The 57,671-nt window shown below is 38.0% G+C and carries 57 protein-coding genes and 3 pseudogenes (2 of these 60 cut by a window edge); 38 read left to right on the forward strand and 22 right to left on the reverse strand.

Annotated elements, in window-relative coordinates:
- Window positions 1-726: the 5' portion of an epoxyqueuosine reductase QueH gene (locus GM698_RS06650; RefSeq protein ID WP_176809291.1), read on the reverse strand. Its footprint begins 9 nt before the window's first position; 726 of the gene's 735 nt are visible here — the first part of the coding sequence; the start codon lies at window positions 724-726; the stop codon falls past the left edge of the window.
- A 105-nt stretch (window positions 727-831) separates the two neighbouring features.
- On the reverse strand, window positions 832-1,827 hold the full coding sequence (gene ispB / locus GM698_RS06655; protein ID WP_176807417.1) for an octaprenyl diphosphate synthase: 996 nt from the start codon (window positions 1,825-1,827) through the stop codon (window positions 832-834).
- A gap of 324 nt (window positions 1,828-2,151) precedes the next feature.
- Between ispB and rplU the strand changes: the two genes are divergently transcribed.
- The 3 genes from rplU to GM698_RS06670 all read left to right on the forward strand — a co-directional run bounded on the left by rplU (window position 2,152) and on the right by GM698_RS06670 (window position 3,757).
- Complete coding sequence (gene rplU, locus GM698_RS06660; RefSeq protein WP_025218095.1) at window positions 2,152-2,463, forward strand: 50S ribosomal protein L21; 312 nt, start codon at window positions 2,152-2,154, stop codon at window positions 2,461-2,463.
- 20 nt (window positions 2,464-2,483) lie between these two features.
- Window positions 2,484-2,741: a 50S ribosomal protein L27 gene (gene rpmA, locus GM698_RS06665; RefSeq protein WP_159628582.1), complete on the forward strand. Its 258-nt coding sequence runs from the start codon at window positions 2,484-2,486 to the stop codon at window positions 2,739-2,741.
- Window positions 2,742-2,833: 92 nt separating this feature from the next.
- Entirely contained in the window at window positions 2,834-3,757 is a 924-nt protein-coding gene (locus GM698_RS06670) for a DMT family transporter (protein ID WP_209289146.1), read from the forward strand.
- 43 nt (window positions 3,758-3,800) lie between these two features.
- Here GM698_RS06670 and GM698_RS06675 read toward each other — a convergent pair whose 3' ends face one another.
- Window positions 3,801-4,613, reverse strand: coding sequence for a Cof-type HAD-IIB family hydrolase (locus GM698_RS06675; RefSeq protein ID WP_176807415.1), 813 nt, complete (start codon window positions 4,611-4,613; stop codon window positions 3,801-3,803).
- 116 nt (window positions 4,614-4,729) lie between these two features.
- Between GM698_RS06675 and GM698_RS06680 the strand changes: the two genes are divergently transcribed.
- Window positions 4,730-5,407 carry a phosphoribosyltransferase family protein gene (locus tag GM698_RS06680; protein WP_176807414.1) on the forward strand — a complete coding sequence of 226 codons (678 nt, stop codon included), beginning with the start codon at window positions 4,730-4,732 and terminating at the stop codon, window positions 5,405-5,407.
- Window positions 5,408-5,492: 85 nt separating this feature from the next.
- Here the strand turns inward: GM698_RS06680 and GM698_RS06685 are convergent, their stop codons facing one another.
- Window positions 5,493-6,827, reverse strand: a complete 1,335-nt coding sequence (locus GM698_RS06685; RefSeq protein ID WP_176808963.1) for an anaerobic C4-dicarboxylate transporter — start codon at window positions 6,825-6,827, stop codon at window positions 5,493-5,495.
- A gap of 168 nt (window positions 6,828-6,995) precedes the next feature.
- Here GM698_RS06685 and GM698_RS06690 point away from each other — a divergent pair, with 168 nt between their 5' ends.
- Window positions 6,996-7,835, forward strand: a complete 840-nt coding sequence (locus tag GM698_RS06690) for a PhzF family phenazine biosynthesis protein (protein ID WP_209289147.1) — start codon at window positions 6,996-6,998, stop codon at window positions 7,833-7,835.
- 75 nt (window positions 7,836-7,910) lie between these two features.
- Window positions 7,911-8,915, forward strand: coding sequence for an ornithine carbamoyltransferase (locus GM698_RS06695; RefSeq protein ID WP_209289148.1), 1,005 nt, complete (start codon window positions 7,911-7,913; stop codon window positions 8,913-8,915).
- Window positions 8,916-8,958: 43 nt separating this feature from the next.
- On the opposite strand, the gene GM698_RS06700 is transcribed toward GM698_RS06695, so the two are convergent.
- Both GM698_RS06700 and corA read right to left on the reverse strand, forming a co-directional pair.
- Window positions 8,959-10,761, reverse strand: a complete 1,803-nt coding sequence (locus GM698_RS06700; RefSeq protein ID WP_209289149.1) for a DUF4153 domain-containing protein — start codon at window positions 10,759-10,761, stop codon at window positions 8,959-8,961.
- A gap of 66 nt (window positions 10,762-10,827) precedes the next feature.
- On the reverse strand, window positions 10,828-11,781 hold the full coding sequence (corA, locus tag GM698_RS06705) for a magnesium/cobalt transporter CorA (protein WP_176807410.1): 954 nt from the start codon (window positions 11,779-11,781) through the stop codon (window positions 10,828-10,830).
- Between the two features lie 408 nt (window positions 11,782-12,189).
- Between corA and ubiE the strand changes: the two genes are divergently transcribed.
- The 7 genes from ubiE (at window position 12,190) to hemB (ending at window position 18,060) form a co-directional block, all read left to right on the forward strand.
- On the forward strand, window positions 12,190-12,966 hold the full coding sequence (gene ubiE, locus GM698_RS06710; RefSeq protein WP_176807409.1) for a bifunctional demethylmenaquinone methyltransferase/2-methoxy-6-polyprenyl-1,4-benzoquinol methylase UbiE: 777 nt from the start codon (window positions 12,190-12,192) through the stop codon (window positions 12,964-12,966).
- Window positions 12,967-12,976: 10 nt separating this feature from the next.
- The gene (locus GM698_RS06715; protein ID WP_176807408.1) at window positions 12,977-13,606 is read left to right on the forward strand and encodes an SCP2 domain-containing protein; all 630 of its coding nucleotides are present in this window, start codon (window positions 12,977-12,979) and stop codon (window positions 13,604-13,606) included.
- Window positions 13,606-15,243, forward strand: coding sequence for a ubiquinone biosynthesis regulatory protein kinase UbiB (ubiB, locus tag GM698_RS06720; RefSeq protein ID WP_209289150.1), 1,638 nt, complete (start codon window positions 13,606-13,608; stop codon window positions 15,241-15,243). Before GM698_RS06715 ends, ubiB begins: the two co-directional genes overlap by 1 nt.
- A 103-nt stretch (window positions 15,244-15,346) precedes the next feature.
- A complete protein-coding gene (gene tatA, locus GM698_RS06725; RefSeq protein ID WP_159628569.1) occupies window positions 15,347-15,586 on the forward strand; it encodes a Sec-independent protein translocase subunit TatA in 240 nt (79 codons plus the stop codon).
- Between the two features lie 3 nt (window positions 15,587-15,589).
- Complete coding sequence (tatB, locus tag GM698_RS06730; protein ID WP_209289151.1) at window positions 15,590-16,231, forward strand: Sec-independent protein translocase protein TatB; 642 nt, start codon at window positions 15,590-15,592, stop codon at window positions 16,229-16,231.
- Window positions 16,218-16,970, forward strand: a complete 753-nt coding sequence (gene tatC, locus GM698_RS06735) for a twin-arginine translocase subunit TatC (RefSeq protein ID WP_176807404.1) — start codon at window positions 16,218-16,220, stop codon at window positions 16,968-16,970. The genes tatB and tatC overlap by 14 nt, the downstream gene beginning before the upstream one ends.
- 70 nt (window positions 16,971-17,040) lie before the next feature.
- Window positions 17,041-18,060 carry a porphobilinogen synthase gene (gene hemB / locus GM698_RS06740; protein ID WP_209289152.1) on the forward strand — a complete coding sequence of 340 codons (1,020 nt, stop codon included), beginning with the start codon at window positions 17,041-17,043 and terminating at the stop codon, window positions 18,058-18,060.
- A gap of 155 nt (window positions 18,061-18,215) precedes the next feature.
- On the opposite strand, the gene GM698_RS06745 is transcribed toward hemB, so the two are convergent.
- From GM698_RS06745 to GM698_RS06775, 7 genes and pseudogenes are all read right to left on the reverse strand, one after another.
- Window positions 18,216-18,728, reverse strand: coding sequence for a hypothetical protein (locus GM698_RS06745; RefSeq protein WP_176811924.1), 513 nt, complete (start codon window positions 18,726-18,728; stop codon window positions 18,216-18,218).
- 12 nt (window positions 18,729-18,740) lie between these two features.
- The gene (locus tag GM698_RS06750) at window positions 18,741-19,106 is read right to left on the reverse strand and encodes a hypothetical protein (protein WP_176811923.1); all 366 of its coding nucleotides are present in this window, start codon (window positions 19,104-19,106) and stop codon (window positions 18,741-18,743) included.
- Window positions 19,106-20,179: an IS1595 family transposase gene (locus GM698_RS06755; protein ID WP_176811922.1), complete on the reverse strand. Its 1,074-nt coding sequence runs from the start codon at window positions 20,177-20,179 to the stop codon at window positions 19,106-19,108. Before GM698_RS06755 ends, GM698_RS06750 begins: the two co-directional genes overlap by 1 nt.
- A 317-nt stretch (window positions 20,180-20,496) precedes the next feature.
- Window positions 20,497-20,607: pseudogene (locus GM698_RS06760) on the reverse strand (DDE transposase); the annotation flags it as partial.
- Window positions 20,608-20,979: 372 nt separating this feature from the next.
- On the reverse strand, window positions 20,980-23,382 hold the full coding sequence (locus GM698_RS06765; RefSeq protein ID WP_176811921.1) for a class I SAM-dependent DNA methyltransferase: 2,403 nt from the start codon (window positions 23,380-23,382) through the stop codon (window positions 20,980-20,982).
- On the reverse strand, window positions 23,372-23,566 hold the full coding sequence (locus GM698_RS06770; protein ID WP_209289153.1) for a hypothetical protein: 195 nt from the start codon (window positions 23,564-23,566) through the stop codon (window positions 23,372-23,374). The genes GM698_RS06765 and GM698_RS06770 overlap by 11 nt, the downstream gene beginning before the upstream one ends.
- A 35-nt stretch (window positions 23,567-23,601) precedes the next feature.
- On the reverse strand, window positions 23,602-23,934 hold the full coding sequence (locus GM698_RS06775) for a helix-turn-helix domain-containing protein (protein ID WP_075620618.1): 333 nt from the start codon (window positions 23,932-23,934) through the stop codon (window positions 23,602-23,604).
- Between the two features lie 206 nt (window positions 23,935-24,140).
- Between GM698_RS06775 and GM698_RS06780 the strand changes: the two are divergent.
- From GM698_RS06780 to GM698_RS06795, 4 genes and pseudogenes are all read left to right on the forward strand, one after another.
- Window positions 24,141-25,041 (forward strand): annotated as a pseudogene (locus GM698_RS06780) (transposase).
- 8 nt (window positions 25,042-25,049) lie between these two features.
- On the forward strand, window positions 25,050-25,472 hold the full coding sequence (locus GM698_RS06785; protein ID WP_176811919.1) for a hypothetical protein: 423 nt from the start codon (window positions 25,050-25,052) through the stop codon (window positions 25,470-25,472).
- Window positions 25,473-25,529: 57 nt separating this feature from the next.
- Window positions 25,530-26,000: a hypothetical protein gene (locus GM698_RS06790; protein WP_176811918.1), complete on the forward strand. Its 471-nt coding sequence runs from the start codon at window positions 25,530-25,532 to the stop codon at window positions 25,998-26,000.
- Entirely contained in the window at window positions 25,967-26,800 is an 834-nt protein-coding gene (locus GM698_RS06795; protein WP_176811917.1) for a nucleotidyl transferase AbiEii/AbiGii toxin family protein, read from the forward strand. Before GM698_RS06790 ends, GM698_RS06795 begins: the two co-directional genes overlap by 34 nt.
- A 22-nt stretch (window positions 26,801-26,822) precedes the next feature.
- On the opposite strand, the pseudogene GM698_RS06800 reads toward GM698_RS06795, so the two are convergent.
- Window positions 26,823-27,199, reverse strand: a pseudogene (locus GM698_RS06800) (hypothetical protein).
- A 136-nt stretch (window positions 27,200-27,335) separates the two neighbouring features.
- Window positions 27,336-28,025 (reverse strand): pirin family protein, encoded by a 690-nt coding sequence (locus GM698_RS06805; RefSeq protein WP_176809284.1) that lies wholly within the window; start codon window positions 28,023-28,025, stop codon window positions 27,336-27,338.
- 197 nt (window positions 28,026-28,222) lie between these two features.
- On the opposite strand from GM698_RS06805, the gene GM698_RS06810 reads away from it, so the two are divergent.
- Both GM698_RS06810 and map read left to right on the forward strand, forming a co-directional pair.
- On the forward strand, window positions 28,223-28,888 hold the full coding sequence (locus GM698_RS06810) for a 7-cyano-7-deazaguanine/7-aminomethyl-7-deazaguanine transporter (protein WP_176807401.1): 666 nt from the start codon (window positions 28,223-28,225) through the stop codon (window positions 28,886-28,888).
- Between the two features lie 79 nt (window positions 28,889-28,967).
- On the forward strand, window positions 28,968-29,771 hold the full coding sequence (gene map, locus GM698_RS06815) for a type I methionyl aminopeptidase (RefSeq protein WP_176809283.1): 804 nt from the start codon (window positions 28,968-28,970) through the stop codon (window positions 29,769-29,771).
- Between the two features lie 96 nt (window positions 29,772-29,867).
- On the opposite strand, the gene GM698_RS06820 is transcribed toward map, so the two are convergent.
- The 3 genes from GM698_RS06820 to thiP form a co-directional block, all read right to left on the reverse strand.
- Window positions 29,868-31,292, reverse strand: a complete 1,425-nt coding sequence (locus GM698_RS06820; protein WP_176807399.1) for a sucrose-specific PTS transporter subunit IIBC — start codon at window positions 31,290-31,292, stop codon at window positions 29,868-29,870.
- A 107-nt stretch (window positions 31,293-31,399) separates the two neighbouring features.
- Window positions 31,400-32,041 carry a thiamine ABC transporter ATP-binding protein gene (gene thiQ / locus GM698_RS06825; RefSeq protein ID WP_176807398.1) on the reverse strand — a complete coding sequence of 214 codons (642 nt, stop codon included), beginning with the start codon at window positions 32,039-32,041 and terminating at the stop codon, window positions 31,400-31,402.
- A complete protein-coding gene (gene thiP, locus GM698_RS06830) occupies window positions 32,038-33,612 on the reverse strand; it encodes a thiamine/thiamine pyrophosphate ABC transporter permease ThiP (protein WP_209289154.1) in 1,575 nt (524 codons plus the stop codon). The genes thiQ and thiP overlap by 4 nt, the downstream gene beginning before the upstream one ends.
- Window positions 33,613-33,872: 260 nt before the next feature.
- On the opposite strand from thiP, the gene GM698_RS06835 reads away from it, so the two are divergent.
- The 9 genes from GM698_RS06835 (at window position 33,873) to spoT (ending at window position 44,584) form a co-directional block, all read left to right on the forward strand.
- A complete protein-coding gene (locus GM698_RS06835) occupies window positions 33,873-34,130 on the forward strand; it encodes an HPr family phosphocarrier protein (RefSeq protein ID WP_159628559.1) in 258 nt (85 codons plus the stop codon).
- A 114-nt stretch (window positions 34,131-34,244) separates the two neighbouring features.
- Window positions 34,245-35,966 carry a phosphoenolpyruvate-protein phosphotransferase PtsI gene (ptsI, locus tag GM698_RS06840; protein ID WP_176807396.1) on the forward strand — a complete coding sequence of 574 codons (1,722 nt, stop codon included), beginning with the start codon at window positions 34,245-34,247 and terminating at the stop codon, window positions 35,964-35,966.
- An 80-nt stretch (window positions 35,967-36,046) separates the two neighbouring features.
- Window positions 36,047-36,547, forward strand: coding sequence for a PTS glucose transporter subunit IIA (gene crr / locus GM698_RS06845; protein ID WP_159628557.1), 501 nt, complete (start codon window positions 36,047-36,049; stop codon window positions 36,545-36,547).
- Window positions 36,548-36,763: 216 nt separating this feature from the next.
- Window positions 36,764-38,191, forward strand: coding sequence for a tRNA (N6-isopentenyl adenosine(37)-C2)-methylthiotransferase MiaB (gene miaB, locus GM698_RS06850; RefSeq protein WP_176807395.1), 1,428 nt, complete (start codon window positions 36,764-36,766; stop codon window positions 38,189-38,191).
- Between the two features lie 241 nt (window positions 38,192-38,432).
- Window positions 38,433-39,356 carry an aminoimidazole riboside kinase gene (locus GM698_RS06855; protein ID WP_176811912.1) on the forward strand — a complete coding sequence of 308 codons (924 nt, stop codon included), beginning with the start codon at window positions 38,433-38,435 and terminating at the stop codon, window positions 39,354-39,356.
- A 92-nt stretch (window positions 39,357-39,448) separates the two neighbouring features.
- Entirely contained in the window at window positions 39,449-40,879 is a 1,431-nt protein-coding gene (locus GM698_RS06860; RefSeq protein WP_209289155.1) for a glycoside hydrolase family 32 protein, read from the forward strand.
- Between the two features lie 45 nt (window positions 40,880-40,924).
- Window positions 40,925-41,938: a LacI family DNA-binding transcriptional regulator gene (locus GM698_RS06865; RefSeq protein WP_176811910.1), complete on the forward strand. Its 1,014-nt coding sequence runs from the start codon at window positions 40,925-40,927 to the stop codon at window positions 41,936-41,938.
- Window positions 41,939-42,081: 143 nt separating this feature from the next.
- The gene (gene rpoZ, locus GM698_RS06870; protein ID WP_159628550.1) at window positions 42,082-42,363 is read left to right on the forward strand and encodes a DNA-directed RNA polymerase subunit omega; all 282 of its coding nucleotides are present in this window, start codon (window positions 42,082-42,084) and stop codon (window positions 42,361-42,363) included.
- Window positions 42,364-42,469: 106 nt separating this feature from the next.
- The gene (spoT, locus tag GM698_RS06875) at window positions 42,470-44,584 is read left to right on the forward strand and encodes a bifunctional GTP diphosphokinase/guanosine-3',5'-bis pyrophosphate 3'-pyrophosphohydrolase (RefSeq protein WP_209289156.1); all 2,115 of its coding nucleotides are present in this window, start codon (window positions 42,470-42,472) and stop codon (window positions 44,582-44,584) included.
- A 45-nt stretch (window positions 44,585-44,629) separates the two neighbouring features.
- On the opposite strand, the gene hemH is transcribed toward spoT, so the two are convergent.
- Window positions 44,630-45,589, reverse strand: a complete 960-nt coding sequence (hemH, locus tag GM698_RS06880) for a ferrochelatase (protein WP_176807390.1) — start codon at window positions 45,587-45,589, stop codon at window positions 44,630-44,632.
- Between the two features lie 242 nt (window positions 45,590-45,831).
- On the opposite strand from hemH, the gene rpmH reads away from it, so the two are divergent.
- From rpmH to yidD, 3 genes are read left to right on the forward strand one after another with little or no spacing between them, the layout of a single operon-like run.
- Window positions 45,832-45,966, forward strand: coding sequence for a 50S ribosomal protein L34 (gene rpmH, locus GM698_RS06885; RefSeq protein ID WP_005599701.1), 135 nt, complete (start codon window positions 45,832-45,834; stop codon window positions 45,964-45,966).
- Window positions 45,967-46,004: 38 nt separating this feature from the next.
- A complete protein-coding gene (gene rnpA, locus GM698_RS06890) occupies window positions 46,005-46,379 on the forward strand; it encodes a ribonuclease P protein component (RefSeq protein ID WP_159628547.1) in 375 nt (124 codons plus the stop codon).
- Window positions 46,328-46,654 (forward strand): membrane protein insertion efficiency factor YidD, encoded by a 327-nt coding sequence (gene yidD, locus GM698_RS06895; protein WP_176807389.1) that lies wholly within the window; start codon window positions 46,328-46,330, stop codon window positions 46,652-46,654. Before rnpA ends, yidD begins: the two co-directional genes overlap by 52 nt.
- Window positions 46,655-46,719: 65 nt before the next feature.
- Here yidD and erpA read toward each other — a convergent pair whose 3' ends face one another.
- Window positions 46,720-47,061, reverse strand: coding sequence for an iron-sulfur cluster insertion protein ErpA (gene erpA, locus GM698_RS06900; protein ID WP_159628545.1), 342 nt, complete (start codon window positions 47,059-47,061; stop codon window positions 46,720-46,722).
- 140 nt (window positions 47,062-47,201) lie between these two features.
- Here erpA and rfbB point away from each other — a divergent pair, with 140 nt between their 5' ends.
- Window positions 47,202-48,212, forward strand: a complete 1,011-nt coding sequence (gene rfbB / locus GM698_RS06905) for a dTDP-glucose 4,6-dehydratase (RefSeq protein WP_209289157.1) — start codon at window positions 47,202-47,204, stop codon at window positions 48,210-48,212.
- A gap of 44 nt (window positions 48,213-48,256) precedes the next feature.
- Here the strand turns inward: rfbB and GM698_RS06910 are convergent, their stop codons facing one another.
- Window positions 48,257-49,495: an O-antigen ligase gene (locus GM698_RS06910; protein WP_209289158.1), complete on the reverse strand. Its 1,239-nt coding sequence runs from the start codon at window positions 49,493-49,495 to the stop codon at window positions 48,257-48,259.
- A gap of 429 nt (window positions 49,496-49,924) precedes the next feature.
- Here GM698_RS06910 and rpsU point away from each other — a divergent pair, with 429 nt between their 5' ends.
- The 4 genes from rpsU (at window position 49,925) to GM698_RS06930 (ending at window position 55,189) form a co-directional block, all read left to right on the forward strand.
- On the forward strand, window positions 49,925-50,140 hold the full coding sequence (rpsU, locus tag GM698_RS06915) for a 30S ribosomal protein S21 (RefSeq protein ID WP_006252283.1): 216 nt from the start codon (window positions 49,925-49,927) through the stop codon (window positions 50,138-50,140).
- A gap of 219 nt (window positions 50,141-50,359) precedes the next feature.
- Entirely contained in the window at window positions 50,360-52,132 is a 1,773-nt protein-coding gene (gene dnaG / locus GM698_RS06920; RefSeq protein WP_176807386.1) for a DNA primase, read from the forward strand.
- 99 nt (window positions 52,133-52,231) lie between these two features.
- Window positions 52,232-54,106: an RNA polymerase sigma factor RpoD gene (gene rpoD / locus GM698_RS06925; RefSeq protein ID WP_159628541.1), complete on the forward strand. Its 1,875-nt coding sequence runs from the start codon at window positions 52,232-52,234 to the stop codon at window positions 54,104-54,106.
- A gap of 93 nt (window positions 54,107-54,199) precedes the next feature.
- Window positions 54,200-55,189, forward strand: a complete 990-nt coding sequence (locus tag GM698_RS06930) for an RsiV family protein (RefSeq protein WP_176811906.1) — start codon at window positions 54,200-54,202, stop codon at window positions 55,187-55,189.
- Between the two features lie 74 nt (window positions 55,190-55,263).
- Here GM698_RS06930 and GM698_RS06935 read toward each other — a convergent pair whose 3' ends face one another.
- Window positions 55,264-56,172 carry a 1,4-dihydroxy-2-naphthoate polyprenyltransferase gene (locus GM698_RS06935; protein ID WP_209289159.1) on the reverse strand — a complete coding sequence of 303 codons (909 nt, stop codon included), beginning with the start codon at window positions 56,170-56,172 and terminating at the stop codon, window positions 55,264-55,266.
- A 58-nt stretch (window positions 56,173-56,230) separates the two neighbouring features.
- On the opposite strand from GM698_RS06935, the gene tsaA reads away from it, so the two are divergent.
- Together tsaA and GM698_RS06945 are read left to right on the forward strand one after the other, a co-directional pair.
- A complete protein-coding gene (gene tsaA / locus GM698_RS06940; RefSeq protein WP_209289793.1) occupies window positions 56,231-56,968 on the forward strand; it encodes a tRNA (N6-threonylcarbamoyladenosine(37)-N6)-methyltransferase TrmO in 738 nt (245 codons plus the stop codon).
- Window positions 56,969-57,028: 60 nt separating this feature from the next.
- A protein-coding gene (locus GM698_RS06945) for an SIMPL domain-containing protein (RefSeq protein WP_209289160.1) crosses the window boundary here: on the forward strand, window positions 57,029-57,671 show its 5' portion. It continues 113 nt past the right edge of the window; only the first 643 of its 756 coding nucleotides appear in the window; its start codon is at window positions 57,029-57,031; the stop codon falls past the right edge of the window.

The following is a 57,671-nucleotide window of genomic DNA, read 5'->3' on the forward strand; positions in this document are numbered from 1 at the left end:
CGAATAATAGAGTTTGCCGATTTCAATTCTTTGCCGCCCTGTTTCTAACCGCCATTTGTTACTATCACGCAGGGAATAGACGCAGCCACAATACTCTTGTTGGTAGAAACGCTCTCGTTTGCTGATTTCGATCATTCGTTGCGAGCCACCGCCTTTACGCCAGTTGTAGTCCCAATAAACCACATCATCAAATTTGGCGGCAGCACGGTGTCCGCAGTCGTTGATTTGGTGCATATCTTTCCAACGAGAAATACCTAAACAGCTAGTAAATACAGGAAAACCGTTGTGATGAGCGTATTCCGCCGCTTTCTCAAATCGCATATCAAAACACATTGTACAACGAACGCCACGCTCAGGCTCCCATTCCATACCTTTGGCTTTTTTGAACCACTCTTTGCGATCGTTTTCGTAGTCATCGTCTAAATCAATAAACGGAATCCCCCATTTTTCGGCAAAGCGGATATTTTCTTCTTTACGAATGAGGTACTCTTTGAGTGGGTGAATGTTGGGGTTGTAGAAGTAAATGGTAAATTCAATGCCAGAGGCGTGAATAGCTTCCATTACCTCGCCCGAACAGGGTGCACAGCAAGAGTGTAATAACAGCTTGTTGTGACCGTTCGGCAGTGCTAATTTCTCACGCACAAAAGGAGCATTTGCGTCTTTTTTTTGATTTTGAGCTCTGCGTCTAGCACGCACGCTTTCAATATGTTCAATTGGTTGGGTCATATATTGTTATTTATGAAATTATTATTCCCTTTTGAACCGCCAGAGCGATTTTAAATTTGTGGGAAATTTGGGTTATTTATATTTGCAAGCAAAGAAAGTAACAGGTTAATACGATCTATCCACCGACAAATATGCCAATGAAATCAATGCCTGTTTATATTCACTCTCTGGTAATACGGCTAAGGCATCTACTGCTTTTTGTGCTTCTTCACGGGCTTTTTGCATCACATAATCAAGTGAGCGATGTTCTGCCATAATTGCTAATATGTCAGGAATTTGTTCTAATTCTCCCCCGTTTTCAATCGCGTGGCGGATAAGTTCTGCCTGTGCTGCCTTGCCTGCTTTTTCTGCGGAATACATTGCGTGTAATAGTGGAAGCGTTGGTTTGCCTTCTACAAAATCATCACCTATATTTTTACCTAAATTTTCTGTTTGGGCAGAGTAATCTAAAATATCATCAATTAACTGGAAGGCTGTGCCTAAATAGCAGCCGTAGTCTTTTAAGCCATTTTCGATTTCTTCACTTGAGTCAGCTGCAATTGCCACACATTGTGTTGCTGCTTCAAATAAACGTGCGGTTTTGTTGTAAATTACACGCATATAGTTCGCTTCAGTGGTGTTTGGATCGTTTACGTTCATTAATTGTTGAACTTCCCCCTCCGCCAAAGCGTTAGTTGCAGAAGACATCACTTTTAGCACGCGAAGAGAATCCAAATCCGTCATCATCTGAAAAGAACGAGTGTAGATATAATCACCAACTAAAACACTTGCAGCATTACCAAATTCCGCATTTGCAGTGGGTCTGCCACGACGCATATCAGATTCATCTACCACATCATCGTGCAATAAGGTTGCTGTATGCACAAACTCAATAAAGGCTGCCGCAGTAATATGCTTTTTACCTTTATAACCCAACGCTCGTGCTGAAAGCACTGCAATTAAAGGGCGAATGCGTTTACCACCACCTGCGATGATATAATGCCCGAGCTGGTTAATCAGTAAAACTTCCGAATTAAGGTGAGCCAAAATTTCTGCATTTACCGCTTGCATATCCTCATTCGCAAGGGCTTGAATTTGTTCGAGAGTTAATTGCGTGGTCATTTGCTTCCATCTACACCTAAGAGGTAAAATTTGCCCCATATTCTACCCTAAATCAGCCTAGCTTCAAAAAATAATTTCAGAAAGCATTTATACCCATAATTTTCTTTTATGATATGCTGTGGTTGTTGAGTATAGAAAAGGTTCATTTTTCTGCTTAATGGGAACTTGCCTTTATTAGCTAAAATCGAAGACTATAAATTTTTCTATATTTTTATAAAAATCCTGCTTGCTCTTTCTAGAGTTTTTTCGTAGAATTGCAACCCTATTTTTATGAATTAATTAAGTGCCTAAACGCAAAAGCAGTTGGCACATAGCGGAGTAAATATGTACGCAGTTTTCCAAAGTGGCGGCAAACAACACCGTGTTAGCGAAGGTCAAGTAGTTCGTTTAGAAAAACTTGAAATTGCAACTGGTGAAAAAGTTGAATTTGACTCAGTGTTAATGGTCGTTAACGGTGAAGATGTTAAAATTGGTGCACCAGTAGTTGCTGGTGCAAAAGTAGTGGCTGAAGTTGTAGCACAAGGTCGTGGCGAGAAAGTTAAAATCGTTAAATTCCGTCGTCGTAAACACAGCCGTAAACAACAAGGTCATCGTCAGTGGTTCACAGAAGTGAAAATCACTGGGATTCAAGCATAATTTCAGAGGAGATCTAGAAGATGGCAACTAAAAAAGCTGGTGGTTCAACTCGTAACGGTCGTGATTCTGAAGCTAAACGCCTTGGTGTTAAACGTTTCGGTGGTGAATCTGTATTAGCAGGTAGCATTATTGTTCGTCAACGTGGTACTAAATTCCATGCAGGTTCAAATGTAGGTATGGGTAAAGACCACACTTTATTTGCAACCGCTGACGGTAAAGTTAAGTTTGAAGTGAAAGGTGATAAAAGCCGTAAATATGTAAGCATCATTGCTGACTAATCATTTCAAAGCTAAAATTGCAAAAGAAAACCTCGCAACTTGCGAGGTTTTTTGTATGCTAAAATTACAATTTCTCAATACAAGGAAGAAAAATGCAGCAAAAAAGACCATTTTTAGGATTTTCGTTTGCTTTAATTACTGCAATTGCTTGGGGAACATCGCCTATTGCTACACAGCAAGTCATCAAAGCAATGGACGCTCAAACTCTAGTTTGGTTTAGGTTTTTAGCCGCAGCATTGGGATTATTCTGCATTTTAGCATTTGCAAAAAAATTACCAAATTTAGCCACTTGTAGTAAAAAAGAGCTGGGTTTGTTTGTTGTGGCTATATTAGGCTTATCGGCAAACTTCTTTTTGTTTGCTCAAGCATTAAATTATATTTCTCCTACAACGAATCAGGTGCTATGGCTGTTAGCTCCTTTTACAATGATTTTGCTAGGCGTGCTGGTTTTTAAGGAGCAATTTGGTGTTTTTCAAAAGCTAGGTTCTAGCTTATTAATGATTGGCTTAATTGCTTTTTTCAACGATAAATTCAGTGAGATTTTGCAGCTTAACGACTATTCATTAGGTATTTTATTTGGTATCGCTGCGAGTTTAGTTTGGGTTATTTATGCCTTTGCTCAAAAGTTATTGCTAGCTAAATTTACTCCACAGCAAGCGTTAATGGTTATTTACTGTGGTTGTGCAATGACGATGTTGCCTTTTGCTTCTCCTGCCCAAATTGGTCATATTGAAGGCGTTTTCCTATGGATATGTTTTATTTTTTGTTGTGTAAATACCGTAATTGGCTATGGAGCTTACAGCGAGGCTCTTAATCATTGGGACGCCTCAAAAGTGAGCGTAGTCACCACGATGCTGCCGATTTTTACTATGATTTTTTCATTGCTTGGACATTATTTCTTCCCTGAAATGTTTGCAGAGCCTGATATGAATTGGATAGGTTATATCGGTGCTGTTGTGGTAGTTGTTGGTGCAATTTTAGCAATTTCGGGCGATAGGTTATTCAGGCGGAGATAATACAAGCGGTTGTAAATGAAGGAAAATTTACAACCGCTTGTATTTAAATCACGTTAAGCGTTTCTAATGCGTATAAAATACCGTCTTCTTCAATGGGTTTGGTGACGAAATCTGCCACAGCCTTGAGCTCTGGCTCGCCATTGCCCATTGCTACACCAAGGCCGACAGTGGGTAGCATTTCCATATCATTAAATCCATCGCCAAACGCCATTGAGCTTTCAATATCAATATTCAGTTTTGCCAATACATCTTGAATACCGCGTGCTTTAGAATTTTCTTTTCTGAGAATATCCACCGCATTTGGGTGCCAACGAGCTTCTTTTAAATCATTTGCAAAAATCCCACTATTTTCGACCGCTTGTGTTTGCGCTTTGGTGTAAAACAATAGCATTTGGACAATGTGTTCTTTTTCGTGGTAGTGCGGATCGATTAAATAATTGGGCGTGATAGGCAAAACGGCTTCGTGCACGATGGGGTTGGTTTCAGAAACCGCAATCGTCATCGGTGTTACAAAGGCATAAGCGATGCCTAATTCATTCGATTTGCGAATAATTCGCTCAATTTGCTCACGGCTAAGAGAATAATCGCTGATGAGTTGATCTTTATAGAAATTATATTGCCCGTTGATAGTAACAAATAATTCAAAACCAGTTTCAGGATCTAAATAAGGCTTTAGGGCTTCGGGAAAACAGCCGTGGTTTCTGCCTGTGGCGATAGCAGGAATAATGCCTTTTGCTTTTAGGCGAGGCAGAACTTGTTCGCTAATTGATACTGGAATGTAGGCTTTGTGTTTTACATACAAGGTTTCGTCAATATCGAAAAAAACAATTTTGATTGGTTTTTGTGGTCTATTCATCTGTTTTTCCTTTGTATTTTTAATAGTAAGATTTTACTCTTTTTTCGAGTAATGTCACAAAAATAGTGCGAAAAATTAGCACTAAGTTTGATAATCTGACAAGAAAAGGAGAAAAGATGAATTTATTTGGCTTTCGTTGCTTTCATTGCGATAGCGTTTTATCAATTGACGCTCACGGCTTTTGTAGTGGTTGCCAACAATTAGTTAAAAGTCAGCCGTATTGTTACCACTGTGGAATGAGTGCGTTAGAGTATCGTCATTATTGTGGATTCTGTTTAAAAAATGAACCGAAATGGCATAAGTTAGTTAGAGTAGGTGAGTATAAATCACCACTTTCTCATTGGGTGCATAGATTTAAATTGCAGCAACAATATTGGCTCGATCAAGCTCTTGCTCGGCAATTGTTACTCGCTATTAAGCAAGCTCAGAGAGAGCAAGCGTTGATATTGCCTGAAGTGATTATGCCTGTGCCATTATTTTGGCAAAGATATTGGAAAAGAGGCTTTAACCAAAGTGAATTGTTAGGGCGTTGGTTGGCGAAATGGTTGGCTATTCCGTTAGATAATAGTAGTTTAATAAGAAATCGGCAGACTATTTCACAACGAGATCTCACTGCAAATGAACGCCGTAAAAATTTAAAAAGAGCTTTTAATTATAAACCGATAAAAAAGTATAAACGAGTTGCTATTATTGATGATGTGCTGACAACAGGCTCAACCTTAAATGCTATTTGTGCAGAATTATTGAAAAGTGGCATTGAAGAAATTCAGGTGTGGGTTTTAGCCAGAGCATAGCTTTTTGGCTTAAGATATAAGGGCGAATAATGATTCGCCCTTATATGTAATTCAAGAATAAGTAATAATAAGCCGTATGCCTATTTTAGATTAATATATTCGCTATAGTAATGCCTACGACACAGGCAGTAATTACCCCCACTAAACCTGGAGCCATAAAGCTATGGTTAAAGTAGTATTTACCGATTTTGGTTGTGCCTGTTACGTCAAAGTTTACTGTTGCGATGTCTGATGGATAGTTTGGAATAAAGAAATAAGCATAAGTCGCGGGCATTAAACCAACTAATAATGGTGCTGGTAAGCCCATCGCAATACCGACTGGTAATAACATTTTCGCGGTTACCGCTTGGCTGTTTACCACGACAGATACCGCAAACATAGCGAAAGCAAATGTCCAAGGCTGGGCTTGAACCATTTCCATTACACTTGCTTTGAATGAGGGCATTGCGTAAGTGAAGTAGGTATCACTCATCCACGCAATACCAAAAATGGCGATTGCCGCAACCATACCAGATTTAAATACAATACCGTTTGGTACTTTTTTGGGATCAGTTTTGGTTAAAATTAAGATTAAACCGCCGAAAGTAAGCATCACGATTTGGATAATTTGATCCATACCAGCAACTTTACCTGTTGCTGCAACTGTTGGTTTGATAGATGGAAGCATCGCAATCACCACAATAGTCGCAATTGCGGTTAGAAATAAGTACACCGAATTTTTTGCACTAGCAGGTAATTGCTCATCTAACGAGGTTGCACTGGTTTCTTCAATTTGTTTACGCAAGGCAGAGTCTTGCATACGGCGTTGGTATTCAGGATCATCTTCAAGCTCTTTACCACGACGTAAGCTATATAAAGACATTGCAATCACACCGCAGAAAGTGGCTGTAATGGTTACACTCACTACATTTAAGAGCGTAACACCTTCAAACCCAGGTAATTTTGTAATTTCGGTTAAATAGTAAGCAACTGCTGCAGAGAGTGGGCTGCCTGTAATCCCTAATTGAGAAGCAACAGATGCCGCCGCCATTGGGCGTTCTGGGCGGATTTTATTTTTTAAAGCAATATCACCGATAATCGGCATAATAGAGTAAACAGAGTGGCCTGTACCTAACATCAAGGTCATAATATAGGTAACAAGTGGGCCTAAGAACGTGATGCGTTTAGGATTATTGCGTAAAATGCGTTCTGCAATCTGCAACATAAATTTTAAACCGCCAGCCGCTTCAAGAATAGAAGCGCAGGTGACCACAGCTAAAATAACTAACATAACACTAATTGGTGGAGCAGAAAGTGGCATACCTAAGAAGAAAACTTCAACGAATAAGCCAATACCTGATACAACCCCTAAACCGATACCACCATAACGGCTACCTGCATATAAAAATGCTAATAAAAGTAAAAATTCTACATAAAGCATACGAACCTCAATAAAAATAAAATAATCACTGGAAGCAAGTTTACTCCCTACCATTTGTTAAAACTTTGAAATAAATCAAAAACAACTAACTCTAAAGGGTAATAACGAATAGAGTTGGTTGTTTTACAATCAAAATGATAGAATTTGATTATTTATAGAGGAAAAGAAATGAGAAGTTATGATTATCAGCTAGTGAATGTGTTTGCGGAAACTCATTTTGGTGGCAATCCGCTTGCGGTGTTTTATGAAGCTGATGGCTTGAGCCAGAGCGAAATGCAGCTTATTGCCCGTCAATTTAATCTTTCCGAAGTGGTTTTTATTCAATCCTCAGTTCATTTACAAGCGGTCAAAAAACTGAAAATTTTTACGCCTGATGACGAAATGCCGTTTGCTGGTCATCCCACGGTGGGGGCGGAGTTTGTGCTGGCTTCACGCTTGAATTTGCCAGCTGATTATCTGCTTGAAACCAACGCTGGTTTGGTGGAAATTCAGCATAAAAATGATGTGGTTACCTTTGCCTTAAAAAATGGCGTTGAGTCAGAAAATGCACCACTAAGCTGTGCTGAATGTGCTGATATTTTAGGACTTGATATTAGTGATATTGCCTCCGAACCTTGCTACGTAAACACTGGCGTAGAACAGTTACTGATTGAGCTAACTTCTCAACAAGCGGTCGAAAATTGCAAAATAAATGCAAATTTATTTATACATAATAAGGTAATCAAAGATAGTCTCTATGTCTGGCACAGAATAGGATGTGAAGCAAAAGTTCGCTTGTTTTTTGCTACTCAAGGTGCGGTGGTAGAAGATCCTGGCACGGGCTCTGCAGCAGCAAATTTAGGTGGTTGGCATATTGCAAAAGGTTTAACGCCAATCAATCTGACAATTACACAAGGTGATGAAATTCACCGCCCAAATCGTTTATCGTTAAAAGTGGATAGTCAAAACACTATTTTTGTGGGCGGCAACGTGATTGAAGTTGGTAAGGGCGAATTTTATTTGCCTTAACCATTTGCTTTATTTTGCGTTTTTATGCAATAATTTTGCATAAAAATTATTTTAATGTTTACAGGGAGAAACAAAATGGCATTTAATCTAAAAAACAGACATTTATTAAGTTTAGTTAATCATACCGAGCGTGAGATTCGTTTTTTATTAGATTTAGCTCGTGATTTAAAACGTGCCAAATATGCAGGCACAGAGCAACAAAAGTTAAAAGGCAAAAATATCGCCTTAATTTTTGAGAAAACCTCAACCCGTACGCGTTGTGCTTTTGAAGTGGCAGCTTACGATCAGGGAGCACATATCACTTATATTGATCCAACCTCATCGCAAATTGGGCATAAAGAGTCAATGAAAGATACGGCTCGTGTGCTAGGCAGAATGTATGATGCGATTCAATACCGAGGTTTTAAACAATCTGTTGTACAAGAGCTTGCTGATTATGCAGGCGTACCTGTATTTAATGGTTTAACTGATGAATTTCATCCAACGCAGATGTTGGCTGATGTTTTAACGATGATCGAAAACTGTGAAAAACCGCTTAGTCAAATCAGCTATGTGTATATTGGCGACGCTCGCAACAATATGGGGAACTCGTTGCTATTAATTGGGGCGAAGTTGGGAATGGACGTACGAATCTGTGCTCCGAAGGCCTTATTGCCTGAAGATTCGTTTGTGGAAATGTGCCAGAAATTCGCAGCGGAATCGGGGGCGAGAATTACCGTGACTGAAGATATTGAGAAAGCGGTTAAAGGCGTAGATTTTGTGCATACCGATGTGTGGGTTTCAATGGGTGAGCCGTTAGACAGCTGGGGCGAGCGTATTGATTTATTAATGCCTTACAGAGTAACACCTGAATTAATGAAATTGACCGGCAATCCTAAAGTAAAATTTATGCACTGCTTGCCGGCATTTCATAACTGTGAAACCAAAGTTGGTAAAGAGATCGCTGAAAAATATCCTGCATTAGCAAATGGCATTGAAGTAACCGAAGAGGTGTTTGAATCACCCGCGAATGTCGCATTTGAACAAGCAGAAAACCGAATGCACACGATTAAAGCGGTGATGGTGGCAAGTTTGGCTTAGTTGAAATTAAAAGCGGATTATTAAAAAATAATCCGCTTTTTCGTTATTTAAACATCAAATATTTCATACTGAAATTATCTACCATATAGCCAATATTATCTTCAAACTGAAGTCGAATATCACTCAGTGATAACACCGCACTACCTAAATCAATGTTAAGTAGATCGGATTTTATGTTTTCCAATACTTCATATTGATGAGTTTGCGTAATGTCTAACTTGTGTTTAGCGAAAATTTTTCGCACTTCATCGTCTATATTAAATTGAATTTCTGGTTCAATGCCTTTAAAGGCGATGATAAACTCCGTCGGGGCTTTTATTTCATCGCAGGCTTGGGCGGTTTTGGTATAATTATCCGCATTAAATTCATTAGTGGTAAAATCATAACCTTGATAGATTAACGTTTGGCACTGATTTCTATCTTCTTCGGTTCTTCGAGTATAGATATGGATTGCGCGATAAAACCTTCTCTCAAGAACAATAAACTCTTTCACATTTTCCATATCGGTTTTGGTTAAGCGAATAGGGCTGAGATCAGAGGTTTCAAAGATGCGTGGATTCTCATTATAATCTCTCTCGCTAATCAGTTCATAAGATGACTCAATACCATATTTTTCTTTAAATTGTTCAGAGCGAAATTCCCTTGCAACATAGCTCACCATTGAATCAAAACGTTCAATTTCAGCATGGTTATCGCCTAGTAATTGTTTATGCTTAAATACGGCTTCTTTATCGATTTTATTATTCTTATCTAGCAAGTTATGTTCGTTCAAATAGCGATCTAAACGCTGGGTTTGGTCTTTAATCGCCATTTGTTGTGGGTCTAAAACAAATACTGAAATCAAAATGACTGCAATCGAAACTGCAGAGAATAAGCGGTATTGAGCGAAACGTTGTACTAGCAATAATCCATAACAGATGGATAAAGTAATAGCTCCAATCGCTAAATAAATACGGGCTTCAGTTAAGCCATAATTGCTTAGGCGAATGTAAATGGCATACCACACTAAAGCGAGTGGCAATAAGGCTAAATAAACATAGTAACGATAGAACCACTGCCATTTTGCATTTTGTAGCAATAATTGCACCGCTTGTATTGCCAAACCAATAATTAAATAGGGGAATGCAACGTTTGCCACCACTCCATTTGGCATTTCGCCTCGGATAATAATATAAACCACATAAGCATAAATAATGGCAGTATAGATAATCAATGCCGGTGATAAAATCCAATTCAGTAGCATTTCGCCTATGCGGTTTAAATAGGTAGAATCATCGGCAGAATCTTGGTTCTCAAGTGTTAGAAAGAGAACAGGGAAAGCCCAAATGATAGCAAATACCCAAAACCGTTGGAACAGAGAATCGTGGTAACTATTAAGATTAAATAGCTCGGTAATGGCAAAAGTAATCGAACTTAATGCTGCAAAAATAATCGTTGCTAATACAAAAGCAAAGCCAATATTTACGAGTTTATTGACCATTTCACTGACAAAATGCGTGTTATTTTTATGCCAATGCTGGCTGATTAAACATAAGAAAATACAAAGTGCGATCGCCCAATAACGTGAATCTTCAAGAAGTTCGATTTTGATTTCATTAAAAAAGAGTGCAGTTGCAATCGGCAGCAGCACTAAAAGCCAATAAGCCTTAGTATTGCGAGCTAAATAAAGCACGATAAAGCAAATTGGAGCAAGGGCGAGTAAATTTTCAAATTTCTTAAATAGGCTATAGTCCCCTATGTTAGGGAGCAATATTGCGGTCACATAGGTAACGAATAAAATTTCTATTGGGTGTTTGATGATCGCGTTTTTCATCATCACGCCAAAAAGATGTAATTTGCTGAACATAAATATTTCCTCATCTATTTTTCATGAATAAGAAAGCCTGTAGTGTATCAAACTACAGGTTGTATTTTATAACCACCCTTTACGTTTAAAGTAAAGATAAGGTGCTGAGGCGGCGATAATCATCAAACCAATTGCCATAGGATAGCCATATTTAAACTGTAATTCGGGCATAAATTCAAAGTTCATCCCGTAAGTAGAGGCAACTAGCGTGGCAGGTAGGAACATCACAGACACCACTGAGAAGAATTTCATAATACGGTTCTGCTCAATATTGATATAACCCATTGCTGCTTGCATTAAAAAATTCACTTTCTGAAACAGAGATTCATTATGCGGTTGGAGTGATTCAATATCTCGCATAATATCGCGTGCTTGTTCAAGCTGATTATTTGGTAAACGAGTTTTACGCAGGAGGAAACTTAACGCACGCTGCGTATCCATCAAACACAAGCGTACTTTTGAGCTTGCATCTTCAAATTCGGTTAAGCGAGAAAGTGCATCATTAAAGTTATCTTTTTCTTGTTTAGCATCTAACACCACGCGGCTTAATTTTTCTAAATCGGAATAGACTTCTTCAATGACATCTGCTAGCTGCTCAATTTTAGTTTCAAATAAATCAAGTAATAATTCATACGCATTGCTATCAATCAATTTTTCACGGCGTGAACGCATTCTATATAAACGAAATGCAGGCAAATCTCGATCACGAAAAGTGAATAAACGCCCATCTCGAATAGTAAATGCAACGGTTGCGATATCAGCATAACCATCATCATCTAAGCAATAAAAGAAGGAGTGTAGATGCAAGCCGTCTTCATCTTCGAAAAAACGAGCAGATGCTTCTAAGTCTTCTAATTCACGTTCTTCAGCAAGGGTTTGGTCTAAGCGACTTTCTAATACGCCACGTTCTGCCTCGGTTGGATCAACCAAGTCAATCCAAATGGCATCATTTAATAATATGGGGTTCGTTTCATCAACGCTGATTAAACGAGCGTTATCCAATCCAAAAGCACGGATCATATTAAGCTCCGAATGGTTAGGAGGCTAGAACAAAAAGGAGCAAAGATACTAGGAAAGCATTACCGATCTTGTCGGTAACTTGAGGTTAGACAAGATAGATTAAAGTGTTAAGTATCGACTATGACTGTCCAAGATGTGTAATCCTCAATAAAAAATAGTGTGCGAATGTTACAGAATTTGAGGTTTTTAGTCAAGAAAGCGGTGGCTTACTTAGGAAAATCGGTCAAGAATGTCTGCGAGGCGGTGTGATGGGCGTATTTGTTGAATTTCTGCAAAATGTACAAGCGGTTATTTTTTTGATGAAATTGACCATTTCAAAATTGAGACAACATTTTTGCAAAATATTAAGGAAAATCGACCGCTTTTTTGCTATGGTTATACCTAAATTTTAATGAAAGAGAATTGGCTATGAATGACGTTAAGCAATCCGAACAAATTGAACAATTAGAAACCACTCATTTCGGCTTTAAAACCGTTGCGAAAGAACAAAAGCAGCAGCTTGTGGCGAATGTGTTTCATTCGGTAGCCGGCAAATATGATTTAATGAATGACTTACTCTCTTTTGGCATTCACCGTGTATGGAAGCGTTTTACCATTGATTGTAGTGGCGTTCGTAAAGGGCAAAAAGTGCTGGATTTGGCAGGCGGTACGGGCGATTTTACTGCAAAATTTTCCCGAATGGTTGGCGAAACAGGCGACGTAATTTTAGCGGACATCAATAGCTCAATGCTTGAAGTTGGGCGAGAAAAATTACGCAACTTAGGTGTGGTTGGTAATGTGGGTTATGTACAAGCTAATGCGGAATGCTTGCCATTTGCTGATAATACTTTCGATTGCATTGTAATTAGTTTTGGTTTACGTAATGTGACTGATAAAGATAAAGCATTACGTTCAATGTTCCGAGTACTAAAACCGGGCGGTCGTTTACTTGTGTTGGAATTTTCAAAACCGATTATCGACCCAATTAGCCAGCTTTATAATTTCTATTCGTTCAATATTTTGCCGAAAATAGGTGAGCTTGTGGTAAACGATGCCGAAAGTTACCGCTACTTAGCGGAATCAATCCGAATGCACCCAAAACAAGATGAGCTCAAGGCAATGATGGAACAAGCGGGCTTTGAAAGCGTGAATTACTACAATTTAAGTGCAGGCATTGTGGCATTGCACCGAGGCTATAAATTTTAACGGTTTCATTATGTTAACTAATCTCAAACAACATTTGATGCTCCCTCAATTTACATTCGGTTTAATTGAAACCGCCTTTAATGCCTTGCTCAAACGCTCACCGCATATTGAACCGAATTTACGAAAACTGAACGGAAAAGTGCTTAAAATTGCACTAACTTCGCCCAAAATAGACTTTTTTCTACTGTTTAGTGAGAAGAGGATAGATTGGCTAGGCAATTATGAGGGAGAGCCTGATTGTTCCGTACAACTGGCGTTTGAAACGCTCCCAAAACTGGCAGATAAGCAAAAACTTACCGAACTGATTAATAATAAATCACTTATTTTACACGGCGATATTCAAGTTTTACAACATTTCACCGCGTTACTCGAACAGCTAGAAAAAGACCCAGCGGAGCTACTCTCCCCTTTTATTGGCGATGTGTTAGCACAAGCCTCAACTGATTTTGCGAAAAAAGTGGCGGGCAAAATAAAATCTCAGTTCGAGCTAAATAACCAACATTTAGTTGAGAATTTAATGCAAGAACGCCCTGTGTTGGTACACCGCTTACAAGCGGTTCATTTCTACGATCAAGTAGCAGAACTCGCCCAACAAGCGGTTAAATTAGAGCAAAAATTTGCAAAATTAGGAATTCATTAATGCAATTTAGAAATACTCGACGCTTTTATTACATTATCCGCACTTTCCTTCGCTATGGCATTGATGAGGCGATGCCGAATATTCCGTTTACTCGCAAAATGAGGCTAGGGCATAAGGTGTTGTTTTGGGTTAAAAATCAACATAATGAAAAACCTTATGGCGTGCGTTTGCGTTTGGCTTTGCAAGAGCTTGGGCCTGTTTGGATTAAGTTGGGGCAGATGCTTGCCACTCGTCGTGATCTTTTTGCGCCAGAGTTGGCTGACCAACTTGCCTTGCTACAAGACAATGTAGAGCCTTTTGATGGCAACGTTGCGCGTAAAATTATTGAGCAGGCTTTGGGGGCACCTTTAGAAACGTGGTTTGATGATTTTAATGAAACTGCTTTGGCTTCTGCTTCTATCGCTCAAGTTCATACGGCAAAATTTAACCAAAATCAACCGCTTGCAGGTAAAGATGTGGTGCTGAAAGTGATTCGTCCAGGTATTGAGCCTGTTATTAAAGCCGATTTGGCGTTAATGTATAAAATCGCCCAGCTTATTCCGAAATTATCGAATGATGGCAAGCGTTTACGTGCGGTAGAGGTGGTTCGAGAGTACGAAAAAACCATTTTAGACGAGCTTGATTTACGCAAAGAAATGCACAATGCCATTCGATTGAGAGCAAATTTTGAAAACAGTGAAATGCTCTATGTGCCAGAAATGTATCAAGATTTTTGCCATAAAAATGTGATTGTGATGGAGCGAATTTACGGTATTCCTGTTTCCAATATTGCTGAACTGAAAGCCAACGGTACAGATATGAAATTACTGGCAGAGCGTGGTGTGCAGGTCTTTTTTACCCAAGTGTTTCGAGACAGTTTTTTTCACGCTGATATGCACGCAGGCAATATTTTTGTGAACCCAAATCACCCCGAAAATCCACAATATATTGGCATTGACTGCGGTATTGTTGGCACGCTCAACCATAATGATAAACGTTATTTAGCCGAAAATTTTGTGGCTTTTTTCAATCGCGATTACCGCCGTGTAGCATTAATGCACGTTGAATCAGGCTGGACACCGCCAGATACCGATATTGATAAATTCGAGCAAGCCTTCCGTGAAGTGTGCGAGCCAATTTTTGCCAAACCATTGTCAGAAATTTCATTTGGGCAGGTGTTGTTGAATCTGTTTAATGTAGCGAGAGATTTTAATATGGAAGTGCAGCCACAGCTGGTGCTGTTGCAAAAAACGCTTCTCTATATCGAAGGATTGGGCAGACAGGTTTATCCACAGCTTGATTTATGGCAAACTGCGAAGCCATTTTTACAAAATTGGCTAGATGAACAAGTTGGCGTAAAAGCAATGATTCGGGATATAAAACAGCGTTTGCCGCAATATCGTGAGTATTTTGCTGAATTTCCTGAGGCCTTATTTAAAGCTTTGCAGCAACAAAAGCAGATTAACTTCCGTTTAGCTGAAATCAATGAAAGTTTGAAATCTCAGCATTTAAATACTAATCGTCGTTTTATTGTGCTTTCGCTCTCAACAATTGTGATCTTTGGCACATTTTGGAAATTTGAATCTTTGCCAATGTGGCTAAGTGTGCCATTATTAACGCTGTTTCCACTGTTATTAATTTTGATACAGCGTAAATAAGCGGTCATATTTTCATAATTTTTTGCGAAATCCCTTTTTTATATGCCAAACTGGCATATAATAAGCAAGATTTTATTTACCTAAACTAAACAAAGGAGTTTTTATGGGCGGTATTAGTATTTGGCAACTTCTGATTGTAGTGGCAATTATTGTTTTACTTTTTGGTACCAAAAAGTTACGCACTTTAGGTTCTGACTTAGGCGAATCGGTAAAGGGTTTCAAAAAAGCAATGTCTGATGAAAAAAAAGACGCAGGATTTGAAAAAGTTGAAGTGGTTGAAGTAAAAGAAAGCGTTTCAACAGAGCAACAGCAAACCGTTGTAAAAGATAAAGAGCAGGTTTAATCCGTGTTTGATGTAGGTTTTTCTGAATTAGTGCTAATTATGGTTGTGGGCTTAGTGGTTCTAGGCCCAAAACGTATGCCGATTGCAATTCGCACCGTAATGGGCTGGATTAGTACAATTCGAGGTTTAGCCGCAAATGTGCAAAATGAATTGTCTCAAGAGCTTAAGCTGCAAGAGTTAAAAGAGAGCATCAAAAAGGCGGAAGAGCTGAATTTGAGTTCTCTCTCGCCTGAGTTAAGTAAAACGGTGGAAGATCTAAAAAGCTCTGCCACGCAGCTTCAAGATTCTATTCACTCTGCCAAAAATGAGTTTGACAAAAATGCTACTACATCCGCAACAGTGTTGAAACTAACGGATGAGCAGGTTGTTGAAATTCAGCAACAAATTGAGCAAGAAAACCAAAAGTTAGAAGCTCAAGAATTGCAAAAAAATGTGGAAAAGCAACCGCTTGTAGATGATTTGTCTGAGCAGTTAAATGTTACTCAAGCAGAAAGCGAGCTGTCATCAGATGAAATTGCTGAACTTGCTGAAATGGAAGAGTCAGTTGATATTTCTAAATACTATCCATCAGACGATGATTTGGCAGTGCCTGATACGGCTGAAATAGCTAAGACATCACAGGAGGAAGAGTATGGCAGACGCTGATGAATCCCAACCGCTGATTTCGCATTTAATTGAACTCAGAAACCGATTACTACGCTGTGTTATTTGCATTTTAGTCGTGTTTTGTGCGTTAGTGTATTGGGCAAATGATATTTATACTCTATTGGCAACCCCTTTAACAGAGAACCTGCCTGAAGGGGCAACGATGATTGCCACTAATGTTGCAACGCCATTTTTTACACCCATTAAATTGACGATTGTGGTTTCAGTGTTTTTATCTGTGCCTTTTATTTTGTATCAAATTTGGGCTTTTGTTGCCCCTGCTTTGTATAAACAGGAAAAACGCTTGGTTTACCCACTGCTGGTTTCAAGCACATTGTTATTTTATTGTGGAGTAGCTTTCGCTTATTATGTGGTGTTCCCATTAGTTTTTGGTTTCTTAACCTCAACTGCACCAGAAGGGGTAACAATGGCAACCGATATTAGCAGCTATTTAGATTTCGTTTTAACTATTTTTATGGCGTTTGGTGTCTGTTTTGAAGTGCCTGTTGCTATCATTTTATTGTGTTGGGCAGGGGTAACAACCCCTGAAGATTTAAAGGAAAAACGCCCTTACATTATTGTGGCTGCTTTTGTCATTGGTATGTTTCTCACACCACCTGATATTTTCTCTCAAACCTTATTGGCAATTCCAATGTGTTTGCTGTTTGAGGTGGGGGTGCTGTGTGCTAAATTTTATCGGCCAAAAGATGATGAGCCATCAGAGCAGGTTGCACAGTAATAGTCTATTTATTTAAAAAGGCATAGCACCTGAGGCTGTGCCTTTATTTTTAGGAGTTAAGGAATTTAAAATGCAAGTAATTCAATCCCAATATCCTTTACGCCGTATGCGTCGTTTACGCAAACACGATTTTAGTCGTCGTTTAGTGGCAGAAAACCAATTAACTGTAAATGATTTAATTTATCCTGTGTTTGTGATTGAAGGTGAAAACCAACGTGTATCAGTGCCTTCTATGCCTGGTGTGGAACGTTTAACTCTCGATCAACTTTTAATTGAAGCGGAAGAACTCGTGAAATATGGCGTACCTGCGGTAGCCCTTTTCCCTGTGGTGGGCAATGCAAAAAAATCCTTAATGGCGGAGGAGGCGTATAATCCTGAAGGCTTGGCTCAGCGTGCAGTGCGTGCATTAAAAGAGAGATATCCTGAGCTTGGTGTGATTACCGATGTCGCCTTAGATCCGTTTACTACTCACGGACAAGACGGCATTATTGACGAAACAGGTTATGTGCTCAATGACATAACCACTGAGGTGTTAGTAAAACAGGCTTTATCCCACGCAGAAGCAGGAGCGGATATTGTTGCACCAAGTGATATGATGGATGGAAGAATTGGCAAAATTCGTGAAGCGTTGGAGGTAAATGGTTTTGTTAATACTCAAATTATGGCATATTCCGCAAAATACGCTTCTAACTACTACGGGCCATTTCGTGATGCTGTCGGTTCTGCCGGTAATTTAAAAGGCGGCAATAAATATACCTACCAGGTTGATCCTGCGAATGGTAATGAGGGCTTACACGAAGTGGCAATTGATATTCAAGAAGGGGCGGATATGGTTATGGTAAAACCAGGAATGCCTTATTTGGATATGGTGTGGCGGGTGAAAGAAAACTTTGGTGTGCCAACCTTTGCCTACCAAGTTTCGGGCGAATATGCAATGCATATGGCTGCGATTCAAAATGGCTGGCTAAAAGAGCGTGAGTGCATTATGGAGGGGTTACTCTGCTTTAAACGAGCAGGAGCGGATGGTATTTTAACTTACTTTGCTAAACGTGTCGCGAGGTGGTTGTATGAAGATGCGTCAGCAAAATAATGGATAAATAACAAGCGGTGAAATTTGCAAAAAATCCGGTATTATGTAGCAGTTGCACAAAGCCTAAACTCAAATCTAACCGCAATAAAAAATGCCTTTAACTAATTAAAGTTAAAGGCATTTTAGTTTAATAAGTTAGAGCTAGTAATGTTTGTTTATTCAAATGGAATGCTACCTTCTAATAGTAACTCAAGTTCTTCATCAGTAAACGTGATAGGTGCTGATTTTCGTCTTTCTTTTTCCCTTTCCAAGAGCATTTCTTCCATTATTCGGGGAAAGGCTTGCTCTGCTCGTAATACATAATCTGATTGAGTGAGTAAATCTCTTACACTCATTGGACAACGCAAACGAGTGGTATCTTCTGCAAAGCTCACTTCTACTTTAGGTCTTTTGTTTTCTTCACTTTCATCGTCATCAAGGTTGATGCATATATCAAAAATGGCTAACACCACTTGATTATCTGCGATTTCGTACGCACCATAAATGGTAAATAAGCTATATAGCGGACGATCTATTTGTTTGGCGATACTACTCAAGGATTTATGCAGGGAAAAGAAACTGAAATCAAAAGTGGATTCTGAATAAATCATCGCTAATCCTTTCATAAACTTCTTAAAATCTTCATAGGACATTTTACGTAAATCAACGTTAAGTGATGTGTCTGTCATTGTTTTTCCTTATTAACGAGTGAAATTTTCCCAATAGGCAATATGTTCATTTTTCATCTTTCCCCATAGGCTAATATAGGGAAAGAGTGCCAATGTAGGCATTGTCAAAATTGTATTTGCATCAGGGATAGGTGTTTTTAAATAACCAAATCGATAAATTAAGCCTGCGATAAGCGTGATGAGTTCAAGCAATATTACCCAAGTATTGCCTATTGCTATGGCATAATATATTGGCGTATCTTGATAATTCACAATCAAGTAATGGCTTATTGTGATGATGATCGCCAATAACATTACATAGTAGAAAAAGCGTAGTCGTTTTACTCGTTGATAAAAGACATTTAATGTAAGAATGTAGATTAAAATAAATGCTTGCATTATGCCACCAATGAATAGTGAAAGTCATTTGAAGCATATAGGCTTTCTAAGCCAAACTTAGCTTCTGGTTTTTTATTGCCTTGCCAGTACCCTGTAAAATCTCGTGATGGTAAGGTGTTTAAGCAACATTTTAGTAATTGCTCAAATTTCTCTTTTACACTTTTTCGGCGATTATCTTCTCGCCACGCTATTTCATTTGCATAAAACATCAGATATTTATTGTTCATCTTATGATAGACACCTGTAATTGCTCGCCGTAACCGTGCGAAAAAGGATTCGGCTAGGTTATTCGTTACGCCGTCAATCGAACAGTACTCTTTCGAATGGTTTACTCGCCATAAATCATAATGAAAGGCTAAACTGTCGTAAGCAGAGTTTTCATCAGCATGAATGGTACTATTTTGCTTGACTAGACGTTGCGTTAAATGAAGTATATCTTGCGTATTTTCTTCTTTAATTAAGGCTACAATACTTCTATCAGCCCCTTTCATCACTTCTTGATTAGCGGCACGTTGGCGGAATACCAATACACAAGATTTATCTGCACGCTGATAACGTTTCTTTCGTCTATCAATACGTTTATGGAGAAAGTTTTTAGGACGAATGTAGTTGTTCATGTAAGCTCCATCAATATGAACTTCGCCACTTAAATGTGTTAAATCTTTGGCTTTATCAAGCGATTCACGAAATTTATGCAGCAATACCCACGCTGTTTTATATTGCACGTTGAGCTTGTGTGATAGCGTAATAGCAGATAATCCTTTGCTTTCAGTCGAAAAATAGAAAATTGCCAATACAATTTTACGCAAAGAAAGTTTTGCACCTTGAAAAATAGTGCCTGCTGTAATAGAAAAACGATGTTGGCAATGTTTGCACTGCCATTGTTTACGAGTAGAAATGAAATAGGCGTGGTGGCGAGTATGACAATGCGGACAAATAACATCATTCATCCCATCTACATTATCCCAACGAGCTTGTTTTAATAGCTGAAAAATCTCGTCATCAGACAAGCTCACCAAGCTATCCACAGATAGTTGGCGTGCTGTCGCTGATAACCGAAAATGTTGTGCCATAGAAACAAAAATCCCTTCATTATAACTCTGAAATTTTCAAGCCTTTTTAGGCTTAAAAAGCAAAGTCATAATAAAGGGACTATTCTCTGTGGGCAAAAAGATATTATTTTATAGGGTGCTTGTCAAGCACTTTCTTTTGTCAAGTGTTTTTTGAAATTTTTTGTATTTTTGAATATAACCAGTTCAAAAAAGGCCTAAGCTATGTCAAGAGAAATTTTTTGATGAGTTTAATTGCTGATATTTTAAACATATTGAGTGGTTATCCTAAGTGACTTATTCTGTAATTTAGACGTGCTACTTCTATGATTCTATCAGAGATTTCCCCAACGGTTTGCTTTTAAAAGTTGGAAGGCTTCATCTTCACTTAGACGGAAGATGTGTTTAAGGGATAATGTTTTAGATTTGCTTGAAAGTAAGTAATGAGCCATAAGTATTCCTTGTGTGTACAAGGCACTCAAAGCTAAACGCCAGACATAAAAAATCGCCCACTTGAATTTCCAGGTCGGCTCAAAGCGTTTTGCCTTGAATACCGTACTGCCACAAGAAATACGTGGGCTTTAATAATAAACAACTTGCAAACCAAAAATGGAGCCTTAATAAAAGGTTTCTACGCCTATATGGTTCGCAGTGCTTCTTTGAAAGAAGCTAGGCTAAATATAAATAAATGGTTCATTGGCAAATTGTTCATCAATGATGAACGGTATTTAATATAGAACTACGTTGTTTTTTTGTCAAATAAAAAAGGTACTAAGAACTTAAATAATAGACATAAAATAGGGCTAATGTAGATTACTTCCTAATTAAATAATTGGAAGCAGGAGCTCACCCAAACGTTCACCTTTAGGTTTTCTACCATAAGAAAATTTGAATCTGTTTGCAGTTATATATGCAGCATATAATAACTTTGTTTCTAAATTCATATCCAACTTAGGTTCTAATACTACAACATTACTATTTGGGATAAATTCTTCAATAGATACATAAGCATATGTATGACTCCCCGCACCATCAGTTGAAACATATAGTGTGCCAGCAGGAAATTTTTTTTCATCTCTGACAGCTTTACTTTCGACAAAACCAGCATAGCTAGTAGATTGTCTTTTAGATGGTCTTACGTAAGGTAAGTAATCATTTGATATTTTATCTTCTTGGACTTCAACATTAGATGAAATAACACCGTTATGCATATTAAAGACTTCATCTAGCCTTTTTTGATGCTTAACATTCAATTTTGAATGAAGACATGTTACGTTATTTATTATTTCAATAATCTCTTGTTCATCTCCAATATTGCCATTTTCTATTCTAAAAGCCATATATTGATAGCAAGGCTTCAACACAGTATCAATAGTTAGAGAATTATAATTCGTTTTTAAATAAGCTTCAGCTAACCATTCATTATCAGCTGTTACTTTTCTTTTAACACTAAATTGAGAATCTTCTTTTTGATTAATAAAAGATGATAGCCATTGTTCTTGAAGTTTATTTTCACCATACCATTCATTATTTATATCAGCACGGCCAAGATTTTTTGTTTTTGCAAATTTATCATCTCTCCAATATCCAAACCAAGTTTCTTTTAACTTAGAATGAGGAATGTGAGCTGTTATAACAACCCCAACTGTAACTATAGAAGTTTTACTATTTGCAAATAAATCCTCTGGTAGAGATACAACGGCTTCTAATGTATGATTATCCAATAGCTTCTTCTTATTTATATAATTAATTCCAGTTGTATCATTAATAACACTGGCAGGGACTAATGCTATAACTTTACCTCCCTTTTTTACGGCGTTTAAATTTGAAAATATAAAATCAAATTCTTCAATATCATCCGTAGCCATTTTAAATGGGGGATTTAATAATCCAATATCTATCTTATTTTTATCTAAATCAATATCTTCATAACGTTTGGGTATTTTTCTACTTTCTTCGTTTTTTTCTTTATTATTGTCTTTATGTGTTAATAATTTGTGTGGAATAATATCGAAAGAACTTCCCCAGTAAATATTACTACGCCCATCAGAATGAATGATCATATTTGATACTAATAGAGCAAGAATACTGTCTTCATATTCAATACCATAAATCTGATTCCTCTTAATATCTAAAATTTTTTGTTCATCATCACCAGCATCTAAGATCATTTCCCCCATTGCAGCAACTAAGAACCCCCCTGTTCCAGCTGCATTATCTAGTACAACAGTATCTTTGTTTACTCCAGCCATTTTGGCAAAAAGTTGTGCAATATGTAATGGGGTTAATACAATACCCAACCCCTTATCTGTATTAGCATATCGTAGAAATTCAATATAAAATTGGCTGAGAGTGTCAATATATTTATATTTATCAAGAAAAGTATAAACATTATCTTTAATTGAATTAATTACAGATAACAAATTAGCAAGCCCAGTTTTCTTATCTTCAAAAGTTTTGTTTGAACGAATAAAATTAAATGCTCCTAAAACCGTATCTGCATTTTTATTTTTTAATTCATCCGATCTTAATTCAGATGATATGGCATTTAACAAAGCTGTAATTAAGTCTTTTGATGTTTTGTTTTCTTGATAAGAAATTCTGAAAACATTATTCTGCAATGCTACTAATACGCCACTAATTAGTAAAGCTCTGTTTGATTCTTTAATTTTCTTTTTGTGTAAATCAGCATTTAATGTTTTAGCATAAGATAAAAGAGTATTATAATCTCTACGAAATGCTTCGTCTGATTCCAAAATTAAACGTAAGTAATTTTTGTATGGTAAAAGTTTATCTGCATCAACATGATTAACATTATCTGTACCTCTTAGCTGCCAAAAAGCATCTACTTTGTAATCACTAGGAGTTCCACTGATTGCAATAGATAAAACATCAAATTCCTTTGATACAAAAGATGAATAAAGCAAAACTCCATCAACTGCATATCCAGCATATTTATCTCTATTTTTACTTTCATGAAAACGAATATCGGGTTTACATTCAATCAAAAAAATAATATCGGGATATTTATGTGATCTAATGATAAAGTCAGGGATACCATTTCGATTGCCTTTTTTACTTGCATTGGATAGTAATTTCTTTACTTTTTCATTTTTTGTTTTATCTTTAAATTCAACGATTAAATCGTCATCACCTAAATATCCATTCTCATTCAAAAGATCTTTGAATAACCATTCTGTTTCTGTTTCTGAATGTTTAGATTTCATTAGCAACCTCCAAAAGTAAATTTGCAAGGTTGAATGAATAAACGTAAATTATTGCGTTGCGTTGCGTTGCGTTGCGTTGCGTTGCGTTGCGTTGCGTTGCGTTGCGTTGCGTTGCGTTGCGTTGCGTTGCGTTGCGTTGCGTTGCGTTGCGTTGCGTTGCGTTGCGTTGCGTTGCGTTGAACATTTTTGAGATCCCTATTTTAGTATGTCAAGTAATAATTACTGTTTCTCTGAAATTTCTTTAAAAGAAATTGAGAAAGCATCTTTTAAGTTTTCAGGCATAGTGCGGTAGTCTGAAATTAATTTCGTTTCTTGCTCTGACATTACAGTTTTTTGTTGTTCAGATTGAAACATTTCGCCTTCACCACTTACCAGCCAGTTCAAATTCACTCCAGCTTTAGCAATGGCAGTCATTCCTTCTGCATTAGGTTCACGTTCACCGCCAACATAACCTTGTAGTGTGCGGTAAGCGATGCCAGTCTGTTCTGCAAAATCTTTAATTTTCCAGTTTTTCGCTTCACAAATTTGTCTCAGTCTTTCTGATATGCACATTTGAGCGTTCCATTTTCAATACTAGATTGACAAATATCGCAAATGAGCGTATATTTGACATTAAATGAGGAATATTTTATCACGTTTGAGCGTGTATGAAATACTCTAATAACATAATTTTTTGGCAATTAAAAGTTTTACGGCAATTTAAATTTGCAATTTAAATTATTAACCTAATCAGACATATATCATCAGAAATAACTACAATGACCCAGCACTTTCTTTTAACCAGCAAAGCTCGCACGCTTTCATCTATTAAGATAGCTCGCCTATCTGATGATGAAGCGTTTAGCTTATTGTGCGAGTTACGCTGGGGAAGTAAAGACGTGGTGGTTTGCCCTAAGTGCAGTGTACAACATAAAGCTTATTTTATCTCTACTCGCAGCAGTGGCGATGCAAACATTGTAATCATACGTTTAGCATTACATCAGGCACGATTTTTGCCAATCGCAAGAAGTCGCTGCAAACCTATCTCTACATCATCGCCAAATTTGTGAATGCCGCCAAAGGTATTTCATCACTACAACTGGCTCGTGATGCGGGAGTCAATTACCGTACGGCGATTACCGTACGGCGTTTGTGCTGTCGCATAAAATCCGCAAAGCCTTATTAGATAAGCGAGATTTACAACCCCTATCAGGGGAAGTGGATAAGTTAAATCGTGGGGCAAAACGCTCACACATCTTTGTTACCCATTTGGAAACGCAATCTGTTGTTAATTCTTTTGCTAATGCTTATATTGAGAAAAAGAGCCGTATCAATACTGATGAAAGTAATGCTTACGGTGAATTATTGCTGAATTATGATTTACGTACCGTCAATCACAAAAAAGAATATCGTAGTGATTTAGGTGTAACCAACAATCAAGCGGAAAGTTTCTTTAGCCCCTTCAAACGAATGTACTACGGACAAACCCATAAAATGAGTAATACCTATTTACTCAATTATGCTAATGAAGTAGCTTACCGTGAAGATCATCGTAGAAAATCAAATGGTTGGCAGTTCAAAGATGTGCTAAGCAAATGCCTAAATACCACGAATGAAAATAATGAATGGTGTGGCTATTGGCAACGAAAAATTGTTCATCAAGAAGTGATTTGGCAATAGGAATAATAATGGCTTATAAACTTGACCAAAAACTAAAAGCCCTTGTCTTTGAACGTAAGCAAGTGCTAGAGCATTTAGCATTATTAGATGTGAAGATTGCTACCGTTCAAAAAGCCATTGATTTAATGAAAGCGGAAGAAGATATAGCACGTTATAACACGGAAAACTTCATTTATCGCCATAGGTATAAATTATTCAAAGGGAAAATCCGAAAGTATCTTGTTCAGATAATGCGTGATGAACCGAATAAAGCCTTTACCATTACCGAGCTTACCCTACGAATTTTTGATATTGAACAGACACAAGGCATTCCATCAGAAAAACATTTGGATTCCGTGCGTAAGCAGTTAAATGCGTTTTATCAGCGTGGTTGGATTACAAGAACACAAATCAGCCGTAGAGAAGTTTATTGGCAGTGGAAAACCCATTGATATAAAATCAGATTTTAACGATAATTCAGATATAACTGGTTGATTTTAGGACAAACTATGCTACTCATTCCCCCAACACAAACCAATCGCTATGTGAGCAGTCTTGTGGCTCTCAATATTCATAGCCCCAATGGAACAGGCGATTGGCATAGTGCGGCAGCATTAAATGACAATGCATATCCGCAAGATTTTTATATTTATGGCTTTGGTCAAAAACGAAATACCCATCATCTTTTAGGCGATATTGGGATTATTGACGGTACAAAAAGGCTCAATGATATGGGGTATTTCCCTGAAAACAGTCCTGTTTGGCTTGCTGACCACCCAAGAGCTTGTGTCGATTATCTTTACACGGCTGTGTTGCAAACAGGCTCCATTGGGCGTGTTATTTTAGATGATTGGTTCCCGAGTGATGAAGATAAACTGTCGGTTTATCAATTACTTGACCAAATTGAACCGCACTTAACCGAACAAGAAAGAGAAAATTTAATGCTATGGAAACACAAAAACCCAATAACAAGCTATTAACAGAACGTGATAAATATCACGAAAAGTTAATGATCAATATTTTAAAAAACCTTTCTGATACACCGTTGGTATTAAAAGGTGGAACAGCACTTTATTTAGGTTATGGCTTAAACCGTTTTTCAGAAGATTTAGATTTTGATTCGTCAAAGAAATTAAATTTGCTGAATAAAATTAAATCTTCGGCTCCACAAGGTATTGTGATTGATAATATCAATGTGAAAAAAGATACAGATACCGTAAGCCGTTATGTAGTTAATTATCATATTCGTGATACAGGTATCAAGGATTCGTTAAAAATAGAAATTTCCTATCGAACCCCAACACCTGATGAACAAATTACGATTAAAGATGGGATTCGCTTTTCATCGGTAGATCGGATTATTGATAATAAACTAAATGCGGCTTATGACGGGGAAAATACACGAACCAAAGGGCGTGATTTATTTGATTTGCATTTTTTAGCCACACAATACGCTGAACACTTCACACCAGACCTAGCAGAACGGTTAAGTAATTTTGTTCAAGATCCTGATAAGCTCGTAAGTTTATATAGAGAAGATATAGAAGCCGATCCACTACTAAATAAAATTATGGACGTAGAGCAAATTGCTCTTAACTTGAATGATATTGCTAATGAAATTTGGTTAAATAAGCAAACAGAACTTATGCAAAATCACCCAGCAATGCAAGCCATAATGACAAGTTCGCAACGTGATTTTCAAAGTTTATTAAATTCAGCAACAAGCACAAAAGAAGAACAAAAGCAGTCGATTTCTTCAACCTTAAAATTTAAACCTTGATAAAAATAGCGACAAAATGTCGCTATTTTAGCAATTTCAACCGCCAATGAAACCCTGCACGCTCAACCAAGCCTTTTTTGCTAACCGCAACAACATTCTTTTTACCACCTTATAATAGCTATCACCTACATCAACAAACTGCGGTTGCCCCACTAACCGTAATGCCTGTTCTGCGATATCTCCACATACTAACCACGTATCCTGATTTTCCCTTAATACTTGTGCGATTAAACGAGCGGTAATCACAGACTGGCTTTTCGGTGTTTTCGGCATAAATGGATCGGTCAATTCGCTAATCTCTTGCGTTAAAAGTTGCATTTGCACCGTTAATAAATCTTGCTTTTCTTTCAGTTGAAGTAATCGTTCAACTAACTCGTGTTTGAGTAACTTTTGTGTCATAATAAAAATCCCTATTGAGTGAAAATTTCAATAGGGATTTTAATGTTTTTAATTGGTTAAATCTTTGTGCAACTGCTACATAATACCGAAAAAATCTTACAAATTTAACCGCTTGTATCTTATTTACAGCCCTAATTTATACTAAGTCAAACAGTAAAAATTCTACGTTATTTTGAGCGTAGATTTCTAATAGATCTTCTTGGCGAATACCTAGTGCATCGCTGGTGGTTAGCTCAATCCCGTTTACTTTTACATTTCCTTTTACGACTTGTAACCAATAGCTGCGGTTAGTGTTAAGGGTAACTTGTTCTGTTTTTGCCGTGGGATATTGGTAACGCCACAATTTCATATCTTGATAAATGTTGAATGAGCCATTTTCTGCGTTTGGCGAAAGAATTAACGTTGCCCCCTCTTTCGGCGTAAATTTGTCTTGGCTATAGCGTGGTGTTACACCTTTTTGATTTGGAATAATCCATATTTGATAAAGATGTAGCGTTTCGTCTGAAGAGGGATTGACCTCAGAGTGGAAGATTCCCGTACCTGCCGACATAATCTGAAATTCGCCTGCGTTCACTTCGGTTTTATTTCCCATACTGTCTTCGTGAGCCACACGGCCGCTTAGCACATAAGTTAATATTTCCATATTATCGTGCGGGTGCTTGCCAAAGCCGTGATTTGGGGCGATGAAGTCCTCGTTAATTACCCGTAAATGGGAAAAGTGAATATGTTTTGGGTCGTAATAATTAGCGAATGAAAAAGTGTGATAGCTCTCAAGCCAATCAAAGGATCCATTACCACGTTCGTTTGCTTTTCTAATTTGTAACATTATATATTCCTTTTTTGTTTTGTTGAGCCTAGTTTACCTTATCTAAAAATAGATAAATATGTGTTTTTGTCTTCATTGTTTTTATTGGTAAATAATTAATAAAAAATGACCGCTTGCATTTTCCTTAAAAACCGTTATGATTACGCCCCCTTGAGTTCCCTTACCTCAAGTTGTTGTTTAACTAAAAAGGATACAATATGAATCTTAATACTTACTTTTCCGATGAAGGTAAATTTCGTTCACTGATTTTACTTTCCCTTTTCCATATTTTTATTATTACTATCAGTAACTATTTAGTGCAGATCACGTTTGAAATAAACGTGCCTTTTACTGATTGGATTATTCCGACTACTTGGGGAACTTTTACTTTCCCATTTATTTTCTTAGCAACGGATTTAACGGTGAGAGTTTTTGGGGCGGAGCTCGCTCGAAAAATCATTTTTCTCGTGATGTTGCCCGCGTTGTTAGTTAGCTATGTTATTTCAGTTTTATTCTTTGAAACTCAATTTCAGGGAGTTGCGGCGTTATCTGAATTTAATCTTTTTGTTTTTCGTATTGCGTTGGCAAGTTTTAGTGGCTATGTGGTTGGACAACTTCTGGATATTTTTGTATTCAATCGTTTACGTCAAGGCAAAAGTTGGTGGCTAGCACCAATGTGCTCAACCATTTTCGGTACATTAATTGACACCTTCGTCTTTTTCGCTGTGGCATTTTATAAAAGTAGTGATGAATATATGGCGGAACATTGGTTTACCATCGGATCGGTAGATTATGCCTTTAAGCTATTTGTGAGCTTATTATTATTTCTCCCACTTTATGGCGTGGTGTTAAATGTCATTATGAAGAAATTAGATTTGAAATAGAAAATAGTGCAGTGAGGGTTTGGGGGTTATGCCGAAAAAAGGTATAATCCCCTTAATTTTTTTAAGTGAGAATAATGTAATGAATAATATCCCAATTAGAAATGAAGAAGAAATTCAAAAATTACGCGAGGCTTGTAAGTTAGCTTCAGATGTGTTGGTTATGATCAAACCTTATGTGAAAGAAGGCATCACAACAGGTGAGTTAGATAAAATTTGCCACGAATATATTTTAGAAAATGGCGCAACTTCCGCTTGTTTAGGCTATCACGGTTTCCCGAAATCGGTCTGTATTTCTTTAAATGAGGTAGTTTGTCACGGCATTCCAAGTGATGATAAAAAATTGAAAAAAGGTGATATTCTCAATATTGATGTAACAGTGATTAAAGATGGCTATTTCGGCGATAACTCAATGATGTATATGGTGGGTGAGCCAAGTGTGCGTGATAAGCGTTTAATTGAAGTGACTCAAGAGTCGCTTTATGTAGGCATTCGTACTGTAAAAGCGGGTATTCGTTTAAAAGAGATCGGCACGGCAATTCAAAAATATGTCGAGAAAGAAGGTTTTTCGGTAGTGCGTGAATATTGTGGGCACGGCATTGGTACTGAATTCCATTGTGATCCACAAGTCGTACATTATGCCGCAGATGACGGTGGCGTAGTGCTAAAAGAAGGTATGGTCTTTACCATTGAGCCAATGGTTAATGCAGGAAAACGAGAAATCCGTTTAATGGGAGATGGCTGGACAGTAAAAACCAAAGACCGCAGTCATTCCGCCCAATACGAACATCAAATTGTGGTAACTAAAAACGGCTGCGAAGTGCTGACAATTCGTGATGAAGAAATTCAAAATGGACGTATTGCTCGTGTGATGCAAAATGTCTAACCCATCATTTGCAATTGTTTAGAAAAAACAACCGCTTGTAATAGCAAAAGGGATTAAGCTAACACTTAATCCCTTTTCTTATTTAGATTATTATCTTTATTTCACTTTCGCTTGAGCTTTTTTTACCCAAATCGCTGAAATGGTGAAGGCTAAAACAAATGAGATCACCATACCGACAGAGTACATAGCAAGGCTATCTGGTTTGATTGAAGGAATGCCTAAGAAACCTGCTGCCCCTAAGGCAATGGCTTTAACATTAAAGAATGCAATAAATGCACTGGATAAACCTGAGGCAAGCATTGCCGCAATAAAGGCTTGGCGGTAGCGTAGGTTCACCCCAAACATTGCAGGTTCGGTAATCCCTAATAATGCAGAGATACCCGATGGAATAGCTAAACCACGTACTTTGGCATCTTTCATTGCAAACGCCACGCCTAAACAAGCGGCACCTTGTGCAATATTAGACATTGCGGCAATTGGGAAGATGAACGTTCCGCCTGTTCTTGCAACTTCTGCAAGCAATTGAGTTTCTACTGCAATAAAGGTTTGGTGCATACCCGTAATGACAATTGGTGCATAGAATGTACCGAAGATGGCACCACCAATAAAGCCTAATGTGTCATATAACCAAGTTAATCCTGCTGAAATGGCAGAGCCTGCCTCACGTCCAAATGGACCGATAACAGTGAAAGCGAGTACGCCTGCAATAAAGAGAGAAAACAGTGGTGTAACCAAATTATCTAAATAAGATGGCACAAATTTACGGAAAGTTTTTTCAAGAGTTGCTAATACCCAAGCAGAAATAATCGTTGGAATCACTGTGCCTTGATAGCCTACTTTTTCGATTTCTAACCCGAAAATATGCCAATATTTGATATTACCTTCCATTAAAGTTTTCGCATAGTTCCAACCATCTGCCAATGCAGGGTGAACTAATAGCATACCTAAAGCTGCCCCTAAGAACGGATTTCCGCCAAATTTACGGGTAGCGGAGAAGCCTAATAGAACGGGGAGGAAAACGAACGGTGCATTTGAAACTGTATTGATGAAATCCACTAAGTCCGCAATTGCAGGATAGCGACTTACAACCGATTCCCCTTCCCAGAAGAATCCTACCGCAGTAAGCATTGAGTGAATACCCATTAACAAACCGCCTGCAACGATTGCAGGAATAATAGGCACGAAAATATCGGCTAAGCCTTTTACCAAGCGTTGTAGCAATGGCTGATTTGCTGCACTAGCAGCGGCTACTTCAGAGGTGGACATATCACCAATGCCCATCTGTTTTTGCATTTCAGCATATACCTCGTTTACTGTGCCTGAGCCAAAAATAATTTGGTATTGCCCTGCTGTTGAGAACTGACCTTTTACGCCCTCGATGTTTTCAATAGCTTCTTTATTTACTTTTGATTCATCCGCAAGGGTTAAACGTAAACGAGTTGCACAGTGGGCAAGCGTTGTGATGTTTTCTTTTCCGCCTAATTGTGCAATCGTTTGCTCGGCGATTTTAGGAAAATTCATAGTAATTACCTTTTATGTGAATAGAACGGTTGCATTCTAACTAAAACGGTTTAGCTAAAAAAGAAAAGATTGAAAATATTTCTAAAATTGTGATTTAGATCACATTTTTATAAAAATTGATCTTGAATGATTTTTCCATTTGAAATGGTCAGCACTCGATTAAACAAAAACAAACTTTCTTCTAATTGATGGGTAACCATAAGAAGTGTAAGGTTGCGGCTTTGGCAAATATCTAGCACAATTTTTTGTAAATCTTCTCGGCGTTTTGGATCGAGGGCAGAGAACGGTTCGTCTAAGAGCAAAATCGGTTTATCTCGTAATAAGGTGCGAGCGAGAGCAACACGCTGTTTTTGCCCACCTGAAAGCTGATCGGCCTGACGATTTAAAAATGCTTCAATTCCCATTTGTTTGGCAATCTGCTTGACCCGCAATTTTTGCTCTGCATTGAAGGATAATTTTGGTGCAAGTGCCAAACCGATATTTTGCTCTACCGTTAAGTGTGGAAAAACATTATTATCTTGAAACAGCATTGAAATAGGGCGTTGTGCCACTTCAGTGTGAGTGTGATTTTCTTGGTTTAAAAACAATTCCCCATTTTTCGCTTTTTCAAAACCTGCAATCAGATTAAGCAAAGTGCTTTTACCCGCACCGCTTTCCCCAACTACAGCAATGCGTTCGCCTTGATTAGCGGAAAATTGGAAGTGCATTGGCATTTGCTCATAGGTAAATTGAAGATCTAATTTGATCATGTTTTATCCTTTATACATAAAAATGGCAACAAGGCGAATAGCATTAATATTAATGCGGTAACGGCAGCATCTTCGGTTCGATAGCTTCCAAGTTGTTGATAGAGCAAATAAGGTAACGAACTGAAATCACGATTTCCAAAAAAGGCAATCACGGTAAAACTGCCTAAACTTGAGGACATCGCCAATGCAAAGCAGGTTGCAAGCGGTCGAATTAGCTGCATTTTTTCCACAATCCACCAGCGTTGAAAGCCTGTTAGCCCTAAACTTTGAGCGAGTTTGTTGTGAGAAATGAGGCTATGCCACATTGCTGAAAAGAGCATCGGATAGATAAAAGGCAGCAAGGTTAATCCGTTGCATACGCCTACTAAAACTAATAATTCAGTCGTTGAGAGATCTTGATTCATCAATAAAATAAACAATCCGACAGATAATAAAAAAATAGGCAGTAACAATGGATAAATTGCAACGCTACCTAAAATACTGTGGGCAATTTTTGATTTTTTATAGAGCAGTTGGCGAGCTTCAAGAGCAATAAGATAGCTAATGCCAATCACTACAAAAGAGGCAATAAGGCTTAAGACTAACGAGAACTGAATTGCTTTCCAGAGGGCTGGATTGAGTAAACGCTCGCCGAGGTTTGACACGCTTATGCCAGCCCATATCACACTGACAAGCGGTAGAATTATGACAAAACTTTGCAAAAAAATGACCGCTTGTAAAAAGGCTTTAGTTAAACCTGTTGGTTTGAGTTTCCAAATATCTACTCGATTAGGTTGTTGTTTTAACTGCTTGAAAGCAGAGGTGGTAATTCGGTTCATCAAAAATTGTAAGCTCATTCCCACAACAAATTGTACCGAAATCAAAATAATCGCTTTTGCAAAATCAAACTCAAACGTCACGGCTTGATAAATAGCAACTTCTAAAGTGCTATATTTCGGACTTCCACCTAGCATTAAAACAATCGGGAAGCTGGTGAAGCAAACTAGAAAGACCGTCATAAAAATGTAAGGTAAAAGCGTTCTGATGACAGGTATCTCCACAATTTGAATATAGTGCCGTCCCTTTAAATTTAATTGAGCAGCAAGTTGAAAGCGATTACTTGGGATGAGGTTTAATCCGCTAATGTAATATTTCATCACAAATGGGATATTGAATAAACAGTGAGCAATGATAATGCCTTGCAAGCCATACAAATTAAACTTCCATTCCCAACCTAAAAATTGAAAAAGGTGTGCCAGCCAGCCTGAATGACCGAATACGCCAATCACAGCAAAAATAATCACAAGAGAAGGCAATGCCCAAACAAAAGATAGGGTTTTATAAAGTAATTGTTTGCCTTTAAAGTCTAAATAGAAAAAAGATCTCGCTAAAAAGCTACCTAAAATCAGTGAAAGTACAGCAGAAAGGGTAGCTTGTAGTGAACTATAACCCAGAATTTTTAATACATAAATGCCAGAAATTAAGGTAGTATCTTGCTGATGTCCGACCAGTGACCATAAACTAAAGCTATAAAGTGCAATAATGCTGAAGTAGATAAACCAGGCTGTTGTTTTGGTTAATTTGCTAAGCATATTGCTCCAAATGTTGAAAATTAAGGGAAAATCGTGCTGAAATTATTGTAACATTTCCATCTGGCAGTATGCTAGAATCTTGACATTTAGCAAATGATTTTTAAATTAGCTCAAAAAAATAGCAATTTTGGGGTATGATGCAACAAGTTTTTTACTTTTTTTAGCGTGTTTTTAATTTAAATTTGTAGTAAAGTTGCGGTTGAAAATCAATTGATTAAAAATAAATTTTTTTTAACTCTCAAATTTAAGAGGAATACATTATGTACTCAAAAGATGTTGTTATTACAGCTCCTAATGGTTTACACACCCGTCCTGCAGCTGAGTTTGTTAAAGCCGCTAAAGGTTTTGTATCAGATATTACGGTTGCTTCAGGTGGTAAAAGTGCAAGTGCAAAAAGCTTATTTAAATTACAAACATTGGGGTTAACTCAAGGTACAACCATCACTATTTCTGCTGACGGCGAAGACGAGCAAAAAGCAGTTGATTTCTTAGTAGATTTGATTCCTACTTTAGAGTAATTTTTTCTATTCTTGGATTAAGATTTATATCACTTTATTGCAGCGAAATGCTGTAATAAAGTGTTTTGCTATGTAATATCGAGACGATTTATCATCTTACATAAGGACACGATTATGATTACAGGTATCGCAGCTTCCCCTGGTGCTGTATTCGGAAAGGCATTAGTTTTAAAAGAAGAGCCGATTATATTGAATGCTCGCAAAATTACCTCAAGCGAAATTGAGGCGGAAAAAGCGAAATTCTTTGATGGACGTGAAAAAGCTGTAGCTCAATTAACCGCAATTAAAGAAAAAGCTCGCCGAACCTTAGGTGAGGAAAAAGAAGCGATTTTTGAAGGTCATTTAATGATCTTAGAAGATGAAGAACTGGAAGAAGAAATTCTAAGTTATCTGAGTGATAATCTTGTGACTGCAGATGTTGCAGCAAGTAAGGTAATTGAAATGCAAGCCTCAATGCTTGCAGAAATTGATGATGAATATTTAAAAGAGCGTGCAGGTGATATTCGTGATATCGGTAATCGCTTAGTGCGTAATATTTTAAATATGAATATTATTGATTTAGGCGATATTCAAGATGAAGTTATTTTAGTCGCTTACGATTTAACCCCTTCTGAAACGGCACAATTAAATTTAGATAAAGTATTAGGCTTTATTACTGATATTGGTGGTCGAACTTCCCACACTTCTATTATGGCTCGTTCGTTAGAGCTTCCTGCGATTGTAGGCACAAACAATGTGACTTCTTTAGTAAAAACGGGTGATTTCTTAATTTTAGATGCCATTAATAACGAAGTGCATTTAAACCCATCAGAAGAAAAAATTGAAGAATTTAAATCCTTACAGGATAAATTAAAAGCAGAAAAAGAAGAACTGGCTAAATTAAAAGAGTTACCAGCTGAAACCTTAGATGGTCATAAAGTTGATGTAGCAGGTAATATTGGTACTATTCGTGATGTAGATGGAATTTTGCGTAACGGTGCTGAAGGGGTTGGTTTATACCGTACTGAGTTTTTATTTATGGATCGGAGCCAATTACCGAGTGAAGAAGAGCAGTTTCAAGCCTATAAAGAAATCGTAGAAGCGATGGATGGTAAGATGGTTATTCTTCGTACTATGGATATTGGTGGCGATAAAGAATTACCATACTTAGACTTACCGAAAGAGATGAATCCTTTCTTAGGTTGGCGTGCAGTGCGTATTGGTTTCACTCGTCGTGAAATTTTAGATACTCAATTACGTGCAGTATTGCGTGCCTCAGCATTCGGTAACTTAGCGGTAATGTTCCCAATGATTATTTCAGTAGAAGAGATTCGTTTGTTGAAATCTATCGTGGCAGAATTAAAAGAGCAATTACGCAGTGAAGGTCACGCTTTTGATGAAAACTTAAAACTGGGTATTATGGTGGAAACTCCATCGGCTGCGATAAATGCTCGCCACTTAGCAAAAGAAGCGGACTTCTTTAGTATTGGTACGAATGACTTAACTCAATATACACTTGCAGTGGATCGTGGGAATGAAATTATTGCTCACTTATACAATCCATTAAGCCCATCTGTGCTAAATTTAATTAAGCAAGTAATAGATGCTTCGCACGCTGAAGGTAAATGGACGGGTATGTGTGGTGAGTTAGCAGGTGATGTGCGTGCAACCGCATTATTACTTGGAATGGGCTTAGATGAGTTTAGTATGAGTGGTATTTCTGTGCCACATATTAAGAAATTAATCCGCTCAATTCATTTTGCTGAGGCGAAAGCATTAGCTGATAAAGCACTTGCTCAACCAACCGTTGCGGATATTGAACGTTTAGTTGATGAGTTTTATCAAAAATTAAACTAACTTGAATTATTTAGCATACAAATACAAAATTCTCGTATAAAATGTATAGGAATTCTGTAATATCTGAGGGAGATTTTAAGATGGGTTTATTTGATAAATTATTTGGTTCAAAACAAAAAGAGAGCCAAGAAATCAAAATTTATTCACCATTAACAGGTGAGATAGTAAACATTGAAGATGTGCCAGATGTGGTTTTTTCTGAAAAAATCGTAGGCGATGGCATTGCAATTCGTCCTGCAGGTGATGTTATTGTTGCACCAGTAAATGGGACAATTGGTAAGATTTTTGAAACTAACCACGCATTTTCTATTGAGTCTGAAGATGGCGTTGAGTTATTTGTTCACTTTGGTATTGATACCGTTGAATTAAAAGGCGAAGGCTTCTCTCGTGTTGCGACAGAAGGTCAAACTGTAAAAGTGGGCGATCCTATCATTAAATTTGATTTAGCCTTACTTGAAGGTAAAGCTAAATCTGTTTTAACACCAATTGTGATTTCAAATATGGACGAAATCAGCAACTTATCTAAATTAAACGGTCAAGTTGTTGCAGGCGAGAGCGTTGTTTTAACCTTAACAAAATAATTCTAAAATAATGAATAGAGCCACGATATTAAAAAAATCGTGGTTTTTTTATTTGTGCAATATCAGATTTATGCAGATTATTTCTAGATAAAAAATAGGCGAGAGGGTAAAATGTGCTATAAATTTTGCGTAAAGAGTTTATTTTGAGTATAAAAACAATAAATTGCTTTACGCTTTTCTTTTCTAACTAATTGATATATTTATTATTTTTTAACTATGGCTAAATTACATATTACCACTTGGGGCTGCCAAATGAACGAGTACGACTCGTCAAAAATGGCAGATTTGCTAAACTCAACACACGGTTTTGAACTCACAGAGCATCCAGAAGATGCAGATGTTTTACTTTTAAATACCTGTTCTATTCGTGAAAAAGCACAAGAGAAAGTATTTTCACAACTTGGTCGTTGGAAAAATTGGAAAAAAGACAAGCCAAATCTAATTATTGGCGTAGGTGGCTGTGTTGCTTCTCAAGAAGGGGAACATATTCGTGATCGCGCCCCTTATGTGGATATTGTATTTGGTCCTCAAACCTTACACCGCTTACCTGAAATGATTAACCAAATTCGTGGCGGTAAAAGCTCGATTGTGGATATCTCTTTCCCAGAAATTGAGAAATTTGACCGCTTGCCAGAGCCCAAAGCGGAAGGTCCAACTGCTTTCGTGTCAATTATGGAAGGCTGTAACAAATATTGTTCATTCTGTGTTGTGCCTTACACACGAGGCGAAGAAGTTTCACGCCCAGTGGATGATGTATTATTTGAAATTGCACAACTTGCTGCTCAAGGTGTGCGTGAAGTAAATTTACTCGGTCAAAACGTAAATGCTTACCGTGGCGAAACGTTTGACGGTGGAATTTGTACTTTTGCTGAATTGCTCCGTTTAGTGGCGGCGATTGACGGCATTGATCGCCTTCGTTACACCACTAGCCACCCAATTGAGTTTACCGATGATATTATTGAAGTTTATCGTGATACGCCTGAATTAGTCAGCTTCTTGCACTTACCTATTCAAAGCGGAGCAGATCGAGTGCTGACGATGATGAAACGTAACCACACTGCGTTAGAATATAAGGCGATTATACGCAAATTGCGTGAAGTTCGCCCTGAAATTCAAATTAGCTCAGACTTTATTGTCGGCTTCCCAGGAGAAACGGCGGAAGATTTCGAGCAAACGATGAAAATTATTGAGCAAGTAAACTTCGATATGAGCTTCAGTTTTATTTACTCAGCTCGTCCAGGTACGCCTGCGGCAGATTTGCCTGATAATGTATCAGAAGAGGAGAAAAAAGCGCGTTTATCACGTCTGCAACAACGCATTAATCACCAAGCAATGCAATTTAGCCGAGCAATGTTGGGCACAGAGCAACGCATTTTGGTTGAAGGACCCTCTAAAAAAGATTTAATGGAACTCACAGGGCGTACTGAAACCAACCGAGTCGTCAATTTCGTGGGAACGCCTGATATGATAGGCAAATTTGTTGATGTGAAAATTACCGATGTTTACACCAACTCTCTGCGTGGTGAGGTTATCCGTACGGAAGAGGAAATGGGATTACGTATGGTGGAATCAGCAGAAGATGTGATTGCCCGAACTCGTAAAGAAGATGCCTTAGGTGTTGGCAAATACGTAGTCAATTTGTAAAAAAATGACATTTTATGACCGCTTGTAGCGAGAATACAAGCGGTCATTTTTTTAGAAAAATTGGCATTTTATCGCCTCTCGACATTGTTCAAGCATTTGAGTAACGATGGTTTTGTAAATTTTAAAGTGCAAAAAAGAAGGAAAAAAAACCGCTTGTAGTTCACTAAAGCATAAAATAAATTATATAATAGCTTTAGCTAAATCGTTTTAGTTTTATATTAAGCAGATTAAGAGAGACGTTATGAATAAGATTTGGGTAACTGGTGATGCCGTTGTTGATTTAATTCCCGACGGCGAAAATCACTATTTGAAATGTGCAGGCGGTGCACCAGCAAATGTGGCGGTGGGGGTTTCTCGTTTAGGTGTTGAGGCTGGTTTTATTGGACGAGTAGGTAACGATCCGCTTGGTCAATTTATGCGAGATGTGCTGGCGGCAGAAAAGGTGTCTGTAGAGAATATGATTTTAGATGATCATTATCGCACTTCAACCGTGATCGTTGGTTTAGATAATGGTGAGCGTAGCTTTACCTTTATGGTAAATCCAAGTGCAGACCAATTTTTAGAAATTGGCGATTTACCTGAATTTAGTCAAGGTGATTTCTTACATTGTTGCTCCATTGCTTTTATTAACGATCCTTCACGATCAACCACTATTGAAGCGATTTGCCGTATAAAACGTGCAGGTGGATATGTTTCGTTTGATCCAAATTTGCGTGAATCGCTTTGGAAAAATCTTGATGAGATGAAATCGGTGGTGAATTCTGTGATCTCAATGGCGGATATTCTCAAATTTTCAGAAGAAGAGCTGACCTTATTAACCGATACAGCAAATTTAGAAGACGCAACCAAAGTAATGACTGCTCAGTATCCAGAAAAACTCATTATTATTACTTTGGGCAAAGATGGTGCCATTTATCACTTCAACGGTAAAAGCCAAATGGTTGCAGGTAAAGCCCTCGCACCTGTTGATACGACTGGTGCAGGCGATGCTTTTGTCAGCGGATTATTAGCCGGTTTAGCCAACACGCGAGATTGGAAAGATGAAACCGCTTTAGTTGAGGTTATCCGCAAAGCAAATGCCTCCGGTGCGTTAGCCACCACTGCAAAAGGGGCGATGTCAGCATTGCCGAATAAAGCAGAGTTAGACGCATTTTTGGCAGAATAGTTTTATTTTCCCTCTCCCTGATTTGTCTTCTGAACGAAGAAAAATCTGTCCCTCTTCCACAAGGGGAGAGGGTAACTAAACAGGAAATCCCTATGCACATTTTCAATAACGGCAAATACAAAAGCCTACACGCTCAAAGCGAGGGCGAATTAAATACTCTTCGCCAAACGGTACTTTCTGACCAAGATTTCTATCCAACTTACCATCTTGCTCCTAAAACAGGCTTATTCAATGACCCAAACGGTTTAATTTTTGATGGTAAGAACTACCACATCTTTGCTCAATGGTTTCCTTACGGTGCATTGCACGGAATGAAGCATTGGCAGCATTTTATGACCAAAGATTTTCAAACCTTTGAAAAAGGGGAGTTATTAATTCCTGATGAATTGTTTGAATCACACGGTTGCTATTCTGGTGGAGCGATTTTATGGCAAGGCAAAATCGTGGCTTTCTATACGGGTAACACCCGCCGTCCTTCTGATAACGCTCGAGTTCCACATCAAAATATTGCGATTTTTGATACTTCAGGAAAATTGCTTGAAAAACGTTGTATTATTGACCAGGCCCCTGCAGGTTATACTGAACACGTGCGTGATCCGAAACCTTATATTACAGCGGAAGGCAAAATTCGTTTTGTACTTGGTGCTCAACGTGAAAATTTAACTGGTACGGCGTTAATTTATGAAATGCATGATCTAAATGATACCCCTCGTTTAGTTGCCGAACTTGATGTGAATGGTTTTGATAATAGCAACGTGTTTATGTGGGAATGCCCAGATCTATTCAGACTTGGCGGAAAAGATCTGTTTGTTTGGTCGCCACAGGGTAAACTGCGTGACAGTCATCAATTCCAAAATAACTATCACGCCACTTATGCGGTGGGGCAGTTAAATAGTCATAGTTTTAATGCCGAGCATATTGAAGAATTAGATTACGGCTTCGATTTTTATGCACCACAAACGGTGGAAAATTCGGATCGCATTATGTTTGGCTGGGTTGGCTTGCCCGATCTTACTTACCCAACAGATAAATACCAATGGCACTCAATGCTGACAATGCCTCGCAAGCTTTCCTTAAAAAATGGCAAAGTGGTACAGCAGCCGATAGTGCATTTAGGCGAGCCACAAGCGGTCGAAATTTCAGAAAATGTTGCAATTGATGATTTAGATACAGCTTATTTGCAAATTTCTGTGGAAAATCAACCGCTTGTATTAGATTTTTTCAGCAATGAACAAGGGCAAAAGCTCACAATCCGTTTTGAAAACGGCGTATTTAGTTTAGACCGTAGCCAAAGTGAGCAAACGGAATTAATGGAAAAGTTTGGTACGGTTCGTCATTGTAAAATCGAAAAATTAGACACGCTGGATATTTTCTTTGACCGCTCGGTAGTGGAAATTTTCCTCAATGGTGGCGAACAAGTGCTAACGTCTCGTTTTTTTATTGCTAAGCGTGAAAATATCGTGAAAAGTTCTCGTCCTCTCCAAGCGAGAGTAGCAAAAGTAATACCAATTAGCGTAGAATAAAACAAAGTGGGCGGGAAAGCCCCAAAATGATAAAAAGGAGAAAGTGTGAAAAAACGCTTAACGCTAAGCGATATTGCAGAGCTAAGCGGTGTGTCTAAAACCACCGCAAGTATGATTTTAAACGGGCGGGGCAATGATTTTAGAATTAAGCCTGAAACCTGTCAAAAAGTAAAAGATATTGCCCAAAAATACGGTTATCGAGCCAATGTTTATGCTAAATCTTTACAAGCTCAACGTAGCAATGTAATTGGCTTAGTCATTCCTGATTTAACTAACTATGGTTTTGCGTTAACCTCAAAAACGTTAGAAAAATTATGTCGTGATAACGGCTTACAGCTTGTGATTGCTTGCTCTGATGACAGCTTTGAAGGTGAGAAAAAAGCGATAGAGCGTTTGTTAGATAGGCAGGTAGATTTGCTCATTACCGCTCCTACTCACTACGAGCCGAGTTACTATAAAAGTATTACTCAATATACCCCAATGTTACAGCTAGACCGTTATATTTCCGGGCTAGATGTGCCATCTATAACCAGTAATGATACCGAAACAATCAGTATGTTGGTGGAAAATATGGTTAGAGCTTATCAGCCAACTGAATTTTTCTATTTGGGCGGTCAGCTCTCGCTCTCGCCGAGCCAAAATCGTTTGAAAGGCTTTCGTGAAGGATTGATGCAGTCGCATTTGGATTTTGATGAAAATTGGCTGCTGCACAAAGATTATCAGCCTGAATCGGGTTATCAGATGTTTTCGCAGATTGTAGAAAAGTTAGGACGACTGCCTGAAGCAGTATTTACCGCCTCTTTTACTTTGCTTGAAGGGGTAATGCGTTATTTAACCGAGCATCGCCAAATGGATAAACTCTTAACCCAAGAACTGCATTTAGCCACTTTCGACGATCATCATTTATTGAATGCGTTGCCGTTTCATATTCACTCAATTAAGCAAGATCATCAACAAATCGCAGAAAGAACCTTTGCCTTAATTCAGCAGAAATTAGCCCAGAACACGGTGGAAAGTGTGAAAGTGGATTGTGAAATCTTGTGGCGGGAAGCGATCTAATCTACGAGAATGAGGCATTAGTTGAGATAATTGCGAAATAAATTGCCTAAATACTGCCTGCCATAATTGCAGAACTTGCCTAATTTCTATATAATCTGCAATCTTTTTATGAATAAAAATGAATATATCTTTGGAGTAAATTTATGGCTCGTGTAACCGTACAAGAAGCAGCGGAGAAAATTGGTAACCGTTTTGATTTGATCTTAGTCGCAGCACGTCGTGCAAGACAATTACAACTTCACACACGTGAGCCACTTGTGCCTGAAGAGAATGATAAAGCAACGGTGATAGCATTACGTGAAATTGAAGAAGGGTTTATTACCGCTGATATTATGGATCAGTTAGAAAATCATGAGTCTATTAAGCAAGAAGCGGCAGAGCAAGAAGCTATTTCATTTTTAACTGAAATGAGTAACGAAGCGTAATTTTATTTTTCGTCAAGAGAGAATGGGCAATAGGGTCTGCAAGCGGTAGGATTTTCCTCAATATTTGCAAATTCGTTGTCCATTTTTATTTCTATTGAGGTATAACGTGTATCTTTTTGAACCTTTAGATCGAATTATTCAAGGCTATTTACCGAGTGATAAAATTGAGCGTGTTAAACGTGCCTATGTGATTGCACGTGATGCACACGAGGGGCAAACACGCTCTAGCGGAGAGCCTTATATTACACACCCCGTTGCGGTGGCTTCTATTATTGCTGAGATGAAATTAGATCACGAAGCGGTGATTGCCGCGCTCTTACATGATGTCATCGAAGATACACCTTATACCGAAGAAGAACTTGCCGCCGAATTTGGGCAGAGCGTTGCAGATATTGTGCAGGGGGTTTCCAAACTTGATAAGTTAAAATTCCGTACTCGCCAAGAAGCTGAAGTGGCTAATTTTCGCAAAATGATTTTGGCAATGACGAAAGATATTCGAGTTGTTCTGATTAAACTTGCTGATCGTACCCACAATATGCGAACCTTAGGTTCACTTCGTCCTGATAAGCGCCGTCGTATAGCGAAAGAAACATTGGAAATTTACAGCCCACTGGCTCATCGGTTGGGGATTGAACATATTAAAAATGAGTTAGAAGATTTGGGTTTTGAAGCTATGTATCCGCAGCGTTATCACGTGCTTAAAATGGCAATTGCAAGTGCTCGAGGCCATCGTAAGGAGCTGATTCAACGCATTGCAGATGATATTAAAGGGCGTTTAGATGACGTGCAAATTGAAGCTCGGGTTTATGGGCGTGAGAAGCATCTCTATTCAATTTATCAAAAAATGCGTCAGAAAGATCAGCATTTTCATTCCATTTTAGATATTTATGCTTTCCGTGTGGTAGTTGGAAATGTAGAGAACTGCTATCGAGTGTTAGGTCAGATGCACGCCTTATATAAGCCTCGGCCTAAACGTGTGAAAGATTATATTGCTGTGCCGAAACCAAATGGCTATCAATCGCTACATACTTCTATGATCGGTCCGCATGGTGTGCCTGTTGAGGTTCAAATTCGTACTGAAGATATGGATAAAATGGCGGATATGGGGGTTACTGCTCACTGGCGTTATAAAGAGGGCGAACACCCACATAACACCACCGTGCAGCTTAAAGCACAGAAATGGCTACAAAGCATTGTGGAATTACAAAACAGTGCGGGCAACTCCGCTGAGTTTATTGATAGTGTGAAATCTGATTTGTTCTCTGATGATATTTTCGTCTTTACTCCTAAAGGTCGCATTGTTGAACTTCCAGCGAATGCAACAGCGATTGATTTTGCTTATGCGGTTCACTCTGATATTGGTAATCGTTGTGTAGGAGCGATGGTAGATCGTAACCCATATTCTCTTTCACAGCCTTTACGAACAGGTCAAACCGTTGAAATTATTACTGAGCAAGGTAAGCGTCCAAAAGCCTCTTGGCTAAATTTTGTGGTAACAGGTAAGGCAAGAGCAAAAATTCGTCAATTCCTTAAAAATCAAGAACAAGATGGTGCGATTGAATTAGGAAAATGCCAGTTAATTCGAGTAATGAATTTAAACTCAATTGATGAACTCACACCAGAAGCGATTCAACCTGTATTAGATGAATTACGTTTAGAGACATTTAATGATTTGCTGTCTGAAATTGGATTAGGTAATCAGATAAGTAGTGTGATTGCTCAACGTTTATTGGGTGAGCCGCTGCAGATTGATACGGACGGTAATCCAGAGAATAATCAACCAATCAAAATTGAAGGTATTGAAAATCATCTTATTCGTTTTGCGAAATGCTGCCTACCCATACCAGGTGATGACATTGTGGCGTATGTCAGTGCAGGGAAAGGATTAGTTATTCACAATACGACTTGCCCGAATGTGAGAGATCATATTGTTGAAACAAGCCACTATTTGCCAGTAATATGGGAAGTTGCAAAAGATAAACCAATTAAGTTTGAAACTGAAATTGTGTTGGACATTATGAATGAACCAGGGGTGTTGGCAGCCATTACTTCAACCTTTGCGAAGATGGACAGCAACATCGGTAGCATTCATAGTGAAGCAAGAGAAGGAAATGTCTATCAAGTGATATTCCAAATTTCTGTTATAGATAAAGCGCATTTTGAGGCGATTTTACGCAAATTATCCAGCATTAATGGTGTGGTAAACGTTTTCCGTAAATAGCTAACAAGCGGTTAAATTGTATTAAAATTTAACCGCTTGTATTTTTTACATCTTTGCTTCAATCAATTTCACTAAAGCTCTAATATGATCGCCGTTCGCATTAAGTGCTGGAATGTAACGGTAAGATTCTCCGCCTGCCTGTTCAAAGTTTTCACGGTTTTCTTCTGCAATTTCTTCTAATGTTTCTAAGCAGTCTGATGAGAAGCCTGGACAAACGACAGCCACTTTTTTCACGCCCTTTTGCGGAAAGCTTTCAAGCGTTTTATCTGTATAAGGCTGTAGCCATTCTTCATTCCCAAAACGTGACTGGAATGAAACAAGCCATCTATGCTTCGGAAAGCCAAGTTTTTCCGCTACTAATTCAGCCGTCTTATAGCAATGTGCTGAGTAAAAATCCCCCTCATTTTCGTAGCGTTTGGGAATGCCGTGGAATGAGAAGAGTAAGAGCTCATCTTGTTCAATCTGAATGGTGTTAGCTAAAGCTTGAATATAAAGTGGATCGTTATGATAGCTATGAATAAAATCAAATGGCACAATTTTACGTTGTGCTTTTAAAGCGTTTGCGAAAGCATCAAATACTGAAGCGGTGGTGGTACTGCTATATTGTGGATAAAGTGGTAGTACGATAATTCGATCAACGCCTTGCTTGATGAGGCTATCTGTTGCACTTTCAATGCTTGGATTACCGTAAGACATACCCAATTCAACCACCACACTTTTGCCTTTGGCATCAAAATACCGTTGCACTGCTCTTTGTTGCTCACGAGAAATAACCAGCAAAGGCGAGCCTCCTTCCCTCCATACCGATTGATATAACTTTGCTACCTTTGGTGAGCGTGTCGGTAAAACGATAAAATTTAAAATTGCCTGCCATTTAATTTTGGGTAAGTCGATGACACGAGGATCGCTTAAAAATTGCTTTAAATAGCGTTTTACTGCTGCGGAGGTGGGTTCGTCTGGTGTGCCTAAATTGGCTAATAAAATACCGATTTTTTGTTGATTCATATTACATTCTCACTTAAGACTGGTGGTAAATTACATAAACAGATTATGCCATAAACCAATATAAATTTCTGTGATTATTACAAGCGGTCTTATTTTTCAAAAACTTTGCAAACAAGCGGATTTGACTTATATTGATTCTTGCTTTTTGTTTTGATTGCTTGTAGAATTGCAACTCTTTTTTATGGTCCTTGTTTGGCAGAAACATTTTGTATGCCAACTTTTTGAATTTTAGGTAGATAGCAATGAAACGTACATTTCAACCATCAGTATTAAAACGTGCTCGTACACACGGTTTCCGTGCTCGTATGGCTACTAAAAACGGTCGTCAAGTATTAGCACGTCGTCGTGCTAAAGGTCGTAAATCTTTATCTGCATAATTGCAGAACTCAGCCAAAACACCTTTCTAATCTTAAGTGTGAATAAGCTAAATTTTTCTCGGGAGCTGCGTTTGTTAGCTCCCGTTCAATTTAAAGCGGTGTTTGAAGAGCCACTTCGAGCCAGTACCCCTCAAATGACCCTTCTTGCTAGAGAGAATACATTAGAGAATCCTCGTCTAGGTTTAACGGTTGCTAAAAAACATCTCAAACGTGCTCACGATCGCAATCGAATTAAACGTATTGTGAGAGAAAGTTTTCGTTTAAAACAGCACGAATTACCGAATTTTGATTTTGTCTTTGTGGCAAAAGGCGGAATTGGTAAATTAGACAATGCAATGCTTTTTGAAACACTGGAAAAACTATGGGTAAGACACATCCGTTTGAGCAAAAAGCCAGCTCAGAGCAATCAATAAGTAAGCCTAAAAGTATTAGCTTGTTAGCAAGGCTTTTATTGTTGCCTATTTATTTCTATCGCTATGCAATTAGCCCGTTGATTGGACCTCGTTGCCGATTTTACCCTACTTGTTCAACTTATGCAGTTGAAGCAATTAAAATTCACGGTGCAATCAGAGGTGGCTATCTTGCCTTTAAACGGATTTTACGTTGCAATCCAATGAGCGAAGGTGGAGAGGATCTTGTCCCGCTTTGTAAAGGAAAATGTTGTAAAGATAAGCATAAAGAAAAATAGCCTCACTGAAAAGTGAGGCTATTTTCTTATATACAAGCGGTTATTTTTTATGTAAATGGTATGGTTTAAATACTAAAGGAAGAGCCACAACCACAGGTTGAGCTTGCATTTGGATTTGTTACCACAAAGCGAGAGCCATCTAGCCCTTCAGTATAATCTACAGTACCGCCGATTAAATATTGTAAGCTCATCGGATCAACGACTAAGCCGACACTTTGGTTTTCAATAGTCAGGTCGCCGTCATTTACCTGATCGTCGAAGGTAAAACCGTATTGAAACCCACTACAGCCCCCTCCCGTAATATAAACACGTAAGCGAAGGTTCGGGTTCTCTTCGCCCTCAATTAAGGTTTTCACTTTACGTGCCGCGGCATCAGTAAAGATTAAAGGAATTTGAATATCGCTCATTTTGTTTTAGATCAAATTTTACTTGGTTGAGTATTATCTAATAATTGCTGTAGAAGTGCAATCTTAAAAAGAGCAAAGGTATGTGTTGGGAAAAGTGTATAATACTTTATCTTAAAATAAGCTCTTTTCACTTATAACTTATGTCTACTATCCTTATTACAGGCGGAGCTGGATTTATTGGCTCGGCATTGGTTCGTTACTTGATTGAACAAACTAACCATATCATCATCAATGTTGATAAGCTGACTTACGCTGCGAATCTATCCGCACTTGAAAGTGTTACCGATAATGAACGCTACCATTTCGAGCAAGTTGATATTTGTGCAAGCGGTCATATTTTTGAAATTTTTTGCAAATATCAGCCTGATGCCGTTATGCACTTAGCGGCTGAGAGCCATGTTGATCGCTCTATTAATGGGGCATCTCATTTTATTCAAACCAATATTGTGGGGACTTATACTTTATTAGAGTCTGCAAAAGCTTATTGGCAAGGGCTGAATGAGCCTAAGAAATCGAATTTCCGATTTCTACATATTTCTACCGATGAGGTTTATGGCGATCTGGCGGATAGCGATAGGCTCTTTACTGAAGAAACGCCTTATTACCCAAGTAGCCCATACTCTGCTTCAAAAGCAGCAAGCGATCATCTGGTAAGGGCGTGGCATCGCACCTATGCTTTGCCTGTGATGATTACTCATTGCTCCAATAATTATGGGGCGTTTCAACATCCTGAAAAACTGATTCCCTTGATGATTTTAAACGGATTGCAGGGTAAGCCGTTGCCCATTTATGGTAATGGCTTGCAGGTGCGAGATTGGATTTTTGTAGAAGATCACATTAGAGCTTTATATCGAGTATTAACTAAAGGTAAAGTGGGAGAAACTTACAATATTGGCTCTCATCAAGAAAAAACCAATATTGAGATAGTAAGAGCTATATGTAATTTGTTAGAAGAACTTGCACCAAATAAACCTAAAAATATAGAAAATTATATAGATTTGATTACTTATGTTGATGATCGAGCCGGACATGATATTCGTTATGCTATTGACGCCACAAAAATAAGACAAGAATTAGGTTGGAAGCCGAGAGAAACCTTTGAAAGTGGTATGCGTAAAACCGTGCAATGGTATTTAGAGAATGGCAATTAATAGATATAAAAGGAAAGGCAGAAATTTCATTCTGCCTTTGTTGATTATATATTCTCTTTTTCTTGTTTAAGTAAATGATAGAACAATATCAATACAAAGAAATAAAATATGGATCCTGAATTATGTGCTAAATATGATTGAGTTAAGAAAAAGAATGAGTGAGAAGTAATATGTACAATACCTAACACAGCGATACATTTTAATGCGAAATCATCAGTTTTTAATCTTCTTACAAAAAGAAAAAACGGAATAATTAAAATAGCAATTAATGCTATAAAACCAATCATTCCTCTTTTTACAAAAGCTTCTAAATATTGATTATGCAGACTATGATATTGCAACGTTGTTTCTGCCATTTGATTGGAATTGACCTGTTTTTTCCTAAATAATTCATAACCTGAACTGCCGTGCCCTAATATGGGTTTTTCACTAATCGCAATCATTGCATTTTGCCACATATCTAGCCGAGCACCTTGAGACGTGTTTTTTATTCCTTTTTCTATATAATTTGTAATATCTGCTTTAGCAGAATTATATCTGTGTTTAAATCCAAATTCTGGTCTAGTAATAAACAGTGAAATAGCAATAGTAATGATAGAAACAATCAGTAATAATATCTTTTTATTCAGGTTTTTATAATAGCATACTAAAATAAGTAAAAAGCAAAACGGAAATGCAATCCACCCACCTCTTGCACCAGTTAGAATACTTGCACTTAATCCAAAAGTTGCAAATAAAATACATAAAAAGGCAATTTTAGTATTTTTATTGAACCAGTAAAAAGCAATAACCATACTTAATAAAGATAATGTCATAGAAATATCGCCTGCTTGAATACTGTGTGTTTCAGGAAATGGTAAAGGCAAGTTAAGAATAAATTTTTGGTATATAGCTAATAATCCAATAACAAATGAACCAATAGGAATAAAATAGAAAATTATTTTTTTCTTTATTGGATAAAGACTAAAGAAAAAAATTAATGGAATAAATAGTAAAACCCTACTTGGATTATCAATTTCTCTTAAACTATCTTGATTATCTATAACAGATATTAGAAATGTTGAAAAATAAGCAATAAGAGAGAAAATAAAAAATTTGTCTTCATTATCAAGCAACCGCATTTGTTTTAATTTTAAATGATGGAGAATGGCAGTAATGCCCAATATGATTGGCGCATAACTATAGCCTTTTTTAAACGTTAAAACACTCACAAAAAATGTTGCCACTAGAATATTGCAGAAAAGTATAATTTGTGGTTTCTCTATTTTGAAATTAAAAAGCATTAGACTATCCTAATATTATGAAAGAACGATACTTATTTTATACTAAGGTATGTGGGCTATCTATCTCTTTTTTAAAGCGGTATACGTGAATTTAAACGATTATTTGGCATAAAAGAGAAAGCGGATTTGTTGGTATTTTTGAGCCAAGGCTATTCACATTTTTGTGCTATAAAGTGACAAATATACCACCATTAAGCTAAATTTCATCTAATGAAATGGCGGTGTCTATATTGCCCTCAACATTGAATTTTCCATCTCAACTGAAATGAGATGATTTATAGACATCCGCAAAGTAATGGGTAAATTTGGATAAACATAGCACTTTACTTATCAACGTGCTTGGGGTAGAATACGCTACCTTTTTTGTTCTATGCCGCCAAAATTGTGTGCGGTTAATAATTTAATCATATTTTTCTGAGGTGATGGCATATGCCAGTAATTAAAGTTCGTGAAAATGAATCATTTGACGTTGCATTACGTCGTTTTAAACGCTCTTGCGAAAAAGCGGGTATCTTAGCAGAAGTTCGTGCTCGTGAATTCTATGAAAAACCAACTACAATTCGTAAACGTGAAAAAGCATCACTTGCTAAACGTCACGCTAAACGTAACTTCCGTGAGAACGCACGTAATACACGTTTATACTAATTAGCTTAGTTCGCTAATTGGAAAAATATATCGAAACCGTGATGCCTATTAGGGTCACGGTTTTGGTGTTTTTATATTTTTATTTCAAGCAGTTGTATATTGCTCGCTTATTCAACTTTATGGTTGTTTAATTATGTTCAACGCAAGCGTTTGTGTAAATGTGTAAAATTTTGCCAAAATTTAACCGCTTGTATCAATTAAAAGAGCAGGAGGAAATCAATGAAAGGTACAATCCCACGTTCGTTTATTGATGATCTGGTTGCTCGTACCGATATTGTTGAGGTTATCAACAATCGGGTCAAACTTAAAAAGGCAGGCAGAGATTATCAGGCTTGTTGTCCTTTTCATCACGAAAAAACGCCTTCATTTTCGGTAAGTCAATCTAAACAATTTTATCACTGCTTTGGTTGTGGTGTTCACGGTAATGTCATTACATTTTTGATGGATTACGATAAGCTGGAATTTCCAGAAGCCATTGAAGAACTGGCCACTATGCACGGTTTGGAAGTGCCCAGAGAGAATGTGATTAATCGAGATGGCAAGCCTCAAGCGAGTTTTAAAACCAAACGTAATCTTTATGAGTTGATGGAAGCAGTGGCAACGTTTTATCAGCAAAATTTATCCCACCAAATTGAGCCTCAACGTTATTTGCAGAAACGGGGTTTATCAGCTGAGATTATTAAACGCTTTGAAATTGGTTTTGCTCCGAATGCTTTTGACGCTGCACTACGCACTTTTGGGCAATCGCCTGAGGAAACGCAAAAGTTACTTGATACAGGGGTTTTAACCAAAAATGATAGCGGTCGAATTTATGATAAATTTCGCAATCGAGTCATCTTTCCAATTCGGGATAAACGTGGGCGAGTAATTGCCTTTGGTGGGCGTGTGCTGCCAAATGATGAGCAAGGGGCGAAGTATATGAACTCGCCTGAAACCGTAATTTATCATAAAGGAAGTGAGCTATACGGTTTATATCAAGCCTTACAAGTCAATGAAAATCCAGATTATCTCTTTGTGGTAGAGGGTTATATGGATGTGGTAGCATTGGCTCAATTTGGCATTGATAATGCGGTGGCTTCGCTTGGCACGGCAACCACGGGTGAGCAAATTCAACAAATGTTCCGTTGCACCGAGCAAATTATCTGTTGTTATGATGGCGATAGAGCGGGTCGAGATGCTGCGTGGCGAGCGTTAGAAAATGCCTTGCCGTATCTGCAAGATGGCCGTCAGCTTAAATTTATTTTTTTACCTGACGGGGAAGACCCAGATACTTTCATTCGCTCACAAGGAAAAGCAGGGTTTGAGCAATATTTAGCAGAGAATGCTAAATCGCTCAGTGATTTTCTGTTTGATAGCTTGCTTTCAGATGTGGATCTTTCCTCAAAAGAAGGAAAATCAAAGCTGGCTGCCTTAGCCGTGCCACTCATTAATCGGATTCCTGGAGAAATGTTGCGGGTTTACTTACGCAATATTTTAGGGCAGAAGCTAGGTATTTTAGATCCAATACAACTGGAAGCGTTACTTGCGAATAAAAAATCAGAAGAAAAGATAGCACATCAAGCTGTTAAAATTCGGCGAACTCCAATGCGATTGCTCATTACCTTATTGCTACAAAATCCGCAGTTGGTAAAATTTGTGCCTGATGTTAGCTCGCTGAAAGCGTTAAAAGAGCCTGGCTTTGAATTATTAACCGATATTGTTTCGATTTGTCAGCAAAATACGGGCATCAGTATGGGTGGGCTACTTGAACATTACCGAGCGCATCCCCAATATAACATCCTTGAAACTTTAGCAAGCTGGGAGCATTTAGTGTTGCCAGAAAATATTGAAACTACCTTTATTGATACGCTTGATTTTCTCTATGCAAAATTAGTGGAATGTAGAAAAGAAGAATTGATTGCTAAAGACCGAACAGTGGGCTTAACTGATGATGAGAAAAAAGAGTACTTTTTTTTAGAGCAAAATCGTATAACAAGCGGTCAAAATTTATAAATTTTTTGCAAATAGACAATAGAATAAAATGAGGACACACTCTCTAATTTAGTGGTATAATCCTCTACTATTTTTGCTCGCATAATAAACGGATAAACTATGGAAAACCAAGCAGATCAACAATTAGAACAAGAACAGCAATCCCAATTGGAACTTCTGATCGCACAAGGGCGTGAGCAGGGATATTTAACGATTTCTGAAGTTCACGATCACTTACCAGAAGAGTTAGTTGATGCGGAGCAGATCGAAGATGTTATTCAGATGATCAACGATATGGGGATTCAAGTTTTAGACGTTGCCCCAGACACTGACGATCTTCTGCTTTCTGAAAATATTGCCGATGAAGATGTGGTAGAAGAAGCAACCAAAGTGCTTTCAACCGTAGAGTCCGAATTAGGTAGAACCACAGATCCTGTGCGTATGTATATGCGTGAAATGGGAACGGTAGAACTGCTTACCCGAGAGGGCGAGATCGACATTGCAAAACGTATTGAAGAAGGCATTAATGAAGTACAATGTGCAATAGCGGAATATCCCGAAGCGTTGGTGGGCTTACTTGAGAGCTATGCCCAAGTTGAAGCAGGTGAAATGCGTTTATCGGATTTAGTCACGGCATTTGTGGATCTAAATGTTTTGGAAGAGACTCCATTAGTAGAAATCGATCCAGAATTAGAGGATGATGAAGTAGCGGATGTTCCTGATGTTGATGATGAAAATGAGGACGAAGAAAGCGAAGATAGTTCATCTAGTAGTGATGATGGTTCAATTGATCCTGAGCTTGCTCGTGAGAAATTTGAAGCATTACGCAATCAGCATCAGAAAGTATTGCTGTTTATTCAAAAACACGGGCGTACTAGCAAAAAATCAAGAGAGCAAATTGAGGCTCTTTCCGATATTTTCCTAGAATTCCGTTTAGTGCCTAAACAATTTGATTTGCTGGTAGCATCTGTACAAAAATTGATGAAACAAGTGCGTATGGAAGAGCGTCAAATTCAACGCTATGCAGTTGAATATGCAGGAATGAATAAAGCTGATTTTTTAAAAGCCTTCCAAGGTCACGAATTAAGCGAGATGTGGATAGAAAAAGCCATTAATGCGAAGAAAAATGCAGTGCCAAAATTAGCAAATTATGTGGATAATATTCGTATTAATATCTCAAATTTACAAAATTTAGAACAAGCTTCAGGCTTAACTATTGCGCAAATTCGAGAAATTGGCGGACGTATTTCAAATGGCGAATTAAAAGCTCGCCGTGCGAAAAAAGAGATGGTGGAAGCCAATTTGCGTTTAGTTATTTCGATTGCAAAAAAATATACTAATCGTGGCTTACAGTTCTTGGATTTAATCCAAGAGGGTAATATTGGCTTGATGAAAGCGGTAGATAAATTTGAATACCGTCGTGGTTATAAATTCTCAACTTACGCAACTTGGTGGATTCGCCAAGCAATTACCCGCTCAATTGCTGACCAAGCTCGTACCATCCGTATTCCTGTGCATATGATTGAGACTATTAATAAACTCAACCGCATTTCTCGCCAATGTTTGCAAGAAATGGGGCGTGAAGCCACACCAGAAGAGTTGGCAGAACGTATGGGAATGCCAGAAGATAAAATCCGCAAAGTGCTGAAGATTGCCAAAGAGCCAATTTCAATGGAAACCCCAATAGGGGACGACGACGATTCACATTTAGGTGATTTTATTCAAGATGAAAGCCTTGAATTGCCACTAGATTCAGCTACGGCAGAAAGTTTGCGTATGGCAACAAACGAAGTGCTGGAAGGCTTAACTCCTCGTGAAGCGAAAGTATTACGTATGCGTTTTGGGATTGATATGAACACAGACCATACGCTTGAGGAAGTAGGTAAGCAATTTGATGTAACCCGTGAGCGTATTCGTCAGATTGAAGCAAAAGCACTGCGTAAACTTCGTCACCCAAGTCGTTCAGAAACCTTGCGTAGTTTCTTAGACGATTAATTGATAGTTCCCCTGTGCCAAGCGGTGTGGGGGATTTTTTTAAACTTATGACAAGCGGTTGTATTTATCGCATTTTTTGCAAAAGGAAAATATATGAAAAAATCACTATTAGCTCTGTTAATTGGCTCCGTATTTATGATAGCTGGTTGTGAAGACGGAAAAATGACACAAACGGTGCTTGAGGCAGAAAAACAAATTGTGCAGCTTGGCAACGAGTTAAAAAGTACCAAAGATGCTTTAGAGAAAAAAGAGCTAGAGCTTGCCGAGCTTTCAGAAGTGAAAGCAGAGAATGAGAATTTAAAAGCAGAGCTTGAAAAGGCTCAAAAAAATATGGCATTACACGTTGAAATTGTAAACATTTTTGATAAAAAAGATGTCATTAAGCATCAAGTTGATGCAAAAGAAGAATTTGCAATTACAGAGAGCAAGGTTAGCTCTTTTGTTTCATTGCCAAAAACAAATTTTGATTGGCTCAATCAGCTTTTGATTAATCAAGCTTATGATTACAATGAAGAACAAGGCAGAAAGCTAAAAAATCCAACAGAAGAAGAGTTTAAAAACTACCGTGAAAGCGTTTATCAAGATTTAGTGGAAAGTGCGAAAACTGAGCCAGCAATTGGGTATGATGACCATATCTACAGCACTTTTGTCGGGCAACGCAATAATATTGCTACTTTCATAATGACTTCCTATAGCTATGCGGGAGGTGCACATGGTATGCACTATACTCGTTATATTAATGTTGATTTGGATAAAAAAGCAGAGATTAAATTAAATGACTTAATCAGCCAGCAAAATCAAGCAGAGCTTAAACAGATCCTTTGGAAAAATTACAGTAGTACGCGAGTGGATGAATCAGGCAAATATAACGGATTTGGAAATGAGAAGGAGTTTCGTCTTTCCGAGCAGTTCTATTTCTCGCCTAGTGGCATCGTGTTTGTTTATCCGCCATACGAATTAGGCTCTTATGCTGAGGGGAATGTGGAAGTTGAAGCGGGTTGGTATAGTGTCAATAAATTACTCAATTCAGATTACCAAGTTGGCGAAAAAGATGGTTTTTTTGAAGAAGATTTGAAAGATTAATCGTAAATTTTAACTAAAAAATAACCGCTTGTGGTTTTTCTACAAGCGGTTTATTTTTGTTGAAATTTTGCCACTTAACCCAGCACAATTCCTAAGCTAAATAGCAAATTAGTCATTAACGCCAATCCTGCCATTTGCCCTAAAATTGGATAAAGCTCTTTCGGATCTTTATGCTGATAAACAAAGCGAGCGTGTTTTGCGAGTAGAGGAATAGCAAGTAAGAAGACGAAGCTGTACCAATGCTCAAATTCCAAAATTGCAAAAATTAGATAAGAAATGACCGCGAGTATTAATAACGCAATATGGTATTTCCGCCCGTTTTGGCTACCAATTCGCACAATGAGCGTGTTTTTACTAGCTTGTCTGTCTTGGTTAATATCTCGTAAGTTATTGATATTTAGTACCGCAACCGAAAGTAATCCACAACCGAAAGCAGGTAATAAAATCATTGGCAGTACGCTATGAACTTGCAGATAAAATACCCCAATAACCGCCACAAATCCGAAGAAAATCAGCACGAATAAGTCGCCTAAACCTAAATAACCATAGGCTTTTTTGCCAACCGTATAAGTTATTGCCGCAATAATGGAAAGAACACCTAGCCCGATAAAGAAAAACAAGTCTTGAATAGTTTCAAAAGCATATAAGCTTAATGCCAGACCTGAAAGAAAAGAGAGCAAGCTTAAAGTCATCACCGCTTTTTTTAGTTGCTGCCCATTAATTGCACCTTGTTGAATGGCGCGTAAAGGCCCAATCCGTTCTTTGGTATCAGAGCCTTTAACGTGATCGCCGTAGTCATTAGCAAAGTTAGAAAGAATCTGCAATAAAATGGTTGTCAAAAATGAGAGTAGCGTTGTAATAAAATCAAATTTTCCAGCCCAGTGTGCTAGCGCTGAGCCCACAATAATTGAAGCCAGTGCCAGCGGTAAGGTTTTTGGGCGGGCGGTAGTAAACCAGATCGAAAAAAGAGAATTTTTGTTCATCGTTTATATTTCGTTTAAAATGATCGTCACTTTCACTATTTTAACAGAAAAAAGCCCGATGAACTCGACCTTTATGCCATTAGCCTCCATTCAGTTAAACCCTATCGGTTTTGTTAATACCCCTTATGATGAAAAGTTTTCTGTACCGCGTCAGCCCAATTTAGTGGCAGAAGGCAAAGGTATTTTGCATTTAGTGCCTCCTTATAACAGCCCTGATGCAGTAAGAGGCTTGGAGCAATTTAGTCATATCTGGCTGATATTTCAGTTCCATCATATTCCTGAACGGGATTGGCACGCTACTGTTCGCCCCCCGCGTTTGGGTGGAAATGAAAGAGTGGGCGTGTTTGCCAGCCGAGCAACGCACCGCCCAAATCCGTTAGGATTATCAAAAGTAAAATTAGAACAAGTCGTGATGAATAATGGTGAAGTTTATTTGAAATTAGGCAGTGTGGATTTAGTAAACGGCACACCGATTTTCGATATTAAGCCTTACATTGCCTATGCAGATAATGAGCCTGGAGCAGTTTCGGGCTTTGCACAAGAGAAACCAGAGCAGAGGTTATCCGTTGTGTTTAGTGAAGCTGCTCAACAAGCGGTCGAATTTTGCCAAAATTTTGCAAAATATGGCATTCAACAGCCACTTGCCTTTATTCGTGATGTGATTGCACAAGATCCAAGGCCTGCCTATCTACAAAACAAAACCGCCGATAGAATTTATGGAATGAATCTTGCGGGCTACAACATTCGCTGGAAAATTGAGGGGCGTAATCAGGCACTCGTGCTTTCTGTTGAGTAAATGAACTTTCTGAATGTGACGAGATCTAATAAATCACCTTTAACTCTTTTAAGGACGATTATGACATTGAAAAATTTTCTCACTATTTTACCGCTTGCACTGGCAACAGCAACCACCTTTGCACAAATAGTCACACCTGAAGCGGCGGCTGTGTCAGCTGAAAATAAAGATAAACCTGCAACCTTTCATTTTTCAACAGAGGTGTTTCGCACCGTTGAAAAAGATTTAATGCAAGCAAATGTATATAGCCAAAAATCGGGTAAGTCATTGCCCAATTTGAAAAAAGAGGTTGCTCAACATTTAAATCGCGTGTTGGAAGAAGCGAAAAAATATCCTTCAATTGAAGTAGAAGCCGAAGGCGTAATTAACTATGCTAATTATAATGGTAAAGGCAATATTGATGGCTGGGAAACCACAGGCAGTATCCATTTAAAAAGTAAAGATTTTGATGCAATGGCAGCCGTGCTGGAAAGTGTAAGTAAAGATGTTGCAATTCGTTATGTTGATTTTAGCGTGTCGCCAGAAAAAAAGGCGTCACTTGAAGATGAGATGACGCTTGAAATTATCAAAAAATTCCAACATAAAGCTGATATTATCCAAAAAGGCTTAGGGGCAAAAAAATATAAATTGAGCAATATTAATATTCAAACGCCAGATGAAAGTGGTGGGCAATATTATCAGCATCGTTTAGCGTATGACAGTG

The organism is Mannheimia sp. ZY171111 (assembly GCF_017750945.1).
GTDB lineage: Bacteria > Pseudomonadota > Gammaproteobacteria > Enterobacterales > Pasteurellaceae > Mannheimia > Mannheimia pernigra.

Coding starts and splice junctions, on each gene's coding strand:
- ispB (WP_176807417.1), bottom strand. CDS start 1,827: ATGACCACGCAATTAACTCTCGAACAAATTCAAGCCCTTGCGAATGAG.
- rplU (WP_025218095.1), top strand. CDS start 2,152: ATGTACGCAGTTTTCCAAAGTGGCGGCAAACAACACCGTGTTAGCGAA.
- rpmA (WP_159628582.1), top strand. CDS start 2,484: ATGGCAACTAAAAAAGCTGGTGGTTCAACTCGTAACGGTCGTGATTCT.
- GM698_RS06670 (WP_209289146.1), top strand. CDS start 2,834: ATGCAGCAAAAAAGACCATTTTTAGGATTTTCGTTTGCTTTAATTACT.
- GM698_RS06675 (WP_176807415.1), bottom strand. CDS start 4,613: ATGAATAGACCACAAAAACCAATCAAAATTGTTTTTTTCGATATTGAC.
- GM698_RS06680 (WP_176807414.1), top strand. CDS start 4,730: ATGAATTTATTTGGCTTTCGTTGCTTTCATTGCGATAGCGTTTTATCA.
- GM698_RS06685 (WP_176808963.1), bottom strand. CDS start 6,827: ATGCTTTATGTAGAATTTTTACTTTTATTAGCATTTTTATATGCAGGT.
- GM698_RS06690 (WP_209289147.1), top strand. CDS start 6,996: ATGAGAAGTTATGATTATCAGCTAGTGAATGTGTTTGCGGAAACTCAT.
- GM698_RS06695 (WP_209289148.1), top strand. CDS start 7,911: ATGGCATTTAATCTAAAAAACAGACATTTATTAAGTTTAGTTAATCAT.
- GM698_RS06700 (WP_209289149.1), bottom strand. CDS start 10,761: ATGTTCAGCAAATTACATCTTTTTGGCGTGATGATGAAAAACGCGATC.
- corA (WP_176807410.1), bottom strand. CDS start 11,781: ATGATCCGTGCTTTTGGATTGGATAACGCTCGTTTAATCAGCGTTGAT.
- ubiE (WP_176807409.1), top strand. CDS start 12,190: ATGAATGACGTTAAGCAATCCGAACAAATTGAACAATTAGAAACCACT.
- GM698_RS06715 (WP_176807408.1), top strand. CDS start 12,977: ATGTTAACTAATCTCAAACAACATTTGATGCTCCCTCAATTTACATTC.
- ubiB (WP_209289150.1), top strand. CDS start 13,606: ATGCAATTTAGAAATACTCGACGCTTTTATTACATTATCCGCACTTTC.
- tatA (WP_159628569.1), top strand. CDS start 15,347: ATGGGCGGTATTAGTATTTGGCAACTTCTGATTGTAGTGGCAATTATT.
- tatC (WP_176807404.1), top strand. CDS start 16,218: ATGGCAGACGCTGATGAATCCCAACCGCTGATTTCGCATTTAATTGAA.
- hemB (WP_209289152.1), top strand. CDS start 17,041: ATGCAAGTAATTCAATCCCAATATCCTTTACGCCGTATGCGTCGTTTA.
- GM698_RS06745 (WP_176811924.1), bottom strand. CDS start 18,728: ATGACAGACACATCACTTAACGTTGATTTACGTAAAATGTCCTATGAA.
- GM698_RS06750 (WP_176811923.1), bottom strand. CDS start 19,106: ATGCAAGCATTTATTTTAATCTACATTCTTACATTAAATGTCTTTTAT.
- GM698_RS06755 (WP_176811922.1), bottom strand. CDS start 20,179: ATGGCACAACATTTTCGGTTATCAGCGACAGCACGCCAACTATCTGTG.
- GM698_RS06765 (WP_176811921.1), bottom strand. CDS start 23,382: ATGAAATCTAAACATTCAGAAACAGAAACAGAATGGTTATTCAAAGAT.
- GM698_RS06770 (WP_209289153.1), bottom strand. CDS start 23,566: ATGTTCAACGCAACGCAACGCAACGCAACGCAACGCAACGCAACGCAA.
- GM698_RS06775 (WP_075620618.1), bottom strand. CDS start 23,934: ATGTGCATATCAGAAAGACTGAGACAAATTTGTGAAGCGAAAAACTGG.
- GM698_RS06785 (WP_176811919.1), top strand. CDS start 25,050: ATGGCTTATAAACTTGACCAAAAACTAAAAGCCCTTGTCTTTGAACGT.
- GM698_RS06790 (WP_176811918.1), top strand. CDS start 25,530: ATGCTACTCATTCCCCCAACACAAACCAATCGCTATGTGAGCAGTCTT.
- GM698_RS06795 (WP_176811917.1), top strand. CDS start 25,967: ATGGAAACACAAAAACCCAATAACAAGCTATTAACAGAACGTGATAAA.
- GM698_RS06805 (WP_176809284.1), bottom strand. CDS start 28,025: ATGTTACAAATTAGAAAAGCAAACGAACGTGGTAATGGATCCTTTGAT.
- GM698_RS06810 (WP_176807401.1), top strand. CDS start 28,223: ATGAATCTTAATACTTACTTTTCCGATGAAGGTAAATTTCGTTCACTG.
- map (WP_176809283.1), top strand. CDS start 28,968: ATGAATAATATCCCAATTAGAAATGAAGAAGAAATTCAAAAATTACGC.
- GM698_RS06820 (WP_176807399.1), bottom strand. CDS start 31,292: ATGAATTTTCCTAAAATCGCCGAGCAAACGATTGCACAATTAGGCGGA.
- thiQ (WP_176807398.1), bottom strand. CDS start 32,041: ATGATCAAATTAGATCTTCAATTTACCTATGAGCAAATGCCAATGCAC.
- thiP (WP_209289154.1), bottom strand. CDS start 33,612: ATGCTTAGCAAATTAACCAAAACAACAGCCTGGTTTATCTACTTCAGC.
- GM698_RS06835 (WP_159628559.1), top strand. CDS start 33,873: ATGTACTCAAAAGATGTTGTTATTACAGCTCCTAATGGTTTACACACC.
- ptsI (WP_176807396.1), top strand. CDS start 34,245: ATGATTACAGGTATCGCAGCTTCCCCTGGTGCTGTATTCGGAAAGGCA.
- crr (WP_159628557.1), top strand. CDS start 36,047: ATGGGTTTATTTGATAAATTATTTGGTTCAAAACAAAAAGAGAGCCAA.
- miaB (WP_176807395.1), top strand. CDS start 36,764: ATGGCTAAATTACATATTACCACTTGGGGCTGCCAAATGAACGAGTAC.
- GM698_RS06855 (WP_176811912.1), top strand. CDS start 38,433: ATGAATAAGATTTGGGTAACTGGTGATGCCGTTGTTGATTTAATTCCC.
- GM698_RS06860 (WP_209289155.1), top strand. CDS start 39,449: ATGCACATTTTCAATAACGGCAAATACAAAAGCCTACACGCTCAAAGC.
- rpoZ (WP_159628550.1), top strand. CDS start 42,082: ATGGCTCGTGTAACCGTACAAGAAGCAGCGGAGAAAATTGGTAACCGT.
- hemH (WP_176807390.1), bottom strand. CDS start 45,589: ATGAATCAACAAAAAATCGGTATTTTATTAGCCAATTTAGGCACACCA.
- rpmH (WP_005599701.1), top strand. CDS start 45,832: ATGAAACGTACATTTCAACCATCAGTATTAAAACGTGCTCGTACACAC.
- yidD (WP_176807389.1), top strand. CDS start 46,328: ATGGGTAAGACACATCCGTTTGAGCAAAAAGCCAGCTCAGAGCAATCA.
- erpA (WP_159628545.1), bottom strand. CDS start 47,061: ATGAGCGATATTCAAATTCCTTTAATCTTTACTGATGCCGCGGCACGT.
- rfbB (WP_209289157.1), top strand. CDS start 47,202: ATGTCTACTATCCTTATTACAGGCGGAGCTGGATTTATTGGCTCGGCA.
- GM698_RS06910 (WP_209289158.1), bottom strand. CDS start 49,495: ATGCTTTTTAATTTCAAAATAGAGAAACCACAAATTATACTTTTCTGC.
- rpsU (WP_006252283.1), top strand. CDS start 49,925: ATGCCAGTAATTAAAGTTCGTGAAAATGAATCATTTGACGTTGCATTA.
- dnaG (WP_176807386.1), top strand. CDS start 50,360: ATGAAAGGTACAATCCCACGTTCGTTTATTGATGATCTGGTTGCTCGT.
- rpoD (WP_159628541.1), top strand. CDS start 52,232: ATGGAAAACCAAGCAGATCAACAATTAGAACAAGAACAGCAATCCCAA.
- GM698_RS06930 (WP_176811906.1), top strand. CDS start 54,200: ATGAAAAAATCACTATTAGCTCTGTTAATTGGCTCCGTATTTATGATA.
- GM698_RS06935 (WP_209289159.1), bottom strand. CDS start 56,172: ATGAACAAAAATTCTCTTTTTTCGATCTGGTTTACTACCGCCCGCCCA.
- tsaA (WP_209289793.1), top strand. CDS start 56,231: ATGAACTCGACCTTTATGCCATTAGCCTCCATTCAGTTAAACCCTATC.